Below are 44343 nucleotides of genomic sequence, written 5' to 3'. Positions count from 1 at the left end.
AGGTTCCTTTCACTTGACGTAAATCAAGAAGTTAATAAAACACTAATATTATTATGTACCAGCCTGGTGGGCCTGCAGGGGAGCATATTCAGGGCCACGAATCACCAGAAAACATAATTATTCATTTATTTTTAACTGCTTAGAGGAAAGGAACATGAACACCAACATAAAGATTTTCAATGCCGGGCTGATACTGGTTTCCGCCATGCTGAGCGCTCAGGCGGGTGCTGCTGATGCCGGTGACCGTCTGTACAGCGCAGTACCCCCCGAGATCGAGGCGCTGAGCAATCCCTATGTTTTTGAAGACAAGGTGGTACTCAAGCAGGGTAAAAAGCTATATCGCAAAAACTGCAGTACCTGTCACGGTACGCGCGGCAACGGCAAGGGACCGATCGGCAATTCACTGGAGCCCAAACCGACCAGTTTCCTGCATGTGTCCTACACGACACAGCATCCTGACCAGCACTTTTTCTGGGCCGTTCGCGAAGGCAGCCCGGGCACCGCGATGCCAGCTTTCAAGAACCAGTTGAAAGACGATGAGATCTGGAAAATTATCGCCTATCTGCGCTACCTGCCCGTCAAGTACGCCTCCAGGGTTACCAGGAACTAGAGCACTGACCATTACACCGGCACGCCCGCCCGGGCGTGCCGGTGTATCAGCAATACCCGCATTGATAAAGTATATTTGTGGCAGGTCGATACAGTGTCTGGACAGCTCGCAGGGTTGCGTTTTTGTTCCGGAACTACACGTTTACTCAACAGGTTAGGGCTGTCTGGTATAACGATGTACTCCGAAATGGATAAACGGCACAGTGCAGTCAGGTGACCGCGGGACATGGAGTAAGATGAAAATGCAGCTCATTCAGAATCTTAAAGTACGTTCCAGACTCATGGTGTTGGTGGTTCTGTCGATCCTGGCGCTGCTGGCTGTCACACTCACTTCCGTAAGCATATTCAAGCGCATTGATGCAGGCGTGGGCCGGGTCTACGATGACCACGTGGTGCCTCTCAAGTTACTTAAAAGTATTTCTGACGATTATGCTGTCAGTATTATCGATGCGATCAACAAGGCACACACAGATTTGATCTACCCGGATGAGGCGTTGACCAGTCTGCGTGATGCCCGCCGTCGAATAAAAGAAAACTGGAGCAGCTATCGAGGCAGGGAAATGGTCGGCCATGAAGAAGAACTGGCCACGACAATTGAAAAGGCCTTCGTTGCAGCAGACCAATACCTCAGTATGGTAGAGGAGACGCTGGTCGCAATGGGCGAAGACAACAACGGTGAACTTGGCCAGTACAACGGGCCACTCTATATGGTTGTAGATCCGGTTAGTGAGGCTGTTTCCGCGCTTTCCCAGTTTCACCAGGACGAAGCGCTGAAGGAGCGTCAGCTTGCCGGTAAGTTATACGCTGATGTAAGCAAATGGTTTGTCGGTGCGGGTGTCGCAGTTATTCTGCTGGTTTCGGTGCTGGGATACCTGTTCTCTGCTTCCATCTCGTCACCGGTTAACAGGTTGAGAAAAACACTGGAAACCATTGAGCGCGACTCCGACGTTTCATTACGCGTCGACCTGGACAGCAAGGATGAAGTGGGTCAGGCGGCTGTTGCACTGAACAAGATGCTGACAAAGTTTGAAGCCATTCTGTCCGAGGTGAACAGTTCTACGCTTCAACTGGGAAGTGCTTCCAGTCAAATGTCGGCCCTTGCCGAACAGGGTAATGAAGGGGTGCACTTGCAACTACGTGAAACAGAGCAGGTAGCAACAGCCATTAATGAAATGACGGCAACAGTGCAGGAAGTCGCAAGGAATGCCGCGCAGGCGGCTGAAGCTGCGGCGACAGCCAACCAGGAAGCGCGGGAGGGTGAGGGTATTGTTGATAAAACGACGAATACGATCACCAGTCTGGCGGGTGAAGTGGAAGCCGCCGCACAGGTTATTCATCAGCTGGAAGTGGACAGTGAGAGTATCGGAACGGTCCTTGACGTGATACGTGGCATTGCCGAACAGACCAACCTGCTGGCATTGAATGCAGCTATCGAAGCGGCGCGTGCCGGTGAGCAAGGTCGTGGTTTTGCCGTGGTCGCCGATGAAGTGCGTACCCTGGCCAGCCGAACCCAGCAGTCGACACTTGAGATACAGAGCATGATAGAGCGTGTGCAGTCGGGTGCGGTCAAGGCTGTGCAGGTCATGGAGCAGGGCCGTACACAGGCACAGGCCAGTGTCGAGCAGGCTGCAGCAGCCGGCCAGTCACTCAAGGCCATCACACAGGCCGTCAATACGATCAACGATATGAATACCCAGATTGCCAGTGCCGCTGAGGAACAAAGCGCGGTAGCCGAAGAGATAAACCGTAATATCAGTACGATCAGTCAGATTGGTGATCAAACGGCCCAGGGTGTCGGGCAGACCGCCGCCGCCAGTGAAAATCTCGCGCAACTGTCAACACAACTGCAGTCGCTGGTGGGTCAGTTCAAGATGTAGAGTGCCCCCGGGTTTAGCTCGCAATACTATGCTTGTGCGGTGCCAGCATAAGAATCAGCGACTGTGCATGCTCCGCGGCTTCCCTGCCCAGGTCCGTCAGATACCCCCCGTCTTTCTGGGTCACCAGACCTTTCTCGTACAGACGCTGCACGGCTGCGATTTTCTCCGCTGCCGCGGATGAGTGGATCTTGATACCCTGGTCGCTGCTGCGGAGACTGTAATACATCAATATATTGAGTTCAGCGGTTTCTTCTTCGGTGTAGTGCATGGTTTTTTACCTTTTCGCTTCCGGGTCTTTCCTGTCAACCGCGCCGTTTACACAAGGCCTTGTGGTACCCGCTGCTGCGGCTGCCGGGCAGAGGCCAGAAAGAACGCTGAATCATTATACATCAGAACCCGGGAAGGCCCTATAAAACAAGGCTATATTACTCGATTATGGTGGGGTCATCGCCGAGGAGGGGTTCCAGAACGGGCTTAAGGCCATTTCGAATAGCCTGTTCTGGCCGAAAAGCGACAGTACGGCATAGCCTTTCTCCGGGTCGCCGTCCCCGGCGTGGTCCTGAAGTTCGCACTGATCGAGATCGACAGGGTGTTATTCTGTCTTGTAATCCGGAACTTCAACCTCAAATGCGCTGAATTCAATCCTGTCCAGATGACCGTCTTCATTTTTATCGGCCTGCTGGTAGTAATGGAACACGCGATGCTTGCCCCTGGCCTCATACAGGCTGATATGGCCGTCCTGATTTTGATCCAGGTTGTCAAAACGCATTTCAGATTTGTCGGAGTCTTCTGCGGCCAATGCAGTCATGGCAGACAGGCAGGTAATCACAACCACTATAAACGTATGCTTGATCATGTCGGGATCCTCTTCTCTTATTTGAGTCTAGACGAACTCATCCGGTGTTCAATTCAACCCTTATGAACTGGCTGGGAACTCCCGCTGGCTGGAGTGGCGCCAGGGCTTTCCGCGAAAAGACGACCTGGTCGAAGCCTGGTTTGACCGGGCGGACCAGACTGTGCCTAGAGCGCATCAACCGTACTGTGCAGTGGTTCCGCGAAGCAGCCTGCCTGGATACCACCGGGATTCAGCGTATCCCCGGTGAGTTGCAGCGAATCAATGACGCGCAACAGCTCGTCGAAGTTACGGCCAGAACTTCGCGGTCAGTTTGCCCATGGCCGCTCCGGCGGGAATCACCAGCAGGGTCAGGATCAGCGATAAATACACAGCCGGCATGGCACTGGCGTGAGCGGTGTGGATGATCTGGGCGCCAAAGCGGGCGACAAGATCGGCAAGCAGCAGGGCGACACCTGCACCGATCAATGGACAGCACTTTAGAATCCCGGTGAAGGTTCCATACACGAGGTAGGGCATTATTCCCGGCATCAAAAAAGCGCCGGAAAGCCGGTATGCTCCGGTTGGCTGTGGAGCCAGTGCTGTTAGCGTTGCCAGAATACAGCCCGCTGTCACGATCCAGTAGGCCACAGGCGTTGCGATTGCCCTTTTGCTGCTCATCTTCACGGCCTTGTCACCCATCTTGTCCAGGTATAGACAGTATTATCTATATGGCATGCTCGGGAGCTGCACCTTAAGCTCGCTTGAGGGCGAGCGTCAGCCCGTCAGCGATCGGTACAAGGCTGATGTGTACCCGGGTGTCGGTATGTAAAGCTTCATTGAATGCCCGGATGGCCCGGGTATCTGTGTCCTGGCAGGATGCATCAATCACGCTTCCCGACCATAGTGTGTTGTCGATTGCAATCAATCCGCCGGGCCGCAGCAGTTCGAGCACCTGCTCGTAGTAGGCAAGATAGTTTCCCTTGTCCGCGTCAATAAAGGCGAAATCGAATGTGCCCGTGTCACCGGCCTGTATCAATTGATCCAGTGTTTCCAGTGCGGGGGCGAGCCGCAGGTCGATCTTGCCGATGACGTCTGCTTCACGCCAGTAGCGCTGTGCCACGCTCGTCCAGGGTTCACTGATATCGCAGGCCACCAGTCTGCCATCATCAGGCAGTGCCCTTGCGACACACAATGCGCTGTAGCCTGTATAGACTCCGATCTCAAGAGCTTTGCGCGCGGCCATCAGCTGTACAAGCAATGCCATGAACTGCCCCTGTTCCGGTGCTATCTGCATCATCGCCATGGAGTCCTTCGCGGTCTCCTCGCGCAGACGCCGTAATAGCGGGTCGTCGCGGAGAGACACGGACAGTACGTAGTCATATAGCGCATCGGGCAGGGTGAATGTTTTATTGGACATATGCTGTTCTCAGGATGCCTGGATCTTTCCACAGGCACGGTTGGCGGGCACGGCCATGTCAAGCAGCCTGGGATCGGGATGCTTCAGGTTGTTCATCATTTCCACATACTCATCCCGGGACGTTACCTGGAGTCCTGGGTTATAGCGTTTTTCCTCGTAGATACTGCTCACTGTCATACCGTTATACGGGATACGTTCTCCACCACGGGGTCGATAATGAGCGCCTCACCGCCACGTCGTTGCGCGATCAGGTAAGTGTATGAAAAAGACTCATAATCTAACATCTGTCTGAAGATCATTGTCTGCCCCATCGCCTCATCATCGATTTCTCCCTCCGGCATCCCGGTTGCCGGATAGGTTAATTAATAGCACAGTCTATAGTTACAGGTGCAGGGCTGTGCGAAGTCAGGTAGTGGGATAGAACCTGTTTTACTGTGGTTTTTGCGAGGAAGCCTGTCCGGTGGATGCCATTGTCGAAACGCGTATTTTCGAGTACCACTTCAAAGAGTGGCGCGAGCTTATTTGCGTCTCATAATTGTTATGACACGCCGGTTTCAGGTAGACGGAGGTCTGGCAACGATGTCGGAGCGCTATCGCATTGAGTATGACTCCCAGGGTGAGCTGCGCGTTCCGGCGCAGGCCTTGTACGGCGCGCAGACGCAGCGTGCGGTGGAGAATTTCCAGATCAGCGAGTTGCGCATGCCAGGGTTGTTTATTCGTGCGCTGGGCATGATCAAGTCCGCTGCAGCCCGGGTCAATGCAGGTCTGGGCCTGCTGGACACCGGTATGGCCGGGGCCATCAGCACGGCCGCGGACGAAATCGCCACCGGCCAGCATGACGAGCAGTTTCCTGTGGACGTGTTCCAGACCGGGTCGGGCACCAGCACCAACATGAATGCCAACGAGGTCATCGCACGCCTGGCCTCGGTACGTTCGGGTCTGGCCGTGCACCCCAATGACCACGTCAACCTGGGTCAGAGCTCCAACGACGTCATCCCGGGCGCCATCCATGTCAGCGCGTGCCTCGACCTGCACAACGATCTGTTACCGGCCCTGGAACAGTTACGTGCCACGCTCGCCAGCCGTGCTGCGGAGCTGTCCGGCGTTGTAAAGACCGGGCGTACGCATTTGATGGATGCGCTGCCGGTACGGTTGGACCAGGAAATGGGTGCATGGCGCACTCAGATAGAAAAGGGCATGCAACGCATTACTTCGGGCATGCAGCACCTGCGTCAGCTTCCCCTCGGTGGCACCGCGGTCGGCACCGGCGTCAATGCACACCCCGATTTCGGACAGCGTGTCGCCGCACTGCTGTCGCGCGAGACCGGGATCGACTTCGTTATCAATGCAGACCTGTTTGAAGGCATCGCCACGCAGGATGCCGCCGTGGCGATGAGCGGTCACCTGAAGACACTGGCGGTAAGCCTGATGAAGATCAGCAATGATTTGCGCTGGATGAACTCCGGGCCGCTTGCCGGGCTGGGCGAGATTACACTGCCGGTGCTGCAGCCCGGCAGCAGCATCATGCCGGGCAAGGTGAACCCGGTGATACCGGAGGCCGTGGCCATGGTGTGTGCCCGGGTGATCGGTAATGACATGGCAATCACCGTCGCAGGGCAGTCCGGTAATTTCCAGCTGAACACGATGTTGCCGCTGGTGGCCCATGAACTGTTGCAGAGTATCAAACTGTTGGCCGGCGCGGTGCGTGCGCTGGATGAAAAGGCAATCCGTGGCTTCTCCGTCAACCATGAACAGCTGGCCCGCGCATTAATGGGTAACCCGGTGCTGGTGACGGCTTTGAATCCTGTTGTCGGATACGAGCAAAGTGCCGCCATAGCCCGTCGCGCCTGGACAGAGGGGCGACCCGTGCTCGATGTGGCCGGGGAGATGACCGACATCAGCCGCGCAGAACTTGAATCACTGCTCGATCCCGCTCGCCTGACAGGGAAACAGGAAAAGTAACCGTGCATCACCGGAATTTGAACTAGACTTCAGGCAGATGTCCCTGTTTCCTGCAATAACAACGCCGGTAGCGGGGACAGCCATCGGACAGAACCGGAGATACTGGATATGTCGGAAAATGCTGAAACACTGACACTTGCACCCACCAGGCACGACAAACTCGGCGTCATTCACTGTGGGGTCACCCGTGAAGGTTTCATCGCTGTCGGTGGTGATCCATGCAATATTGATGATGGTGAGGAGATACTGTTTGAACGCGTTGGTATCAAGGCCCGGCGTCAGGGCAGCGAGTACACGTTTACACGGGTAACGCCGACAAGCTGAACGGAAAACACCCTGCGGCGCGTTCTTGCAGCCGAAGTCAAGGATGCATGACGTATGCGGACTGGCACATTCCGTTGTCACGCTGGGTGTGCGGTGTTATTTTGCGCGGTGACGAAGGTATGATGACGCCATGATCAGGCCAACTCACCCGCATGCCTTGTGACACGGCGACCGATTGACCCGAATGTGGCCCGCCGGGTCATCCTGTTTGGCAGTGAAGGCGGTTATTCCCGCCCGGTGTTCGAACGCCTGCTGTCAAGCGGTGTACAGGTTGATGCTGTCGTTCTACCCGCACCAGACCGTACCCCTATCGACACCCGGTTTCCTGTCAGTGTGGAAACACCGGTACAGTCTACCGGTTTGCCAGGCATGGCAGCTGCACACGACATACCGCTCTACCGGCCACAGACACTTGATGACCCGCAGCTGATCCGGAAGCTCGGCACACGGGCCCCGGAGTTTGGTCTGATTGCCTGTTTTCCTCTAAAGCTGCCGGCGGCACTGCGAGGCGTACCGCGCCTGGCGTGCTGGAATCTGCATCCGTCGCTGTTACCGGCCTACCGCGGTCCCGCACCGCTTTACTGGCAACTGCGTCTGCAGGAAACTCGCACCGGCCTGACCCTGCACGAAGTCACTGACAGGGTTGATGCCGGCAATATTGTTGCACAACAGAGACTGCCACTGCCTGACAAGCGCGGCAACGCCGAGCTCGACGCCTGGGTGGCCGAATTCGGTGTGAAGCTCTTTATCCAGAGCATGGCCGATTGCCTGCATGATCGACTGGCATCGATACCGCAGGACGAGGCCCGGGCCAGTTATCACCCCCGGCCCGATCAGCATGAATAACTTGACCTATGCGCGCCTTGAATCTACGAAGAGACCGGGATCTGTGGCACGCCATCGATTCCCATCATAAAGGTCCCGCCGTTGGAAAAAACGGGTTGATAACGCTGGACAGAACCAGGATAGAGATGAAATCATCGGCATACCTGCAATCCTGGTAACAGGATAAACATCACCCTGTCCGCGCAACACCATATGACCACTATTGGGTTGATTATCGCGAGGTGGGTCACCTCTGAGCAGCGCCATCAAGTCCCGATTTTCAAACAGATTGAGCTGCAATCAGTACGGTTGGCCGTTGGGTATGCCGGTTGTCAGGGAGCTGGAACAGGGCCTTTGGGAAATCGACCCAGGTTCTGGGAATGCGTGTAAAAATTGAGCTGGATACGGCCTGAACGGGCATAGTCACCGTTTCAGAATGAATAAGAATAAACGCAGAGAGGCCGTTGGTAACCTGGAGGTGGTGTACACAGAGGTGGACGTGTCTGAAGGCGTCGTATATTTTTGCGGTCTCGTTTTCCATTTGTTTCACTCAGACGCTCATCAAAAATGATTAAGTTGTTGCTTTGTCATTGAATAATTGGCCTAACAGTCACAATATTTTCATTCAATGACGCGCCAACGATGCCTGATTTATCTAATACTGCTATATTTTCCAGCATTAGTAGTACTATGAATGAGGTTGGTAATATATTGTTATTTTCTGAATTCCCGGCTTTGAGCGGAGCATTTGAAGCAACGGGAAACCTGTATATCGGTAACTATTCATCGCTTCAGCCTGTTCCGTTGCCTGCCTCAGCAGTACTGTTTCTCTCTGGTTTAGTTATGCTCGGTAGCGGAACGGCCGTTAACGAATACATCCAGCAGACTGACAAAAGTGGCTGATGCGGGCGTTATGTGCTAAATCGCATTTTTTAAGCGCAGGTGCTTATGAAATGCATGGAAGTTTTTATCAGAATGAAGTAGTGGCAGGCTATACTCAATACAGAAGGTTGCGATAATCGAGTCAATCGTTTTTCTGACGGTAACGCCTTTCTTTCTTAGCAGCCTGAAATTATCGGCGCTTTTTACAGCGATGCTGGTATTGAGCATGTTGAATACGGTAAGTGATGCAAGTAGTTTCTTTGCGGTTTTGTAGTCCTTGTCATTTCTGAAGCCCTGCAAAACCTCAGCAAGAATCAAATCTCCGGTGGCAATAGGCTCAATGCCAAGCAATGAATCAAGTTTGTCAGACTCAGGTGTCGAGATGCCGTTGAAGTAATCAACCCAGACACTGGAATCGACGAAGATCATCTGTTGAGTCTCATGCTATCAAGATCGCCCTCCCATTTGAGCTTGCCCTTAAATTTCTTGATGGCTTGCTGTTTGTTTAGTTTAATCAGTGCCTTGAGGCCAAGCTCAACTGCCTCACGCTTGGTTTTGGCGCCGGTGAGTTTAAGTGCATCAGCCATGAGTTTGTCATCGATAACAATATTGGTGCGCATAATCACTCCGAATGTGTATAATCTAATGCATATGTACACATTAGAGCATATCTGGAGGGTCGGTTTCAAGCGCCCATGTAGCGTACATACCCCCTCATCAATCTGTACCTTCGAGATTGTGCAGTACATGCCGTGACTTGAAGATAAAGTGGGCGTAAAACGTAACAAATGCGAAGAGTCCACCTGGAGTCGAAATGTAAAAGTATGTTCATCAGCGTTCTTGATCTTTTGAAAATCGGAGTGGGTCCGTCAAGCTCTCATACCATGGGGCCTATGCTGGCTGCTCGGGAATTTTTGCACCTTGTCAGGAACTATTGCCTGACGCACAAGGTTCCCGCGGGCATCGTTATTCGGTGCACGCTAAAAGGTTCTTTATCCGCAACAGGAAAAGGCCATGCAACGGATCGTGCTGTAGTGCTGGGTCTGAATGATTACTTGCCTGGGGATGTGGCAAATGTGGATCTGGATACGCTCGTTGATCAGGTCTGGAAAAACACCTCCATTGATATCGATGGCACACACAGCGCCTTATTCTCTGCAAGCAAAGACATTATTTTTGATACCGGTAAACCTTTGCCGGAACATCCAAATGGTATGATTTTTGAGTTGCTTGATGGCAATGAAGAAGCGCTGCTCTCCGAAACGTACTTCTCCATCGGTGGCGGGTTCATAAGCACATTATCTGAAATCAGCCAGTTAGTCGCACCGCTTGAAATGAAAGCCGTTGACGACTTTCCTTATGGGTTTGATACGGTGCAATCGATGCTGGCCATGTCAGATCGCAGTGGTTTATCCATTGCAGAAATGAAGAGACGAAATGAGACTGTTTTTATCTCCGGGCAAACCCTGGATGAGGGGCTGGATTTAATCTGGCAGGCGATGAGGCAATGTATAGAAAGGGGGTTGGACACGGAAGGCACGTTGCCTGGAGGGCTGGACATACAGCGACGCGCGAAAGGATTACACCAGCAACTCAAGGAGCAGCCGGATCGGGCAGATGTTAACGATTGGTTGTGTGCCTATGCCATGGCTGTCAATGAGGAAAATGCGGCCGGGCATATGGTTGTTACTGCGCCTACAAACGGTGCGGCGGGTGTGATACCCGCTGTTTTGTACTATTTGGAGATCCATCAAGGTGGAACGACTCGGCAAGTGAGAGATTTTTTGTTAACGGCCAGTGCTATCGGCGGTCTTATTAAACATCTCAGCTCAATTTCCGGGGCGGAAGTGGGGTGTCAGGGAGAAGTAGGGTCTGCCGCCTCCATGGCCGCGGCCGGGTTATGTGCTGTTCGGGGAGGCACCCCCCAACAGATCGAACATGCGGCTGAAATTGCTCTCGAACACCACCTGGGTATGACGTGTGACCCTGTGAACGGTCTTGTTCAGGTGCCCTGTATCGAGCGCAACGGTTTTGGTGCAATCAAGGCATATACTGCCGCCTCTCTTGCTATGCACGGGACGGGCGAACACTTTATGTCGCTGGATAAATGCATTGCTGCAATGAAACAAACGGGTGAGGAAATGTCTGAAAAGTTCAAGGAAACGTCCCTGGGCGGGCTGGCTGTTACGATTACAGAATGCTGATGACAAGGGGTTTTTTACCACTTTTTTTACGCCCCGTTTCCCGGTATCGTAGCCGCTCGAATTTCCAGTGCAGGGTAGACGATGTCGATTAAATCCGATCGGTGGATTCGCCGCATGGCGGAGCAGGAAGGCATGATTGAACCGTTCGTGTCGGGGCAGGTGCGCGAGCATGAGGGTGTGGGCCGGGTAATTTCCTATGGCACATCGAGTTACGGCTACGATATCCGCTGTGCCGACGAGTTCAAGATCTTCACCAACATCAATTCCGCCGTGGTTGATCCCAAGAACTTCGACGACAACAGTTTCGTCAATGTGCAGTCCGATGTGTGCATTATCCCGCCCAATTCCTTTGCGCTGGCACGTACGGTGGAGTATTTCCGCATCCCGCGCGATGTGTTGACCATTTGCCTGGGCAAGTCCACCTATGCGCGTTGCGGGATTATCGTCAATGTCACGCCGCTGGAACCGGAGTGGGAAGGCCACGTGACGCTGGAGTTTTCCAACACCACGCCGTTGCCGGCGAAGATCTATGCGAACGAAGGTGTGGCGCAGGTGCTGTTCCTGGGCGCGGACGAGGTCTGTGAGACGTCTTACCGGGATCGCGGCGGCAAGTACCAGGGACAGACCGGGGTGACGCTGCCCAGGGCCTGAAGCGCGCTGTACTAGTCGGCGGCGTCCTGCGCCGGCTGCGGGTTGAAATCAACTTTCTGCAGCAGGATTTCCACTTTGATACCGGCTTTTTTCTGCTTCAGGAAGCGTACCGGGAAGTAATCCAGTGCCGGTGCGCCCCATACCAGGCTTTTGTCTTTTTTGTCGTCCCTGCGCTCGGCACGGATGGTTTCGTAGTTCCCGAACGGCAGCTCGATGTTTTCCCGGCCGGTGACTTCAAACACATAACGTTTGATACGTCCACGCGTGGCGACGGGGTATTCCAGCCGGGTCTTGCCGTCGCGCAGGTCGAACAGCATGGCCATCTGCATCACCAGGCTGTCCAGCGTGCCTTCCGGCATTTCAATGTTCCAGTGTTTGCCGGCGCCGCGGTTTTCGACGCGTAGTTTTTCCCAGTCGAACAGCAGGTGGGCGTTATCATCGTCATCGCCGTGCTTGCGTTCCGAGCGGAATTCCAGCGGCTGGATGCGGCCATCCACGTAGCGCCAGCGGCTGCTCTGGGTGGAGGTGTCCGATCCCAGCAGGGCGGCGACTCCGGTTGATTTTGAGCGTTGCCGGTATACGTATTCGTCAGCGCCTTTATGCACCAGGGAGAAGGTGGCTTCGCCAACCTTGATGCCATTGACGCGCACGAGGTATTTCGCAACAAACTCGGGGTAGGGTTCTTCTGCACCGGCGGCGGCAGGTTGGGTGGACAGTGAGATGATGATCGCCAGGATGAGCGCAGTAAAGCAGCGCAGCAGCGGGCTCAATCCTGATGTATCCGGGTGTCGTGTCACTGCGCCTCCAGTTGTTTCGGTGTTTCCAGTCGTTTGCCGTCGAGGTGCACGCCGTCGTTTTCCAGCGTGACACGGCCTTCTGCAATCCACTGTATGACAGTAACGTAGAGACGGTGTTCCTGTTCCAGAACGCGTTGCGCGAGGGTGTCGGCATTGTCATCCGGCTGTACCGGTACACGCAGCTGGGCAATCACCGGGCCGCCATCGAGTTCTTCAGTGACAAAGTGGACGCTGGCGCCGTGTTCCCGGTGGCCGGCCTGGAGCGCTCGCCGGTGCGTGTCGAGGCCACGAAAGTCTGGCAACAGGGAAGGGTGGATATTGATCAGGCGCCCGGCATAGTGACGCACGAACGCAGGCGACAGGATGCGCATGAACCCGGCCAGTACCACCAGCCCGGGGTTGAACAGGTCGATCATGCCCTGCAACGCGTGATCGTAGGCTTCACGGTCGGGGTAATCCGCGGCATCCAGCGCGATGGTGTCGATAGTGCGCTCGCGGGCATAGTCGAGGCCGGGCGCGTCGGCACGGTTGCTGATGACAGCGCTGACCACGGCGGACAGTTTACCGGCGTCAATGGCATCCAGGATGGCTTTCAGGTTGGAGCCGCGGCCCGAGATCAGCACCACCAGCTTCAACGGGGCTGTCGCATCAGTCATTCAGTTCGACGCGCGCCTCGCCCTTGCCGGCTTCCACGCTGCCCAGTCGCCAGGCACTTTCGCCCTGCGCGTTCAGCAGCGCGAGGGCCTTGTCGCACTCGGCTTCCGGTACGCAGATCACCATGCCGACGCCACAGTTGAGGGTGCGGTACATCTCGAAACGCTCCACGTTGCCCTGTTCCTGCAACCAGCGGAACACGGCCGGCCACTGCCAGCTGGTGGTGTCGATGCGGGCGACGGTGTTTTCCGGCAACATGCGTGGCAGGTTCTCCGGCAGGCCGCCACCGGTGACGTGGCACAGACTGTGAACGTCGACCTGTTCCAGTAGCGCCAGCAGTGACCTGACGTAAATTCGCGTGGGTTCCAGCAGCCAGTCGATCAGCGGTTTGCCATCCAGCGGCATGTCGAAACCGCTGTCGGTGACGTCGAGGATTTTGCGGATCAGCGAATAGCCGTTGGAATGCGGGCCGGAGGAGGCCAGCGCAATCAGCGCATCGCCGGCCTGTACCGACTGGCCATCGATGACCTTGTCCTTTTCCACAATGCCGACACAGAAGCCGGCCAGGTCGTAATCCTCGGCCTTGTACATGCCGGGCATTTCAGCGGTCTCGCCGCCGATCAGCGCGGCGCCTGCCAGTTCGCAACCGCGGCCGATGCCCGTTACCACATCGGCGGCAGTGTCCACGTCCAGCTTGCCGGTGGCATAGTAGTCGAGGAAGAACAGCGGCTCGGCGCCCTGCACGATAATATCGTTGACGCACATGGCCACCAGGTCGATGCCGATGGTGTCGTGTTTGCCGCTGTCGATGGCCAGCTTCAGCTTGGTGCCGACGCCGTCGGTGCCGGATACCAGCAGTGGCTGGCGGTAGCGGTCCAGCGGCAGTTCAAACAGGGCACCGAAACCCCCGATGCCGGACACCACGCCGGGACGGCGGGTTTTAGCAACGACGGGCTTGATGCGTTCGACGAGTGAATTGCCGGCGTCGATATCGACACCGGCGTCACGGTAACTGATCGACGAACCGGAAGATGAGGAATTCTGGCCGGACACAGCGGACTCCAAACGGGAAAAGCGCCATGGTACTAGGAAACCGTGGCCGGTGAAATGCACCCGGCGGTTGGGTGCCGGGTGCTGAGACCTGTTATCGACCTATGGTAAGGTACGGACTCGATATTTTCGGGGACAGTAATGAGAGGAACGATTCTGCGTCGCGTGCTGTTGTGTGGTCTGTGCCTGCTGGCCTTTGGGCAGGGAGCGCTGGCGACGCGCCTGGATACGCTGTTCCAGGCTGATGCGCCGGCCAGCGGACGCGACGCGGAAGCGCGCAAGGCGGCGCTGGAGCAGGCACTGGCCACGGTGCTGGTACGCATCACCGGGGACGCCGCTATTACTGACAACGCGGCGGCTCGCGCGTTACTGCATAACCCCGGGCGTTTCGTGGCGCAGTATCGTTTCAATGAAATGCCTCCGGCTGCACCGGATGAAGCGCCGCAGTTGCGTTTGTGGGCGCAATTCGACGAAGTGGCGTTGACGCGCGAGTTGCGCAAGCTGGGCCTGCCCTACTGGGGCCGTGACCGGCCGGATGTGCTGGTGTGGCTGGCTGTGGATGACAATGGCCGGCGTTTCCTGTTGTCTGATGCCAGCCAGAATCCGCTCGTCGACGCGCTGCGCGAAGCGGCACAGCACAGCGGTCTGCCGGCCAGCCTGCCGTTGCTCGACCTTCAGGACCAGCGTGCGGTGAGTTTTTCCGACCTGTGGGGCGGGTTCCTGGGCCCGGTGCAGAAAGCCTCGGAGCGCTATCGTCCGCAGGTGGTGTTAATCGGCCGTGTGCGCCGCTCGTCCAATGGCTGGAGCGGTCAGTGGTCGTTGCTGGGTGCAGGCGCCAGCCAGAACTGGACGCTACATGCAGACAGTGCCGAGGATATTGTGTTCAGGGGCTTGTCGGAGGCGGCCGGTCTGCTGGCCAGCCAGTATGCCGTAGTGGCCAGCAATGACCAGGGCAGTCGTGTTGTGACGGTGCAGGGCATTAACCGGCTGGATGACTATGCACGGGTGCAGAAGTACCTGGCCTCACTGAGCCCCGTCGAGCAGGTGCAGGTAGCGATGGTGCAAGGCGATGAAGTCCGGTTTTCCCTGCAACTGAACACCGATGAACAAAGTCTCGTGAGACTGATCCGGCTGGGCCGGGTGCTGCAGCCGGTTGCGACCGAAGTCGATGCGCCCTGGCAGTTCCGGTTGATTCAATAATCCTGTCAGTATGCAAGCACGCGATATCCCCAACCTGATTACCTTCGGCCGCATTGTGCTGGTGCTGCCGGTGACCTGGGCGTTGCTGGAAGAACGATACCTGCTGGCACTGGTGCTGTTTTTTGTTGCCGGGTTTTCCGATGCGCTGGACGGTTTTCTCGCCAAGCACTATCACTGGACCAGTCGGCTGGGTGCACTGCTTGACCCGCTGGCCGACAAGGCGTTGCTGATTTCCTGTTATGCCGCCCTGACCTGGAACGGTTTACTGCCTGTCTGGTTGCTGGCGCTGGTGGTATCGCGTGATATCGTGATCGTGGCCGGGGCCGTGATATATAACTATCACGTGGAACGGCTCGAGGCGCAGCCCACCCTGATCAGCAAGCTCAATACCGTTTTGCAGATCGTGCTGGTGTTGCTGGTGCTGTTTCACCAGGCAACCGGTTACGGTGACAGCCAGTGGATTAGCTGGCTGGTGTATGCCGTTACCGTCAGTATTATCTGGAGCGGACTCGACTATGTGATTACCTGGGGCCGCCGGGCACGGGAACATTCATGAGTCATCAGCTGGCGCTGGAGCTGCAACTGCGTGCTTCGGCGCGTTTTTCCAGTTATGTGGCCGGACCCAATGCCGAACTGGTACGCCAGCTGTGCCGTTGCGCCACGGGTGAGGGCGAAGCTTTTGTGTTGTGCTGGGGTCCATCCGGTTCGGGCAAGACACACCTGTTGCAGGCCTGTTGTCACACGGCCACAGAACACGGTCGCAGCGTGGCCTATCTTTCCCTGAACGATGTCGATGTTATGCCGCCCGCAGTACTGGAAGGCTGGGAACAGTTCGACCTGGTCTGTCTGGATGATATTGAGCAGATCGCCGGCCGGGCAGACTGGGAAGAAGCGGTATTTCACCTCTATAACCGTGTGCGTGAACGGGGCGGCCGGTTGCTGGTCAGCGCGCTGTGCGCACCGGCGCAACTGGATATCGGCCTGGCGGACCTTGTGTCGCGGCTTGGCTGGGGCGTGGTATACCCGATTCATGCGCTGGATGACGATCAGCGCCGCGAGGCCATGCAGTTGCGTGCCAGGCAGAAAGGTTGCGAATTGCCGGATGAAACGGCCGTTTACCTGTTGCGCCGCCTGCCGCGTGAGTTGCCGGCCCTGTTCGACACACTGGACCGGCTCGATGAAGCGTCGCTTGTGGCGCGCCGCAAACTTACGGTTCCCTTCGTTAAATCAGTGCTCAATAATTTGAATAATTTGGGGTCAGAGTAAAAACTTGCGCTTGGCGAAAGTTTTTACTCTGACCCCAAATTATGACCCCAAATATGGGTTTTGTTTTGGTGAGGTGGCGCGTATCCAGGCGATACCGGCCACCAGCCAGCAGGTCGAGAGGATGATTTCCGCCAGCGCACCCCAGCGGGCCACGGGTTCGCTCCAGGCCTCGATGACACCGTGGGTGAAATAGAATAGCGACAGGAACAGGCTCCAGGCGATGGTATAGCGGCGCGCATGCAGCATGCCGCGCAGTGCGAAGAATAGCGGCAGCGCCAGTAGCGCAATCGCTACGGGTGGAATCAGCAGGCCGGGCGGCTTGAACCAGCCGATCCACACCGGCAGCAGTGCCATGATGCCGAAGTAGCCGAACAGGGTCAGTGCGTAATAGAGTCGTGCCCTTGAACTCACGGCGCTTCGAGCTTTCGCGCTGTTTCGGCGAGGCGTTTGCCCATCGCGAGGCACAGGCGTTGTTCTGCATCCGTCAGCGGGTTCTTGCTGTCGGTGCCCGCCAGGTGACTGGCGCCATAGGGTGTGCCGCCGGCATCGGTGTGCAACAGGTCGGTTTCACTGTAGGGGATGCCGGTGATCAGCATGCCGTGGTGCAGCAACGGCAGCATCATCGACAGCAGGGTGGTTTCCTGCCCGCCGTGCAGCGATGAGGTGGAAGTGAATACAGCCGCCGGTTTGCCGGACAGTTCGCCGCCCAGCCACAGGCTGCCGGTGGAATCGATAAAGTATTTCAACGGTGCGGCCATATTGCCAAAGCGGGTGGGGCTGCCGAGTGCCAGCCCGCTGCAGTCGCGCAGTTCGTCGAGGCTGGCATAGGGCGCGCCTTGCCCGGGAATACTGTCTTCAACGGCTTCGCACACGGTCGATACGGCCGGCACCGTGCGCACCACGGCCTGCATGCCGTCGATTTCTTCCACGCCACGGGCGATGAGTTGCGCCATTTTCTCTGTGGCGCCGTAGCGACTGTAATAAAGCACCAGAATGTTGCTCATGGTCAGAGGATCTCCAGTACGGTTTCCGGGGGACGCCCGATGGCGGCCCTGCCGTCCTTGATGACGATGGGGCGCTGGATCACTTTCGGGTACTGGACCATCAGGGCAATCAGTTGCGCGCGGGTCAGCTGCGGGTTGTCCATGCCCTGTTCGCGGTATTCGTTTTCATTGCTGCGCATGAGTTCGCGTGGCTCAAGGTTGAGCAGTGTCAGGATATGATCGAGCTGAGCGGCGTCCGGCGGTGTTTTCAGATATTCCACCACGTCGGCGTCGATCCCTTTTCCCTGCAGTAATTCGAGTGTCTGGCGTGACTTGCTGCAGCGTGGATTGTGATAAATGGTAACGTCGGTCATCGTGTCGGACTCCTTGCAGATCGCGGCCGTATTCTGCGTGATCGAGCCGATCCAGTACAGAGCTTTCTTGACCCGGTCATAGCGCAGTGCTAGCGTGTTGACCCTATTGATATAGCACCCATTGCGAATGTTTGACCATCAACTTAAAACAGCAGGTTTACGCACACCCGGTACCCGGTTTCTCACCCTGTTGCTGATCACTGCGTGGCTGTTTGTCGGGGTGGGGTGCAAGACGGCGCCCGTGCAGGAAATGAGCGAGGCACGCCAGGCCATTGATGCCGCGCGTGCAGCAGGTGCGGAACGGTTTGCGAACACGGAACTGGAGCGGGCGCTGACGTCCCTGAAGACAGCCGAGCAGATGCTCAATGACCGCCGGTTTCGTGACGCCCGGCGCAGTGCGCGCCAGGCACGCGACGAGGCTATCCAGGCGCGCCAGGCCGCGCAGGACGCCAGCGCCGAGTAAGCTGGACCAGGATAACGTCAGGGAGGGAATTTTTCCCGGCCTGATACGTCCTTTCGGGTTAATGCGGGGGTATAGTATGGCCCGTCTGGATTGCTTGACACCCGGTTCATACGGGTGGTAGCTTCACAAAAACGCCGAAAGACGAAAAAAGTCTCAAGGATCAACCACTAGCGGAGTAACTTTCATGAAAAGAATTCTTAACGGCAAAGCACTGATTCCTGTCGTTCTCGCCCTGGGTCTGGTTGCAGGTTGTGCCACTACGCCCAAGGAGGAACCCGCGCCGAAAGGACCAAGTGCAGAAGTCACGCAGGCAATCAATAGCGCCAAGTCCGCTATTGCCAGTGCCAAGTCCGTGAAATGGATCTGGCGTGATACCGAAAAATTTCTCAAGAAGGCTGAAGCTGCTGCGGCAAAAGGTGACGAGGCGACAGCTATCAAACTCGCCAACAAGGCACGCAGCCAGGCCGAGCTGGCAGTCAACCAGTATTACCTGGAAGCCGCCAAGGTGCTGTACGCCGAGGCAGGAAATGCCAGTGGCCTGACAGCCGGGCAGAAGAGCACGCTGAATGCGGCCGGTGCCGCCATTGGCAACGGTGAGGGACGCAAGGCTTACGATCTGCTCAATCCGCTGGTGACAGAGCTGCGTGCAGCTTCCATCAAGGTTGAAGTGGTGCGTGGTGACAGCCTGTGGTCAATCTCCGGCAAGTCTGATGTGTACAACAACCCCTACCAGTGGCCGTTGATCTACAAGGCCAACCGTGACCAGATCAAGGATGCAGACCTGATCTACCCCGGCCAGATGCTGACGGTGGACCGCAACCCGACAGCGGCTGAAGTCGAAGCTGCCGTGGACCATGCGCGTAACCGCGGTGCCTGGTCGATCGGTGTGGTGGAAGAGAGTGATCGCAACTACCTGGGGGGTTCGCTCGAACTCAGGTAAGCCGTACTGCCCGTATCGGCAGGTCAGGTAAAAGGCCCTTCGGGGCCTTTTTTGTCAGTCAGAAAGCGTGTAGATGAAGCGTTCGTAACCCGGTTCGGATTCCAGTTGCTCGATGCAGCGCGCCGCATGCGGACCGCGTTTGTCGTGCAGTGTGAACGCCATGCCCGCCTGTAACTGGTCGCAGTGGGTCGTCAGGGTGAGGATGCGGTCTGAACCGCGTTTCTGCATGGCGGCGATGGCCGGTCTGTAGTCACCGCCGAGACCGGTTTCGTCAGGCAGCCGGATAATCACCGGCTGCGGGTCACGACTCAGGTATTGCAGTCCCATTTCGAAGCCGTTACCGGTATCAGCTTCGACCAGCCAGCGGCAGGCGGCGAGTACCCACCTGGCCTGTGTACGGGTCCCCGGACGACGCAGGGCGACCAGTTGACCCACCCTGGGATAAGGCCGCTGATTGCCCTGGTAGCGGACCGCCACGCCGCCATCGCCACGGTTCAGGCTGGTGCAGGTGAATGCCGGCGCGAGTGGGTTGGCGCCGGCTTCGGGGGCTGCATGTTCACTGATGTTGATGACATCCTGTTCGCCGGGGTTGATAAACAGCGATGGATCAAAACAGCGTCCCTGGTTGATCATGCAATACGCACTGTCCAGTCCATTGACCAGTTCAATACGTGCATGCGCGTCTTCGCGGTTATTCTGACGGTCCGGCCTGGCTTCCCAGAGGGCGTGCAACTGGCGGAAGGTGTGCAGCAGGGTGGAGGCAGGGATGTCTGACGGCAGGCCGACGGCCTGTGCCTGCCGGTATTGAGCCAGCTTGTCGATATCGCCGGCGAGTTGCTGAACCAGTTCTTCCACTTGCAGCACCAGCGTGGTTTCACGCAGGCCATTGCCTGGACGCCAGGTTTCCATGAGCGGGTAGCCGGGGTGCTCGCCGTTGTTATCCGGGTTGATGTCAATGGAACTCAAGGCCATGTGGTGACGGAAATAGCGGTCGAGTGCTGCGACCATGCCGGTGGGCAGGTGATAGGGGTCGGTTTGTCGCAGCAGCGCGGTCAGGCGGAAACATTCATCCAGCTGTAGATTGCCTGCGCCGGGCAGTTCGCCGCGGTAACTGGCGCGATCGTTTTCCACTGCAAAGCGGAACAGTGCCAGGCACTCGCTCCACAGTGCGCGCGGCGCACGCTGGTAGTGGCTGTAGTAATGGGCCAGTTGCAGTCCCAGGGTGTAGATGGCGCCGAGCAGCGCCTGGGGCAGCTGGCGCGCTTCAATAAAGCCGGCTTTCTTGTTGACCAGGTCGTCGACAATAATCTTGTAACCGAAACAGATGTCCTGGCACAGGCGTTTCAACAGCGCGCTGATGAGGTCATTGTGGCTGATCTTGGTCGGCAGGGCGGAGCTGAGTCGGTGCCAGGCATTCAGGAAGTCGCCCAGCGTCTCGACACGTGCGGTGACGGCCATGGGCTGGCGATTCATGATGCGCAACTGCTGGCTGGCGATACTGGCCGCGCGTTGCAGGTCCAGGTAGGGAAGGTTGTCCAGCCACTCGCGCACCTCGCGCGGTTTGATGTGGATAGAGGCTCCCGTTCTGTCCTGCGCCGGTATTGTGAGTTGCAGTGTTTGCACGCGTCCCTGTCTTCCCGTCCTCGGTAACGCCCTCTATATCGGTTGGTTTTGCCAGATCTGGACTACTCTGTGACGATTTCTATGCCGGCAATGCGCTGTTTCCACTCCGCGGGGCCGGTCTGGTGGACAGAAACGCCGTGGCTGTCGACGGCAACGGTAACCGGCATGTCTTCCACCTCGAACTCGTAGACGGCCTCCATGCCGAGTTCCGGCCAGGCGACGATACGGGCGCTGCGGATGGCTTTGGAGACCAGGTAAGCGGCACCACCGGTGGCAATCAGGTAGACGGCGTGATGTTTTTTGATGGATTCGATGGCCGTCGGGCCACGCTCCGCCTTGCCGATCATGCCGATCAGGCCGGTTTTCTCCAGCAGTGTATCGGTGAACTTGTCCATGCGCGTGGCTGTGGTGGGGCCGGCCGGGCCGACGGCTTCACCCCTGACCGGATCGACCGGTCCGACGTAGTAAATAAAGCGGTTGTGGAAATCCAGACCCTCAGGCAGGGCTTCGCCCCTGGCCAGCGTGTCGACAATGCGTTTGTGCGCCGCATCGCGCCCGGTGAGCAGGTGGCCGCTGAGCAGCAGGGTTTCACCCGGCTTCCAGTCGCGGATGGCCCTGGTATCGAGTTCGTCGAGGTTGACCCGGCGCGAGCGGGTGGTCGGGTCCCAGGGGATCTGCGGCCATTCATCGAGCGACGGTGGTGTGGCGAATACCGGGCCGCTGCCATCGAGCTCCAGGTGGATGTGCCGGGTCGCGGCGCAGTTGGGGACAATGGCAACCGGGCTGGAGGCGGCGTGGGTGGGGTAGTCGAGTATTTTTACGTCGAGCACGGTGGTCACGCCGCCCAGCCCCTGTGCGCCAATGCCGAGCTTGTTGACGCGGTCGAGAATTTCCAGCCGCAGTTCCTCGACGGTGTTCGATGGGCCGCGTTGTTGCAGTTCATGGATATCGATGGGCGCCATCAGTGATTGCTTGGCCAGCAGCATGGCTTTTTCCGAAGTGCCACCGATGCCAATGCCGAGAATGCCCGGCGGGCACCAGCCGGCGCCCATGCCGGGCACCTGGTCCACCACCCAGTCCGCCACGCTGTCGCTCGGGTTGAGGATGGTGAAGCGGGACTTGTTTTCCGAGCCCCCGCCCTTGGCCGCCAGGGTGATGGACACCTTGTCACCGGCCACCACGCGGCTGTGAATCACCGCCGGGGTGTTGTCGCCGGTGTTGCGGCGTGCGCCCGCCGGGTCTTCCACGATCGAGGCGCGCAGCGGGTTGTCGGGGTTGAGGTAGGCGCGGTGAACGCCTTCGTTGATCATCTCCTCGACGGTCATTTTCGCGTCCCAGCGCACGTCCATGCCGATATCGACGAATACCGTGACAATGCCTGTGTCCTGACAGATCGGTCGCTTGCCTTCCGCGCACATGCGGGAATTGATCAGGATCTGGGCAATGGCGTCGCGCGCCGCCGGCGACTGTTCCAGTTCCCAGGCGCGGTGCATGGCATGGACGAAATCGAGCGGGTGATAATAGGAAATATACTGCAACGCCCCTTCGACGGTCTGGATAAAGTCTTCCTGGACAATGACGTTCATGGGCTTTTCCTGCGAAAGGGAACAAATGGCGCGACTACCGGGTCCTAGCTTACAGTTTAGCCATTCACGTGTTAAAGAACCATTCCCTTTGCGAACCCCAAGGAACCCCTGTATGCGAGCCCTGACCCTGATCTTTCCCTTGCTGTTTTCCAGTGCACTGTTTGCCGAGCCGGTGGATTACAGTCTTCCTGACCTCAATGGCAAAATGCACTCACTGGCAGACTACAAGGGCAAGTGGGTCATCGTGAACTACTGGGCCACCTGGTGCCCGCCATGCCTGGAAGAAATCCCCGACCTGGTTAATTTCCATGAAAAACACCGCGAGCACGGCGGGGATGTGGTGGTGCTGGGTGTGAATTTTGAGGATATCAGCAAGGAACAGCTTGCCGATTTTGTCGAGGGACAAATGATTACCTACCCGGTATTGCGTTCCGAACCGCTGGCCACCACGCCGCTGGGTTCGGTGCCGGGCCTGCCGACGACCTATATCATCGCGCCGGACGGTACGCCGATGGCTCGCCAGGTCGGGCCGGTAACCGGCAAACAACTCGACGATTACATCAACAGCAAAAAAGCAAAGGCGGCAGACAAGTAAGCCGCCCGGCCGTTACGGTTCTATATCAGGGCGGCGACCGGTAATGGCCTTCAGGGTAAACGGCTGACGGTCGCGCACGCCTTCAATGACAAGTTCCTCGCCCGGTCCGAGCTGGGCGATCAGCGCCATGGCCGAACGGGCGTTTTCCACGTCCTTGCCATTGATGCGCTCGATGATGTCCCCCGGCTTGATGGATGCCCGATCCGCCGGCCCCCCACGCAATACGCCCGCAATCAGCATGCCGCGGGTATTTTCCAGCCCGAAGCTTTCCGCCAGCTGCGGGGTGATGTCCTGTGCCTCGATCCCCAGCCAGCCACGTTCCACATGGCCCTGTTCAATAATCTGTTGCATGACGTTGGCGACCAGCGACACCGGGATGGCGAAGCCTATGCCCTGCGAGCCGCCCGAGCGGCTGTAGATTGCCGTATTGATACCAATCAGCTCACCCCATGAATTGACCAGCGCACCGCCCGAGTTGCCGGGGTTGATGGCGGCATCGGTCTGGATGAAGTCTTCGTAGCGGTTGATGCCCAGCTGGCTGCGGCCGGTGGCGCTGATGATGCCGAGCGTGACCGTCTGACCGACACCGAACGGGTTGCCGATGGCGAGGGCGACATCACCAACGCGCAGGTTGTCGGACGAGCCGAGGGGGAGTACCGGCAGGTCATCCAGTTTGATACGCAACACGGCCAGGTCAGTGTCCTTGTCCGCGCCAACCAGGGTGGCCCTGGAGCTGCGTCCGTCCTGCAGCAGCACCTGTATTTCATCGGCGCCGGCAATCACGTGGTTGTTGGTCAGCACATAACCCTGTTTTGAAACAATCACGCCGGAACCCAGGCTGGTTTGCAGTCGCTTGCGGGGTCCCAGCTGGTTACCGAAGAACTGCTGGAACAGCGGGTCGTCGAGCAGGGGGTGGCGTTTGCGGGTGATGACCTTGGCCGTGTAGACATTCACCACGGCTTTTGCGGCAGGTTCGACCGCATCGGCATAGGAAACAGGCCCGTTGCCTGCGTGGCGGGACAGGTCTGTTTGCGTGTGCGGCGCAACCTGCTGAACCTCGACGACAGGTGCCTGTCGTTCGAACCATTCCGGTCTGAACAGCAACAGCAAAAAGGCTGCCACGATGCCGACGGTTGCCGCTTGCAGGAAAAAGGACACAGTATCACGTATATTCATAGGATCTTCATTTGTCAGGGGTTGCGCGATTATTGCGGATTGCTGATGCGAAGGCGAATTTCACGGATTTCGGAGGGGAATACAGGTGACGAGCCGCGACGAGCTTGTGCGCTATTGCGACCAGTTGCTGGATGCCGGACGTTTTCGCGACTATTGCCCGAACGGCCTTCAGGTCGAGGGGCGTGCCGAAGTGGCGCGTGTGGTCAGCGGCGTGACGGCAAGCCAGGCGCTGATCGAGGCAGCCGTGGCGAAACAGGCCGACCTGCTGCTGGTGCATCACGGTTATTTCTGGAAGGGCGAGGACGCCTGTATCACCGGTATGAAGCAACGCCGGCTCAGATCCCTGCTCGCTGGCAACGTCAATCTGCTCGCCTACCATCTTCCCCTGGATGCCCACCCGGAACTGGGCAACAATGCCTGCCTGGCGCGGCGTTTCGGCCTTGAGATACACGGCTGGTTCGGCGACGGGCAGGGGCCTGAGCTGGCCTGCGAGACAACCGTGGATCAGCCCCTGGCTGCAACACAACTGGTGGCGCAGGTTGGCCAGGCACTGGGCCGGGAGGTGCAGCACATTGATGCAGGGCCGGCGCAGATACGCCGGCTTGGCTGGTGCAGCGGGGCCGCCCAGAGTTACCTGGAAGCCGCGGCCCGGCGCGGGCTGGATGCCTTTATCAGTGGGGAAATTTCCGAGCCGACCGTGCACATCGCCCGTGAGTATGGCATCCACTATATTGCAGCCGGGCACCACGCCAGTGAGCGCTATGGTGTACAGGCGCTCGGGGAGCAGCTGGCGGCACGTTTCGGGATCGAACATTTTTTTATCGATATAGATAATCCTGTGTGAAAAAGTCGTGCAGATCGGCGATTTTCGACGGAGTTTCACTTGACCTGTCAGGGTAGTTCCGACATGCTATGCCCGCTGTTCAAACAAGAGTTTGAATATCTGAATATTCTAATATTTGCCGGTGGTGGCGGTACGCCAGGTGTCAGCCGGTGATTTTTTGCGTGGAGACCATTTGAATGAGTGGTGATGGTGTAGATACCAGTAGACGTCGGTTCCTGACGGCTGCTGCAACGGTCGTGGGCGGCATCGGTGCCGTGTATACCGCGGTTCCTTTCCTGGCGTCCTGGATGCCCAGCGAGAAGGCCAAGGCGGCCGGTGCGCCGGTCGAGGCGGATATCAGCAAGCTGGAAGTCGGGCAGATGGTGCGTGTGCAGTGGCGCGGCAAGCCGGTGTGGATACTCAAGCGCAGTGAGGAAATGATGGAAGCGTTGCCAACGCTCAATGACCGTCTTCGTGATCCTGAGTCGCTGGAGCCACAGCAACCGGAATACGCACAGAACGAATTGCGTTCCATCAAGCCGGAAATCCTGGTGGCGGTCGGTATCTGCACACACCTGGGCTGTTCGCCGAGTTTTGTCCCGGAAGCCATGCCGCAGCCGTACGATCCGGAATGGAAGGGCGGTTTCTTCTGCCCCTGTCACGGTTCCCGCTTCGATCTCGCGGGCCGCGTGTACCAGGGTGTGCCGGCGCCACTGAACCTCGAAGTTCCGCCGCACAAATACATCAGTAACACGCTGATCCTCGTCGGCGACGATACAGGAGCTGCATGATGGGTATGTTAGTCGATCTGCGCGACTGGATTGATGCACGCTTCCCCATGACCAAGATGTGGGAAGAGCACCTTTCAAAGTATTACGCGCCCAAAAACTTCAATTTCTGGTACTTCTTTGGTTCGCTGGCACTGATGGTGCTGGTGATCCAGATTATTTCCGGCATCTTCCTCACCACGAATTTCAAGCCTTCCGCCGATGATGCATTCGCCTCGGTGGAGTACATCATGCGCGACGTGGACTGGGGCTGGCTGATCCGCTACATCCACTCCACCGGTGCCTCGGCATTCTTCGTGGTGGTGTACCTGCATATGTTCCGTGGTCTGCTGTACGGTTCCTACCGGGGACCGCGCGAGCTGATCTGGATCTTTGGCATGATGATCTACCTGGCGCTGATGGCTGAAGCTTTCTTCGGTTACCTGCTGCCGTGGGGCCAGATGTCCTACTGGGGTGCGCAGGTCATTATCTCGCTGTTCGGTGCTATTCCCGTGATTGGCGACGATCTGTCATTGTGGATTCGCGGTGACTATGTCATCTCCGATGTCACGCTCAACCGCTTCTTCGCCCTGCACGTGATTGCCGTACCATTTGTACTGGTCGGGCTGGTGATCGTACACATTCTCGCGCTGCACGAAGTGGGTTCCAACAACCCCGATGGTGTGGAGATCAAGAAGCACAAGGACGAAAACGGTATTCCGCTGGACGGCATCCCGTTCCACCCGTACTACTCCGTGAAAGACATCGTCGGCGTGGTGGTGTTCCTGATGTTCTTTTCGATCGTGATTTTCTTTGTGCCGGAGGGCGGCGGTTACTTCCTCGAAAAACCGAACTTCGAGCCGGCCAACCCGTTGAAGACACCCGAGCATATTGCGCCGGTATGGTACTTCACGCCTTACTACGCCATGTTGCGCGCAGTGACGATTGATATCGGGCCGTTTACCGCCAAGTTCCTCGGTGTGATCGTGATGGGCGCCGCAGTGGTCATCCTGTTCTTCCTGCCCTGGCTGGACAAGAGTCCGGTGAAATCCATTCGCTATCGTGGCTGGATCTACAAAGCCATGTTGACGCTGTTTGTGGTGGCGTTCGTGGTGCTTGGCTGGCTCGGCACGCAGGCGCCGACCGACGCCAAGACCTTGATGGCGCAGATTGGTACGGCTGTGTACTTTGCCTTCTTCCTCGCTATGCCGTTCTATACCAGGATAGACAAGACAAAGCCGGTTCCGGACAGGGTTACGGGGTAACGATTCAATGAAAAAACAATTACTCGCTATTTTGTTACTGGTTTCTCCTGCGCTGGCGCTGGCCAGTGGCGGCGGCGTGCACCTCGACAAGGCGCAGATCGACCCGGCCAACAAGGAATCGCTGCAGCGTGGCGCAAGAACCTTTGTGAACTATTGTCTGAGTTGCCACTCGGCCAAGTACCAGCGTTACAACCGCACGGCACGCGACCTGGGTATGAGTGAAGACGACGTGCTCGATAACCTGATGTTCACCGGTGAGAAGATCGGCGACACCATGGAGATTGCATTGAGTACACAGGATGCCAAGAAGTACTTCGGTGCTGCGCCGCCAGACCTGACACTGGTTGCCCGCGTGCGTGGTGTGGACTGGTTGTACACCTACCTGCGCACCTTTTACCTCGACGACTCCCGTCCGTTCGGCGTGAACAACCTGGTATTCGACAAGGTCGGTATGCCGCACGTGCTGTGGGAACTGCAGGGCTGGCAGAAGCCTGTCTACGAGACAGAGACGAACGCCGAAGGCCATGAACACAAGACGATTGTGGGCCTGGAGCTGGTTGAGCCGGGTACCCAGACACCCGCCGAATATGATCGCACGGTGCGTGATCTGGTAAACTTCCTGGCCTATATGGCCGAGCCGATCAAGCTGGAGCGGCAGGCGCTGGGCATCAAGGTGCTGTTGTTCCTGTTTGTTCTGCTTATCATTACCTACCTGCTCAAAAAAGAGTACTGGAAAGACATACACTAGGTGTTGTCACGACACGGCGCCCGGGAAGGCGCCGTGTCGGTTAATAGCATTTCGAATATCTGGAGAAAATACATGGCTGTAATTTCCAATCGCCGTTCGGTGATGACCCTGTTTTCCGATGCGTCCTGCCCGCAGAGTCACCGCGTGCGCATGGTGCTGGCCGAGAAGGGGATTACGGTCGAAATCGTCAACATCGACCCGGACAACCTGCCGGAAGACCTGATCGACCTGAATCCCTACCAGAGCGTTCCGACGCTGATGGACCGGGAGCTGGTGCTGTACGATCCGCAGGTCATCGTCGAGTACCTGGATGAACGTTTCCCGCATCCACCGCTGATGCCTGTCGATCCTGTCTCGCGCGCGCGCAGTCGTCTTGCATTGCACCGCATCGAGAAGGACTGGTATTCACTGCTGGCGGACCTGGAGAAGGGTGAAAAGACCGCTGCCAGGGCGCGCAAGGCACTGCGCGACAGCCTGGCCTCCAGCGCCGAGGTGTTTGCTGCCAAGCCGTTTTTCCTCAGTGACGACTTCTCACTGGTCGATGCCAGCCTGGCGCCGATCATGTGGCGTCTCAAACACTACCGTATCGAGTTGCCGCCGCAGGCCAAAGCTGTCCTCGACTACGCCGAACGCATATTCGCGCGCGAGTCTTTCCAGGCCAGTCTTACCGAGGCCGAGCGGGAGATGCGCGAGTAGCGTCAGTGCGCGATGACCTCGAACCGGCCCTACCTGCTTCGTGCCATTAATGAATGGTTACTGGATAATCAGTGCACCCCCCACCTGATGGTCGATGCAAACGCGGAAGGGGTCGATGTTCCGCAAAATTACGTTCAGGACGGCAAGATTGTGCTCAACATTGGCCCCAGTGCCGTCGAGGGGCTGCACATTGGCAACGATGAAGTCAGTTTTCTTGCCCGCTTCAGCGGTGTTTCCCGGCTGGTGTCTATTCCCATGCACGCCGTGCTGGCGATCTATGCCAAGGAAAACGGGCGCGGCATGATGTTTGGTGAGGATGAAGACGGGCCGGGTCCTGACGATGACAAAACACCTGGGCCGCCAACACGGCCTTCGTTGAAGGTGGTCAGGTAGTTCCCGCAAGCTGCGCGTAGCGTGCCAGTCCGTACAGGGCTGTGTGCTCCTCACAGATGACCTTGACCGGCATGGCGCCCAGCAGCGTGCTCATGCGCCCCTTGTCCAGAAACGCCTTGATAAAACGGCCTGTGCGCAGTGCTGGCAGGATTTTTGGCGCAATACCTCCGCCAAGGTACATACCGCCACGGGCATTCAGCTTGAGTGCCAGGTTGCCGGCTTCGCGGCCGTAAAGCGTGATAAACCAGTGCAGGGCTTCGACGCACAGTGCATCGTCAGCGGCCAGTGCACGCTGGCTGATGTGGGCGGCGGCGTCGCCTGGCGAGGCCTCTACAAACCAGGCCGGTGCTTCTACCCGGTTGATGGCCAGTACCTGCCGAAAGACGTCCACCAGCCCCGGCCCGGATACGATACGTTCCCAGCTGACATGGCCGTAACGTGCCTGCAGGGCGTGGAGCAGGGCAGTGTCACGTTCTGTCTGCGGGGCAAAATCCGTGTGCCCGCCTTCACTGGCAAACGGTCGGTGTCGCGCGCCATCAAACGTCAACCCGGCTTGCCCCAGCCCGGTTCCGGCGGCAATGACGGCCTTGTTGCCCGTAGCAACGGGGTGCCCGGCCTGTAATGACACAAGCCCGGCATCGTCCAGCGTATCTATCCCCCAGGCCAACGCTTCAAGGTCGTTCAACAGGTGGGCCCGCGTAATGCCAGCTAGCCCGGACAAGGCGGTCTCGGACAACTCCCAGGGCAGGTTGGTGGTGCGGCAGCGGCCATCGATAACCGGTCCCGCTACCCCAAAGGCAGCGTGTTGCGGTCTGACACCCGGGTAATTGTGCAGGAAGTTTTCAATGATTGGACGCAGGCCGTCGAAATCGCGGCTGCTGTAGCGGGCAATGTGTACTACCCGGAAACGGCCGGTATCACGTGTGACAAGGGCGACACGGGTGTGTGTCCCGCCAATGTCACCTGTCAGTATGTTCATGTGTATACTCCGGCGAGGCACGGGTAGATTCCGCTGTGCCGCGAAAGTTCAAGAGTATCTGATTGTAGACCGTTTTTGTTTTGTGCTGAATGTATTGCTGGAGTAATTGTGATGAATGCCCCTCTTATACTGGTTGCAGATGATAACCCGGAAGACCTGGATCTGCTCAGTCTGGCCATGCAGGCCGCCGGTTATGATGTGCTGCAGGCGCATGATGGTGATGAAGCTGAACGGCTGGCACTGGAGCAGCATCCCGACCTCACTATCCTTGACCTGCGTATGCCGCTGAAAGACGGTTTTGAGGTGGCGGCCAGTCTGCGCGAGGCCGACCTGCCGTTTATTTCCCTGAGTTCATACGGCGAGGAGGAAATGGTCGAGCGGGCCACGGACGCCGGTTCGCTCGCCTACCTGGTCAAACCCCTGCAGGCCGACCAACTGGTGCCGGCCGTGCAGGCCGCGCTGCGTCGTGCCGACGACATGCGCCACATGAAAGAGTCCATGGAACAGATGGACAAGGCCCTGTCACAAAGTCGTGAGATCAGCATGGTGGTGGGTATCCTCATGGAGCGTTGCGGCTTTACCGCCATCCAGGCATTTGACGCCATGCGCGACGAGGCGCGTTCCCAGCGCCGAAAAATCGCCGATGTGGCGCGGGAATATTTCAATGCCGCCGAGGCCTTGCACGGCATGACGCGCAACATCAGCGACCGGGCACGGGAAAAAGCCTTGCGTGGCCCCGTAAAACGCCCGCCAAAGCGCGGCCCGACGCGGATTATCTCCTGACCGGATTGCCTTTCACGGGCATCCGTTATATCCTGCGCGGCTTGCTGGAGGGGTGTCCGAGTGGTTGAAGGAGCACGCCTGGAAAGTGTGTATACGGTAATACCGTATCGAGGGTTCGAATCCCTCCTCCTCCGCCAAATCATCTACAGTCGCAGCTGATTATCGAGTTCACTCTGCGACGTTTCAAGAAATCGTGTCAGTGCATCGGCTGGCAGTGGCCGGCTGAACAAATACCCCTGTACATACTGGCAGTTCTGTTTCCTGAGAAATGCGAGTTGCTGCCGGGTTTCCACACCTTCTGCGACAACCTTAAGCTTCAGGCTTTGTGCCATGGCCACAATGGCGGAAGTGATGGCTGCATCATCGGGGTTGTCTGTCACATCGCGTACAAACGACTGGTCAATCTTCAGGGTATCTACCCTGAAACGGCGTAAATAACTCAGTGATGAGTAGCCGGTGCCAAAATCGTCTATCGCTATCTTGAAGCCCATTTTTTCCAGTGCGTCGAGCGCGACGATAGTGCTTTGCTGGTTTTCCATCAGGATGCTTTCCGTGATTTCCATTTCCATCATGCCGGCTGAAACCTGGTTTTCATCGACGAAGGCCTCGATTTTCTCGATAAAGTCCCGGGCGTGGAATTGCCGGCCGGAAATATTGACCGACATGGTCAGTTCCGGGAGGCCCGCTTCATGCCAGGCCTGCATCTGCTTGCAGGCCGTGGTGATGACCCAGTAGCCTACCTGGTTTATCAGGCCGGTTTCCTCAAGCAGGGGAATGAAATCATTGGGCGGTACGATGCCGAGTTCGGGGTGTTGCCAGCGGATCAGGGCTTCCACGCCGACGACCTTGAGGGTTTTCGTGTTGACCTGTGGCTGATAATAAAGCCGGAATTCTTCACGTTCCAGGGCACGGCGCAAACTGTTTTCCATTGTCAGGTGCTGGAACGCCCTGGCGCCCATGTCGGCGGAGTAGAACTGGTAGTTGTTCTTACCCAGATCCTTGGCCCTGTACATGGCCATGTCGGCATTTTTCAGCAGGGTTATCGATTCTCCGCCATCATTGGGAAACAGGCTGATACCGATGCTGGCGGTAATAAACAGTTCCCTGCGCCCGGCTTCAAACGGCTGCTCGAGGTCGACAAGAATCAATTTTGCCAGTCTCGATACATCCTGTTCAGTTTCAATGTCATTGAGTAACACGGCAAACTCATCACCCCCCAGGCGGGCGACGGTATCATCCCGGCGAACGCTTTTGCTCAGTCGGTTTGCCAGCTGCGTTAACATGTGGTCGCCAATATCGTGGCCCAGTGTATCGTTGATATTTTTGAATCGGTCAAGGTCGATAAATAAAACGGCTACCTTTCGGGAATAACGTCGCGCATGTGCGAGGGACTGCTTGAGTCGGTCCATAAACAGTGTACGGTTAGGCAGCTTGGTCAAGGCGTCATGGTGCGCCATAAAACTCAGGCGTTCTTCGTTTTCCATGCGGCGGGTAATATCACGTCCTGTCGAGACAAAATTGTTTATCTGGCCCTGGGCGTTTTTTATGGCTGTGATTGATTTTTCCTCGTAATAGAGTTCGCCATTCTTTTTTCTGTTGACCACGACACCCTTGAATACCTTGCCGGACAGGATTGTTTGCCACAGGGTTTGATAGAACGCGGCACTTTGTTTGCCTGATTTCAGGATACTGGTTGAACTGCCAACAATTTCGTCAAGCGTGTAACCAGTGATTTTTTCAAAGGCGGGATTGACATATTCCACAATTCCGTTCTTGTCTGTGATTGTGACCATGTCGGCAGACTGTTCCAGTGCACTGGACATTTTCTGCATTTGCAGTTCAGCCTCACGGTGTTGAGTGATGTCTCTGGTAATGCCTTCAATGCCAAGAACATTGCCGTTTGCATCCCTGTAGTAACGTGCATTTGTTGAAACCCAGACAATGGAGCCGTCCTTACGCTTCAGTGCGGCATCAAAGTTCCGTACTTCCCCGTTCCCTTTTTTCAGTTGATCAACAAGTTCCAGGCGTTTGTCAGGATTGGCATAAAGATCGCCGATTTTTTGCCCCAGCAGTTCATCAACTTTGTAGCCAAGCAGTTTCCGGACAGACCCGGAGACCCGCACAACGGTTCCGCTGTTGTCGGTACGGTAATAGGTGTCCTGCATGTCGCGGAAAATACTGCGCAACTCGTTTTCAGATGCCTTGACCTTTTCCTCGGCAAGGTTTCTGTCAATGTATGACGCAATACGCTGGGCAAAAATCCCCAGCACCGGCTTCATCCAGGAGATGGTCTCCATCGGTCGGGTATCGAGTACGGACATCAGGCCCAGGGTGTTGCCCGAGTCTGAGATCATTGGCGCGCCAAAGTAGCTTTCTACGCCCATCTCTACGAGCATGGGATCGTTCGGGTAGAGTTTGGCGGCGTCTTTTGGAACCAGTTCCTTTTTCATGTCAAGGATGTCGGCACAGGGTGTGCCTTCCAGTTCGTACTCGAAGTTATCCACAAACTCACCGTCTGCCCAGACGGCCCGGGTTGTGATTCGCTTCGGCGAGTCATCCGAGAACAGTCCGATAAAGGCATATTTGGTATTGTAGATGCGGGCAATACTTTCCACGCAGGCACGGTAGTATTCGGAAAGTTTCGTGGAAGGGTAAAAATTCGAAATGGTGTTCAGGGCATTTTCAAGGTATTTGCGTTCGGTGATATCCTGGATAGTGCCCATCATGCGAACAGGCCGGCCTGTGTCGTCATATTGCACCTGCCCCTGTCCGTGGACATAACGCACCTCACCATCCGGAAGGACAATGCGGTGATCCATATTATAGTTGTTCTGGCTCATGGCCTCGCTAACCGCGGCTTTCAGCGCTTCCCGGTCATCGGGATGAACCAGGCCGAGAAAAGTTTCGTAGCCTGGTGTTATTTGCCCCGGTTCAAGTCCGCAAATCCGGTAGTGCTCGTCAGACCAGAGCACCTCCCCGCTGACGATGTCCCAGTTCCAGTGACCCAGTCGCGCAATCCGTTGCGATTCAATCAACTGTTGTTCGCTGAGGGCAAGTGCATCTTCCTTTTGTTTCCGTGCAGTGATATCGAACATGAAACCGCGCAGCAGTACGGGGCTGCCGCTATCTTCAATCACGTTGATGCTGTCGTGTATCCAGACCTGGCGACCATCGCTTGCGATCATACGGTATTCAAGATCATGGTCTTGCCGTTTACTGGCTGAAGATTTGCAGAATTCCTGCACCCGGGCGCGATCATCGGGATGCATATGTTTCAGCCAGAAGCCCGCTTCGTACCAGTCTTCTTGCGGGTATCCGAGTATCTCCTCCGCCTGTGGCCCCACATAGGTGAAGCGCCAGCTGGACAGGTCTGCTTCCCAGGGGATGGCGTGGGCTGTTTCGACGAGGCTGCGGAACCATGTTTCGTTGTTTGCGGAGGGGCCGGTTCCTGGTGTTGGGCGTTTCCGGTTACTGCCGGGCTTGTTTTGCAAGGTAAAACTCTCAGGCCGATGTCTGTGCGTATTCAGGATTAATAATAGGAGCTATGCCAGTTATTTTCCATCATAACGTGAGCATTGCTGTGTAAACCGAACCGGATACAGCGGTGACTGTACGATTTTTGGTGAATGGCGTAAGCTGGTACACAAGGTTGAGGTGAACACGTCCGGAGAAAGGCATGTGTCTTGGAATCCCCATGCAGATCAAGTCGATCAATGGCTTTATTGCGCATTGCGAAGCCAAAGGGGTAAGCCGTGATGTCAGCCTGTTCATGTTGCAGGACGAACTGCCCGGACCGGGTGATCATGTCATGGTCCATGTCGGTTATGCTATCCAGAAGGTTTCACCGCAGGCGGCGCATACCGCCTGGGAGCTGTATGACCAGATGCAGGCGGCAGGAGACTAGTCGTGCACGAGTTATCGGTCTGCCGGGCGCTCATTGCACAGATTGAGGAACTGGCACACCGGGAAATGGCGCAGCAAGTAGGGCGTGTACAGGTTGGTGTTGGCCCCTTGTCCGGTGTTGAACCACAATTGTTGCTGCATGCCTACCCATTGGCAGCAGCCGGCAGCCTGGCAGAAGGTTCTGAACTTGTCGTCGAGAATCACCCGGTACGTGTGCATTGCCCGCAGTGTAAAAAAGATTCTGATGCGAGTGCCAGTCGCCTGCTCTGCACCCATTGCGGGGACTGGCGCACCACGCTGATCAGTGGTGATGAACTGATCCTGATAGAGGTCGAGCTTGTACGGGAGGGAAATGATGTGTGACACCTGTGGTTGTCATGTGACCCATGACAATAAAACTCTCAGCGTGCTGAAAGACCTGTTGTCGGAAAATGATCATGTTGCAATGCACAACCGGCAACATTTCAGTCATCACGGTGTGCTGGCGCTGAATCTTATGTCGTCACCCGGTTCCGGCAAAACGTCACTGCTGGAAACGACCATCGATGCGTTGGCTGACCGCTACCGGATTGCCGTGATTGAAGGTGATCTTGAAACCGAGAATGATGCCGAGCGTATCCGCAAGCATGGCGTGAAAGCGATACAGATCACCACTGGTACGGCCTGTCACCTGGATGCAAATATGGTGCATAACGCATTGCACCAGCTGAACCTGGATGATATCGATATTCTGTTTATTGAAAACGTTGGCAACCTGGTGTGTCCGGCCAGCTTCGACCTTGGTCAGCACCGTAATATCACCTTGTTGTCGGTGACGGAAGGGGACGACAAACCTTCCAAGTACCCGGTGATGTTTCGCGCTGCAGATCTTGTTGTCCTGACCAAGATGGACCTGTTACCGGTGCTGGATGACTTTGACCCGGAGAAGGTGAGTGCGAATATCCGTGCATTGGCCAATGCAGCGCCTGTGCTGCGCATGAGTGCAAGGCAGCCGGGGTCATTACAGGGCTGGTTACAATGGGTGGAAGATGAAGTGAAGTATCACGGCGCCCCTTGTGAGGCCGGTACGACATGACGGGCTGACAAGGGTTTTGTTATGAGCGGGCGTAGCGCAAGACAATGGCTCGGTGAAATCCGTGCGCTGAAGTTGCCTGGACAGGTCAGGATCATGAATGTTTGTGGCGGACACGAACGCTCTATCACCCTGGCCGGTTTGCGTACGGCGCTTCCTTCAGGCATCGAACTGATTCCGGGGCCGGGGTGCCCGGTGTGCATTTGCCCGGAAGAAGATATCTTCCAGGCCATTCAGCTGGCACTGAATGAAGACATTACGCTGGTGGCTTTTGGCGACATGCTGCGTGTTCCGGTTAATGCCCCGAAGAAAGATATCCGTTCGCTGGAACAGGCCAAAGCCGCAGGCGCCGATATCCGGCCAATTGCATCACCTCAGGAGGCGGTGCAATTGGCCAGACAACAACCGGACCGGCAAGTGGTATTCTTTGCTGCCGGTTTTGAAACCACCACGGCGCCGGTCGCCTCGATGCTGGTGGAGGGTGCGCCTGAAAATCTTTCTGTTCTACTGTCCGGGCGTCGTACCTGGCCGGCGATTGCCCTGTTGCTCGATGCAGGCCCCCCCGGTTTTGACGCACTGATCGCACCCGGCCATGTGTCGACAATTATGGGTCCGGATGAGTGGGCATTTGTTCCTGAAAAGCATGGTTTGCCCTGCGCCATTGCCGGCTTTACGTCGGAAAGCCTGCTGGCGGCGATGTATTCCATCCTGCGCCAGCTGGGGGAAGGCAGGGTGTTTCTCGATAACTGCTACCCGCAACTGGTGCGCCGCGGGGGAAACCCGACGGCACAGGCACAGATGCGCCAGGCGATGCAGGTTTACGAGGCAAACTGGCGCGGTATCGGTGTCATCCCGGCTTCCGGGTTCAGTCTGCGGGATGAATATGTCACTCATGATGCGCGCAAACGCTTCCCGGTCTGTGTGGATGATTCGCGCAAGCGCGCCGGACAGATGCCACTGGGCTGTGACTGCGCGAAAGTTGTGCTTGGCAGGATTTACCCGAATGAATGCCGCCTCTATGGCAGTGGCTGCCATCCACGCCACCCGATCGGCCCGTGCATGGTCTCGGATGAAGGCGCCTGCCGTATATGGTGGGCCGGTGGCGTACGTAAATCTGCAACAACCAGACCGGTAGCGGGCCAGTTGCATGCAACCACTCGCTGAACCCACAGCAGCCGGATGCACGGGCCACACGACTGCCGTGGCCCGGCGCTGGGTGCTGTCCGGTCACGTACAGGGTGTCGGGTTCAGGCCTTTTGTTTTTCGACTGGCTGACCATTATGGCCTGGCTGGATGGGTGCGCAACCGGTCTGGACTGGTGGAGGTGCTGGCGCAAGGCAATGCAGCTGCACTCGATGATTTTGAATATACGCTACTGAATAATGCGCCGCTGCAGGCGCAGGTGAAGCTTGTATCAAGGGATGCTGTCGTCGCCAGCGAGCAGGAGGGGTTCACGATCCTGGAGAGTGAGTCTGAAGGCGAGGCGGATATTCATCTGCCGACAGACCTTTATGCCTGTGGCGACTGTATCGATGAACTGAATAATCCGGCGGATCGCCGTTATCGCTACCCGTTTGTTAACTGTACGCAGTGTGGCCCACGCTATACCCTGATACGTGCATTGCCCTACGATCGCCACAACACCACAATGACGGGTTTCCCGCTCTGCCCGGCCTGCTCGGCGGAATACAATACGCCCTCCGATCGGCGCTTTCACGCTGAACCCATCGCTTGCCCTGATTGCGGGCCGTCGCTGGCGTACCGCCAGGCGGATAGTGAGACTGTCAGGGGTAACAATGCTGCAATTGATGCCTGCGTGGCCGCACTTCGCAAAGGGTTTGTGATCGCCGTAAAAGGGACAGGCGGTTACCATCTTGTCTGTGATGCTTGCAGCGACCAGGCTGTACAGAAGTTGCGTATGCGCAAATCACGTCCGCATAAACCACTGGCAGTGATGTTCCCCGCGCCTGCCGTGGATCCGCTCGGCCCGGTCAGTGCCGAGGTCAGGCTGACAGACCACGACCAGAAACAGCTGCTGTCAGCGCAACGCCCCATCGTGCTTGCACAAAAGCGGGACAGGACTTTACTCTCATTGCATATTGCGCCGGGTTTGCAGGAAACAGGTGTTTTCCTGCCTTACACACCTTTGCACCATGTGTTACTGAATGACTTTGGGCAACCACTGGTGATGACCTCCGCCAACCTGAGCGGGGAACCGGTACTGACCGACAACGATGAAGCCGAAAGCAGGCTGGCACATATCGCCGACGGCTTTCTCCACCACAACCGACCCATTGAGCGAATCGCGGATGACCCGGTATTCAGAACCCTGGCGGGAGCCCCGCGACTGTTGCGGCCGGGCAGGGGCGTTGCGCCGCTGGAACTGAAACTGCCTGTCAGGCTGAAGCAACCCGTGCTGGCGGTTGGCGGGCACATGAAAAACACCCTTTGCCTTGCCTGGGAAGACCGGGCGGTCATGTCGCCACATATCGGCGACATGACATCGCCGCGCAGCCGTGAAATATTTGAGCAAACGGTCGAAGACCTGCAGGCGCTCTACCAGGTACGGGCGGAACAGTTTGTCTGTGATGCACACCCCGGTTATGCCAGCACACGCTGGGCGGAAAAAGCCGGGTTACCGTTACACCGGGTATTTCACCACGCTGCACACGCTTCCTCGGCTTTTGCAGAGACTGTCGACGAGGAATGCTGGCTGGCCTTTGCCTGGGATGGTGTGGGTTATGGAGAAGATGGAACGCTCTGGGGCGGTGAAGCATTGCTTGGACGCCCGGGCCGCTGGCGGCGTGCTGCAACAATGCGCGCCTTTCATTTGCCTGGCGGTGAGCGCGCGGCACGCGAGCCGTGGCGCAGTGCTGCAGCACTGTGCTGGGAAACGGATACCGAATGGTCAGGATTACCCGCTGACACGGCTGTGTTGCGCCGTGCCTGGTCGCAACGCTTCAATGCGCCACAAACAACGTCTGTCGGTCGACTGTTTGATGCCGCTGCGGCGTTGACCGGGGTTTGCCACAAGGCCAGCTTTGAAGGTCAGGGGCCGATGTATTTCGAAGCACTGGCTATCAAGGGTTCCCGGGGGCATTCGTCATTCCGGCGCATGCCGGAATCCATGGATTTCAGTACACTGGATTCCGGCATGCGCCGGGATGACGGAAGATGGCCTGACCGGGGTTTTGTTCATCTTCCGATGTCCAGGAACAGGTCCGGGCTATGGGTATCGGACTGGTCGGTATTGTTACCTGTGCTGATGAATGAATCGCGGCCGGTCGCCGAACGTTCCGCCTGTTTCCACGCGTCTATGGCAAACAGCCTGCTACAACAGGCCGTGCAGATTCGTCGTGAACAGGCTGTCAGGCACATCGCCCTGTCAGGTGGTGTTTTCCAGAACCGGCTATTGACCGAATTAGCCATTGAACTGCTGGAAAACGCCGGCTTCACTGTGCAACTGTCTGAAACCGTGCCAGTGAACGATGCCGGTCTGAGCTACGGACAGGTGATCGAGTATGCCTGCCGGAAACGGGATTCCGATGTCTCATAAGCTGGATACACATATGAATGGCACTAAGTTAAGTCGAAATCACCACCGTCATCCCGGCGCAGGCCGGGAACCAGGCGGTTTGATCAAGCTTTCTGGATTCCCGCCTGCGCGGGAATGACGGGATTTAAGGCTTAACTTAGTGCCATTCGATACACATATTTCTCTGGCGCACGGTAATGGCGGTCGATACATGCGCGAACTGATCGAAGGTGTGTTTGCGCGGCATCTGGCCAATCCCGCCCTTGATATTCAGGCCGATGCTGTCCCGCTTGCACTGAACGGTAGTGAAGTGTTGTTTACTACAGATGGTTTCACCGTCCAGCCGCTGGAATTCCCCGGCGGTGATATCGGGTCACTGGCCGTGCACGGCACGACCAACGACCTGGCTGTTGCCGGTGCAAGGCCCCTGTACCTCAGCCTTAATGCTTTCATCGAGGAGGGCTTTGAACTGGCCCTGCTGGACCGGTTGATTGCCAGCCTGGCCAGGACGGCAAAGGAGGTTGGTGTATCGGTCGTTGCCGGTGATACCAAGGTCGTGCGTCGCGGCGAAGGTGGCGGCCTGTACCTTGCGACCACAGGGGTGGGTGTCAGGATCGGTCCCGTGACCGGTATGAACCTGATTCAGGATGGCGATGCCATTCTGGTCAGTGGCCCGGTCGGCGACCATGGGATAGCCGTAATGCTGGCACGGGAGGAATTCGGTTTGCACGGTGATCTGCGTTCTGATGCAGCCAGCGTGTTACCCCTGGCAGAAGCAGCACTGAACTGCCCCGGCCTGCATTTTATGCGCGACCCGACACGGGGTGGGCTGGCCAGTGTCTGCCATGAAATACACCGTGCGACAGGAATGGGCGTTCACCTTGCGATGGCGTCCATACCGGTCCGCGATGCGGTGCAATCGGTTTGCGACATGCTCGGTTATGATCCCCTGTATCTGGCCTGTGAGGGCAGGGTGCTGGCCTTCATCGAGAGCAGGCATGCTGAAACATTATTGCAGGCGTGGAAAAAGTTGCCCCTGGGAAGGAATGCATCCCTTATCGGGCGTGTATGCGCGGATGCAAATCACGTTGTACTGGAAACCGTGCTGGGTGGTGAACGTATCCTCGATGAACTGGAGGATGACCCGTTGCCAAGAATCTGCTGAGTGCAAAGGTCTGGCGGATAAAAAAAGCCCGCTCCGTAGAGCGGGCCATGCATCTGCCACTTGCGGGTGTCTCCGGCTGGCAACAGGCTATGAAGATTTTCTTCCCGTGAACATGGCTTTAACCAGGTTCTCACCATGTAAGCGGCTGGAAATTAATACGCCGGCAATATGCAGGAGCACAAGAAACAATGTGAAGTTGGCCGAAGCTTCATGGATGTCCTCCCAGAATTCTTCTCCGTCTTTTTCATCGTCGTCTTCCTCATCCCCGTCATCATCTGCATAAGCAGGGCTGACAAGGGTCACGTCAGGCAGGGCGCCGGCCAGAGGACCAAGGCCTTCCTCGATGGCATACAGTTTGAGTCCGCTGATAGAGACAACAAAAAGACTCAGCAGCAGCGCGAGCACCATCCAGCCTGCGGCCGGGTTGTGTCCGGCATAGTGTTCCGGGCTGCGGCTGATCAGGCCTTTCAGATACCGGAATACGGTTTGTGGCGAACGGATGAAGTCGCTGAAGCGGGCATACCGGGTACCAATAAATCCCCATATTACGCGGAATACAATAAGTCCCAGTACGACATACCCGGAATAAATATGCAGATTACTTCCGTCTTCACCGCTCAGATAAGCGATGGTGAAGCCGACGACCAGGCTCCAGTGAAAAATTCTGACCAATGGATCCCAGACACGAATTTCCTTGTTCATTATGACGCCCTCGTTAAGTTCAATTGCAGGGACACTATCGGCTGTTTTCAGTATAAAATCATCGGGCCGATGTCGTAAGGAGTATCCTGCGGGACATATGTCGGATATCATAAGCCGCTGTTTTTAAATAGGCGTTACTGTGTATAGCATGCCTCTCAAAGAACGCGTGGTAATTCTGGTATTAGCCGCCGTGGCCGTGGCAAGCGGCGTGGATCTTGTGACGGATCTGTCTCATGGCGCGGATATCGATCATATTATTAAAGAAGCTGTCATTGTGGCAATTTCGTTGGCGGCGATAGTCTGGCTGTTGCTGGGGCTGCGTCGGCAGAGGCTTGAAATCAGGTCACTCCGGCAGGAGCTTGAAACGGCCGCCGCCTCTCAGCTTCAACCTAAAAAGTATGTGCTCGAGGCTCGCGAGAAGCTGGGCAATGTTGTTACCCGGCAGTTTTCAGAGTGGGGATTGACCGGCAGCGAGGTGGAAGTCGGCTGGCTGTTACTGAAAGGGCTGAGTCTGAAAGAGATTGCCATCGTAAGAAATACCCGGGAGAAAACTGTCCGGCAACAGGCTTCGTCAATCTATAAAAAGGCCGGTATTGCCGGCAGGCATGCATTTTCGGCGTGGTTTATCGAGGATATTCTTTAGCCCGGTGTGAGTGAACCTCGCCCGCTTCCCGGAGTCTACCTGCTCACTACGCCGGGAAAGGGTGACGTCTGTTGACTACCATTACGCTCTACTTCATGGCCATTCTGCTGGCGGCACTGTTGCTTGAACCACTTGCCCGCCGTCTGCACCTTCCCTTCAGTGCTGCGCTGGTCGCTGGCGGATTTGCCGGTTCACAACTGCTGGTTGGCATGGGCATAGACACCGGCCTGCGCTGGTACCACTTCCATGATCTTGTGTTTTTCGGTTTCCTGCCGGTCCTCATTTTCGAGTCAGCGACGGCACTGGATGCGCGTTTGCTATGGCGTAACCTGTTGCCCATATTACTGCTGGCTTTGCCATTGTTGTTGCTGTCCGCATTTCTGACTGCCGCATTACTGTTTTTCGGTATCGGGCACCCGCACGGTTTCCCCTGGGTCGCCGCACTGGTGAGCGGGGTGCTGTTATCGGCGACTGACCCGGTGGCCGTGGCCGAACTGGCCCGGCGCCTGCCTTTGCCAAAGCGACTGCTCGTGCTCATGGATGGTGAAAGCCTGTTCAATGATGCGACTACCGTGGTGCTGTTTATGTTGTTGCTGTCTGCGGCAGTCGGCCAGGAGGTCGTCGATATTGACCTGCCAACTGCTACGCTGGACTTCTTCAGGATATCGTTCGGCGGTCTTGCGCTCGGCCTGTTGTTCGGTATTGCGGGGCGCTGGTTGATCCGCTGGTTGGGCCGGGCTGTGATAGTGAGCCTGCTGGCCGCGTATGCGAGTTACCTGGTCGCTGAAAGCTGGCTGGGTGTGTCGGGTGTGATGGCCACGCTGGCATGCGGCTTGTGGATCGGACATGCGCTGCGTCGTGATGCCGGGACAGAACTGCAATCACTGGTCACCGGGTGGGAACAACTCGGCTGGGTTGCCAACAGTGCATTGTTTTTGCTGGCGGGTGTCACCATCACCGTCACCATGTTCGAGGAACGCTGGCTTGCGATGCTGCTCGGTATCGGTGCGGCGCTGGGGACGCGCCTGCTGGTTGTCTGGCTGGCCGCCTGGTTGACTGCGTGGACACCAGGCCAGCAACCTGTCTCAGTGGCGGGTCGTACAATACTGTTTGCCGGTGGTTTGCGTGGCGGGGTCACTCTGGCACTGGCGCTGTCGTTGCCACTGGAACTGGAAGGGTGGTGGACGGTGCAGTCAATTGCCTACGGGGTTGTGGTGTTCTCGCTGTTCGTGCAGGCGCCGCTGCTGGAGCCCCTGGTGAAGTGGCTGCAGCGGCGTGGCCATCTGCGCGCGGATATGCCCGGAGCCTGACACCGTATATTAAGGGAAGGTCTGATTAATTTGTCATCCCGGCGCAGGCCGGGATCCAGGGTGTTGAATTTTCTGGATTCCGGCCTGCGCCGGCCGATTGCAGAGTCGACGGGTTTTATCAGGCCATTGACAGAATGGATAATGAATAGCGCATTGCGGCTGGCGGGTGAGTGGGAACACCCATGGGGCGAGCAGGAAGTCTCGATTAATATACCGACACAAATCCTGGAACGGCCTGATTTTGTTGATACGGTCATGAGTGCCCGTGAACTGTGGAGTTCGGAAGGTAACAGGCTGTGTATTGAAATTCTTGAGCAATCATTTATCGAGGAGGTGTCCGCGAGTCTGAAGCAGCTGCGGGACATGGGGGTACGTGTTGCAATCGATGATTTCGGGACCGGTTACTCAAGTCTTTCCTATTTCAGGGATATTCCTGCCGACCAGTTAAAAATCGACCAGTCGTTTGTGGCTGGTTTGCTGAAGGATAGAGATAACGCCAATATTGTTGAGCTGATTGTAGACCTGGCGCATCGTTTTGGCCTGTCGGTGGTGGCCGAGGGTGTCGAGGATATAGAAAACCCTGTCCGCACTGAAGAAATTGCAGTGCGATGTGGCGCAGGGGTACTTTATTGCCAGGCCGATGCCAGCAGAGGAATACCGGCAGTGGCTGGCGAATTACCGTGGCATGAATGCATCGGGTGTTATCAGTACATCCGGCGCCGGAAAAGCCAGCCGGCTGACGACAGGCTGATCAGGGCGATTACCGCCATTGGCCAGTATTGCACCGCAAGCAGTTTGATATCCGCACCTTCCAGGACTGTCACCTGCCGGACAGCATTTTCTGACAGAGCGTTAACAAAATCTTGAAGTATGTCATGCTAATTTAGCCGCGCCTTATATAGCTGGCAGCAGACTTCCCGGTGATTCCGGATACAGGACAGGGTTGTAATGGGTCTATTTCGTTCCATGCGCGTTGTCGGAATCCTGGTACTTGCCTACAGCACCAGCATGCTGCCGCCGGTAGTGGTTTCGCTCTGGTATAACGACGGCGAGGTCAGGCATTTCGGCACAGCCCTGCTGGTAATTGCCGCTGCAGGGTTGTTGATTACGTTGCTGGCAGGCCGGTATAGCAGCGGCATTAATCTGCGGCGGCGTGACGGGTTTATCGTGGTGGTTTTCTTCTGGGTGGTACTCAGTATGCTGGGTGCGATCCCGCTGATGCTCGGCACACACCTGTCGTTTGTCGATGCATTGTTTGAAGCGGTG

General features: G+C 56.9%; 50 protein-coding genes, 1 tRNA gene and 2 pseudogenes. 33 read left to right on the top strand and 20 right to left on the bottom strand.

Annotated features, from left to right (window positions below; translation table 11 throughout):
- The first annotated feature begins 154 nt into the window (after positions 1–154).
- Together ACW81B_RS05850 and ACW81B_RS05845 are read left to right on the top strand one after the other, a co-directional pair.
- On the top strand, positions 155–610 hold the full coding sequence (locus ACW81B_RS05850) for a c-type cytochrome (RefSeq protein WP_491579282.1): 456 nt from the start codon (positions 155–157) through the stop codon (positions 608–610).
- 241 nt (positions 611–851) lie between these two features.
- Positions 852–2486 (top strand): methyl-accepting chemotaxis protein, encoded by a 1635-nt coding sequence (locus ACW81B_RS05845; RefSeq protein ID WP_491579281.1) that lies wholly within the window; start codon positions 852–854, stop codon positions 2484–2486.
- A 13-nt stretch (positions 2487–2499) separates the two neighbouring features.
- On the opposite strand, the gene ACW81B_RS05840 is transcribed toward ACW81B_RS05845, so the two are convergent.
- The 6 genes from ACW81B_RS05840 to ACW81B_RS05815 form a co-directional block, all read right to left on the bottom strand.
- Positions 2500–2754: a TIGR02647 family protein gene (locus tag ACW81B_RS05840; protein WP_491579280.1), complete on the bottom strand. Its 255-nt coding sequence runs from the start codon at positions 2752–2754 to the stop codon at positions 2500–2502.
- Between the two features lie 324 nt (positions 2755–3078).
- The gene (locus ACW81B_RS05835; protein ID WP_491579279.1) at positions 3079–3342 is read right to left on the bottom strand and encodes an EF-hand domain-containing protein; all 264 of its coding nucleotides are present in this window, start codon (positions 3340–3342) and stop codon (positions 3079–3081) included.
- A gap of 285 nt (positions 3343–3627) precedes the next feature.
- The gene (locus ACW81B_RS05830) at positions 3628–3999 is read right to left on the bottom strand and encodes a hypothetical protein (protein ID WP_491579278.1); all 372 of its coding nucleotides are present in this window, start codon (positions 3997–3999) and stop codon (positions 3628–3630) included.
- Between the two features lie 73 nt (positions 4000–4072).
- Positions 4073–4738 carry a class I SAM-dependent methyltransferase gene (locus ACW81B_RS05825; protein ID WP_491579277.1) on the bottom strand — a complete coding sequence of 222 codons (666 nt, stop codon included), beginning with the start codon at positions 4736–4738 and terminating at the stop codon, positions 4073–4075.
- 9 nt (positions 4739–4747) lie between these two features.
- Positions 4748–4909, bottom strand: coding sequence for a hypothetical protein (locus ACW81B_RS05820; protein WP_491579276.1), 162 nt, complete (start codon positions 4907–4909; stop codon positions 4748–4750).
- 2 nt (positions 4910–4911) lie between these two features.
- Entirely contained in the window at positions 4912–5079 is a 168-nt protein-coding gene (locus tag ACW81B_RS05815) for a hypothetical protein (RefSeq protein WP_491579275.1), read from the bottom strand.
- 89 nt (positions 5080–5168) lie between these two features.
- Here ACW81B_RS05815 and ACW81B_RS05810 point away from each other — a divergent pair.
- From ACW81B_RS05810 to ACW81B_RS05790, 5 genes and pseudogenes are all read left to right on the top strand, one after another.
- A pseudogene (locus ACW81B_RS05810) lies at positions 5169–5261 on the top strand (4Fe-4S binding protein); the annotation flags it as partial.
- Positions 5262–5317: 56 nt separating this feature from the next.
- Complete coding sequence (locus ACW81B_RS05805) at positions 5318–6700, top strand: class II fumarate hydratase (RefSeq protein ID WP_491579274.1); 1383 nt, start codon at positions 5318–5320, stop codon at positions 6698–6700.
- A gap of 108 nt (positions 6701–6808) precedes the next feature.
- Complete coding sequence (locus tag ACW81B_RS05800) at positions 6809–7024, top strand: hypothetical protein (RefSeq protein WP_491579273.1); 216 nt, start codon at positions 6809–6811, stop codon at positions 7022–7024.
- Positions 7025–7183: 159 nt separating this feature from the next.
- Positions 7184–7870, top strand: a complete 687-nt coding sequence (locus ACW81B_RS05795; protein ID WP_491579272.1) for a methionyl-tRNA formyltransferase — start codon at positions 7184–7186, stop codon at positions 7868–7870.
- Between the two features lie 621 nt (positions 7871–8491).
- Positions 8492–8752 carry a hypothetical protein gene (locus ACW81B_RS05790; protein WP_491579271.1) on the top strand — a complete coding sequence of 87 codons (261 nt, stop codon included), beginning with the start codon at positions 8492–8494 and terminating at the stop codon, positions 8750–8752.
- Positions 8753–8767: 15 nt separating this feature from the next.
- On the opposite strand, the gene vapC is transcribed toward ACW81B_RS05790, so the two are convergent.
- Both vapC and ACW81B_RS05780 read right to left on the bottom strand, forming a co-directional pair.
- A complete protein-coding gene (gene vapC / locus ACW81B_RS05785; RefSeq protein WP_491579270.1) occupies positions 8768–9160 on the bottom strand; it encodes a type II toxin-antitoxin system VapC family toxin in 393 nt (130 codons plus the stop codon).
- On the bottom strand, positions 9157–9351 hold the full coding sequence (locus ACW81B_RS05780) for a type II toxin-antitoxin system VapB family antitoxin (RefSeq protein WP_491579269.1): 195 nt from the start codon (positions 9349–9351) through the stop codon (positions 9157–9159). The genes vapC and ACW81B_RS05780 overlap by 4 nt, the downstream gene beginning before the upstream one ends.
- A gap of 204 nt (positions 9352–9555) precedes the next feature.
- On the opposite strand from ACW81B_RS05780, the gene ACW81B_RS05775 reads away from it, so the two are divergent.
- Together ACW81B_RS05775 and dcd are read left to right on the top strand one after the other, a co-directional pair.
- The gene (locus tag ACW81B_RS05775) at positions 9556–10935 is read left to right on the top strand and encodes an L-serine ammonia-lyase (protein ID WP_491579268.1); all 1380 of its coding nucleotides are present in this window, start codon (positions 9556–9558) and stop codon (positions 10933–10935) included.
- An 81-nt stretch (positions 10936–11016) separates the two neighbouring features.
- Positions 11017–11586, top strand: a complete 570-nt coding sequence (gene dcd / locus ACW81B_RS05770; RefSeq protein WP_491579267.1) for a dCTP deaminase — start codon at positions 11017–11019, stop codon at positions 11584–11586.
- Positions 11587–11597: 11 nt separating this feature from the next.
- Here dcd and ACW81B_RS05765 read toward each other — a convergent pair whose 3' ends face one another.
- The 3 genes from ACW81B_RS05765 to purM are packed head-to-tail and all read right to left on the bottom strand — an operon-like array spanning position 11598 to position 14090.
- Positions 11598–12356, bottom strand: a complete 759-nt coding sequence (locus tag ACW81B_RS05765) for a DUF3108 domain-containing protein (RefSeq protein WP_491579266.1) — start codon at positions 12354–12356, stop codon at positions 11598–11600.
- Between the two features lie 23 nt (positions 12357–12379).
- Positions 12380–13039, bottom strand: coding sequence for a phosphoribosylglycinamide formyltransferase (purN, locus tag ACW81B_RS05760; protein WP_491579265.1), 660 nt, complete (start codon positions 13037–13039; stop codon positions 12380–12382).
- Entirely contained in the window at positions 13032–14090 is a 1059-nt protein-coding gene (gene purM, locus ACW81B_RS05755; protein ID WP_491579264.1) for a phosphoribosylformylglycinamidine cyclo-ligase, read from the bottom strand. Before purM ends, purN begins: the two co-directional genes overlap by 8 nt.
- Before the next feature lie 138 nt (positions 14091–14228).
- Here purM and ACW81B_RS05750 point away from each other — a divergent pair, with 138 nt between their 5' ends.
- Genes ACW81B_RS05750 through hda form a run of 3 tightly spaced genes read left to right on the top strand, consistent with a single transcriptional unit; the run spans position 14229 to position 16553 of the window.
- A complete protein-coding gene (locus ACW81B_RS05750; protein WP_491579263.1) occupies positions 14229–15287 on the top strand; it encodes a DUF2066 domain-containing protein in 1059 nt (352 codons plus the stop codon).
- 10 nt (positions 15288–15297) lie between these two features.
- Positions 15298–15843, top strand: coding sequence for a CDP-alcohol phosphatidyltransferase family protein (locus ACW81B_RS05745; protein WP_491579262.1), 546 nt, complete (start codon positions 15298–15300; stop codon positions 15841–15843).
- On the top strand, positions 15840–16553 hold the full coding sequence (hda, locus tag ACW81B_RS05740; RefSeq protein ID WP_491579261.1) for a DnaA regulatory inactivator Hda: 714 nt from the start codon (positions 15840–15842) through the stop codon (positions 16551–16553). Before ACW81B_RS05745 ends, hda begins: the two co-directional genes overlap by 4 nt.
- A gap of 39 nt (positions 16554–16592) precedes the next feature.
- Here the strand turns inward: hda and ACW81B_RS05735 are convergent, their stop codons facing one another.
- The 3 genes from ACW81B_RS05735 to arsC are packed head-to-tail and all read right to left on the bottom strand — an operon-like array spanning position 16593 to position 17910.
- Positions 16593–16964 carry a DUF2069 domain-containing protein gene (locus ACW81B_RS05735; RefSeq protein WP_491579260.1) on the bottom strand — a complete coding sequence of 124 codons (372 nt, stop codon included), beginning with the start codon at positions 16962–16964 and terminating at the stop codon, positions 16593–16595.
- The gene (gene wrbA / locus ACW81B_RS05730; RefSeq protein WP_491579259.1) at positions 16961–17557 is read right to left on the bottom strand and encodes an NAD(P)H:quinone oxidoreductase; all 597 of its coding nucleotides are present in this window, start codon (positions 17555–17557) and stop codon (positions 16961–16963) included. Before wrbA ends, ACW81B_RS05735 begins: the two co-directional genes overlap by 4 nt.
- Positions 17558–17559: 2 nt before the next feature.
- Entirely contained in the window at positions 17560–17910 is a 351-nt protein-coding gene (gene arsC / locus ACW81B_RS05725; protein WP_491579258.1) for an arsenate reductase (glutaredoxin), read from the bottom strand.
- 127 nt (positions 17911–18037) lie between these two features.
- On the opposite strand from arsC, the gene ACW81B_RS05720 reads away from it, so the two are divergent.
- Both ACW81B_RS05720 and ACW81B_RS05715 read left to right on the top strand, forming a co-directional pair.
- Complete coding sequence (locus ACW81B_RS05720) at positions 18038–18373, top strand: DUF4398 domain-containing protein (protein WP_491579257.1); 336 nt, start codon at positions 18038–18040, stop codon at positions 18371–18373.
- Positions 18374–18557: 184 nt separating this feature from the next.
- Positions 18558–19313, top strand: a complete 756-nt coding sequence (locus ACW81B_RS05715) for a LysM peptidoglycan-binding domain-containing protein (protein WP_491579256.1) — start codon at positions 18558–18560, stop codon at positions 19311–19313.
- Positions 19314–19367: 54 nt separating this feature from the next.
- Here the strand turns inward: ACW81B_RS05715 and ACW81B_RS05710 are convergent, their stop codons facing one another.
- The gene (locus ACW81B_RS05710; protein ID WP_491579255.1) at positions 19368–20936 is read right to left on the bottom strand and encodes a cyclic-di-GMP receptor FimW-related protein; all 1569 of its coding nucleotides are present in this window, start codon (positions 20934–20936) and stop codon (positions 19368–19370) included.
- Between the two features lie 62 nt (positions 20937–20998).
- Positions 20999–22522, bottom strand: coding sequence for a fumarate hydratase (locus ACW81B_RS05705; protein ID WP_491579254.1), 1524 nt, complete (start codon positions 22520–22522; stop codon positions 20999–21001).
- 112 nt (positions 22523–22634) lie between these two features.
- Here ACW81B_RS05705 and ACW81B_RS05700 point away from each other — a divergent pair, with 112 nt between their 5' ends.
- The gene (locus ACW81B_RS05700) at positions 22635–23117 is read left to right on the top strand and encodes a TlpA family protein disulfide reductase (RefSeq protein ID WP_491579253.1); all 483 of its coding nucleotides are present in this window, start codon (positions 22635–22637) and stop codon (positions 23115–23117) included.
- Between the two features lie 12 nt (positions 23118–23129).
- Here ACW81B_RS05700 and ACW81B_RS05695 read toward each other — a convergent pair whose 3' ends face one another.
- A complete protein-coding gene (locus tag ACW81B_RS05695) occupies positions 23130–24293 on the bottom strand; it encodes a Do family serine endopeptidase (RefSeq protein WP_491579252.1) in 1164 nt (387 codons plus the stop codon).
- A gap of 85 nt (positions 24294–24378) precedes the next feature.
- Here ACW81B_RS05695 and ACW81B_RS05690 point away from each other — a divergent pair, with 85 nt between their 5' ends.
- The 6 genes from ACW81B_RS05690 to ACW81B_RS05665 all read left to right on the top strand — a co-directional run bounded on the left by ACW81B_RS05690 (position 24379) and on the right by ACW81B_RS05665 (position 28985).
- A complete protein-coding gene (locus ACW81B_RS05690; protein WP_491579251.1) occupies positions 24379–25137 on the top strand; it encodes a Nif3-like dinuclear metal center hexameric protein in 759 nt (252 codons plus the stop codon).
- A gap of 176 nt (positions 25138–25313) precedes the next feature.
- Positions 25314–25907 carry a ubiquinol-cytochrome c reductase iron-sulfur subunit gene (gene petA / locus ACW81B_RS05685; RefSeq protein ID WP_491579250.1) on the top strand — a complete coding sequence of 198 codons (594 nt, stop codon included), beginning with the start codon at positions 25314–25316 and terminating at the stop codon, positions 25905–25907.
- Positions 25904–27148, top strand: a complete 1245-nt coding sequence (locus ACW81B_RS05680) for a cytochrome b (RefSeq protein ID WP_491579249.1) — start codon at positions 25904–25906, stop codon at positions 27146–27148. The genes petA and ACW81B_RS05680 overlap by 4 nt, the downstream gene beginning before the upstream one ends.
- A gap of 7 nt (positions 27149–27155) precedes the next feature.
- A complete protein-coding gene (locus tag ACW81B_RS05675) occupies positions 27156–27896 on the top strand; it encodes a cytochrome c1 (RefSeq protein ID WP_491579248.1) in 741 nt (246 codons plus the stop codon).
- A 72-nt stretch (positions 27897–27968) separates the two neighbouring features.
- Entirely contained in the window at positions 27969–28592 is a 624-nt protein-coding gene (locus ACW81B_RS05670; RefSeq protein ID WP_491579247.1) for a glutathione S-transferase N-terminal domain-containing protein, read from the top strand.
- A gap of 12 nt (positions 28593–28604) precedes the next feature.
- Positions 28605–28985, top strand: a complete 381-nt coding sequence (locus ACW81B_RS05665) for a ClpXP protease specificity-enhancing factor (protein WP_491579246.1) — start codon at positions 28605–28607, stop codon at positions 28983–28985.
- Here the strand turns inward: ACW81B_RS05665 and glk are convergent.
- On the bottom strand, positions 28978–29964 hold the full coding sequence (gene glk / locus ACW81B_RS05660) for a glucokinase (RefSeq protein ID WP_491579245.1): 987 nt from the start codon (positions 29962–29964) through the stop codon (positions 28978–28980). The genes ACW81B_RS05665 and glk overlap by 8 nt on opposite strands.
- Before the next feature lie 111 nt (positions 29965–30075).
- On the opposite strand from glk, the gene ACW81B_RS05655 reads away from it, so the two are divergent.
- The gene (locus ACW81B_RS05655) at positions 30076–30747 is read left to right on the top strand and encodes an ANTAR domain-containing response regulator (protein ID WP_491579244.1); all 672 of its coding nucleotides are present in this window, start codon (positions 30076–30078) and stop codon (positions 30745–30747) included.
- A gap of 46 nt (positions 30748–30793) precedes the next feature.
- Positions 30794–30884: transfer RNA gene (locus ACW81B_RS05650), tRNA-Ser, on the top strand.
- A 6-nt stretch (positions 30885–30890) separates the two neighbouring features.
- Here the strand turns inward: ACW81B_RS05650 and ACW81B_RS05645 are convergent.
- Positions 30891–34238: a sensor domain-containing protein gene (locus tag ACW81B_RS05645; RefSeq protein ID WP_491579243.1), complete on the bottom strand. Its 3348-nt coding sequence runs from the start codon at positions 34236–34238 to the stop codon at positions 30891–30893.
- 185 nt (positions 34239–34423) lie between these two features.
- On the opposite strand from ACW81B_RS05645, the gene ACW81B_RS05640 reads away from it, so the two are divergent.
- From ACW81B_RS05640 to hypE, 6 genes are all read left to right on the top strand, one after another.
- The gene (locus tag ACW81B_RS05640; protein ID WP_491579242.1) at positions 34424–34651 is read left to right on the top strand and encodes a HypC/HybG/HupF family hydrogenase formation chaperone; all 228 of its coding nucleotides are present in this window, start codon (positions 34424–34426) and stop codon (positions 34649–34651) included.
- Between the two features lie 2 nt (positions 34652–34653).
- The gene (locus tag ACW81B_RS05635) at positions 34654–35013 is read left to right on the top strand and encodes a hydrogenase maturation nickel metallochaperone HypA/HybF (protein ID WP_491579241.1); all 360 of its coding nucleotides are present in this window, start codon (positions 34654–34656) and stop codon (positions 35011–35013) included.
- Positions 35006–35725 carry a hydrogenase nickel incorporation protein HypB gene (gene hypB / locus ACW81B_RS05630; protein ID WP_491579283.1) on the top strand — a complete coding sequence of 240 codons (720 nt, stop codon included), beginning with the start codon at positions 35006–35008 and terminating at the stop codon, positions 35723–35725. Before ACW81B_RS05635 ends, hypB begins: the two co-directional genes overlap by 8 nt.
- 21 nt (positions 35726–35746) lie before the next feature.
- Positions 35747–36886, top strand: a complete 1140-nt coding sequence (gene hypD / locus ACW81B_RS05625; RefSeq protein WP_491579240.1) for a hydrogenase formation protein HypD — start codon at positions 35747–35749, stop codon at positions 36884–36886.
- Complete coding sequence (hypF, locus tag ACW81B_RS05620; protein ID WP_491579239.1) at positions 36870–39278, top strand: carbamoyltransferase HypF; 2409 nt, start codon at positions 36870–36872, stop codon at positions 39276–39278. The genes hypD and hypF overlap by 17 nt, the downstream gene beginning before the upstream one ends.
- Before the next feature lie 139 nt (positions 39279–39417).
- Positions 39418–40422, top strand: coding sequence for a hydrogenase expression/formation protein HypE (gene hypE, locus ACW81B_RS05615; RefSeq protein ID WP_491579238.1), 1005 nt, complete (start codon positions 39418–39420; stop codon positions 40420–40422).
- 87 nt (positions 40423–40509) lie between these two features.
- Here hypE and ACW81B_RS05610 read toward each other — a convergent pair whose 3' ends face one another.
- Complete coding sequence (locus ACW81B_RS05610) at positions 40510–41124, bottom strand: cytochrome b/b6 domain-containing protein (RefSeq protein ID WP_491579237.1); 615 nt, start codon at positions 41122–41124, stop codon at positions 40510–40512.
- Between the two features lie 148 nt (positions 41125–41272).
- Here ACW81B_RS05610 and ACW81B_RS05605 point away from each other — a divergent pair, with 148 nt between their 5' ends.
- The 4 genes and pseudogenes from ACW81B_RS05605 to ACW81B_RS05590 form a co-directional block, all read left to right on the top strand.
- Complete coding sequence (locus tag ACW81B_RS05605) at positions 41273–41767, top strand: helix-turn-helix transcriptional regulator (protein ID WP_491579236.1); 495 nt, start codon at positions 41273–41275, stop codon at positions 41765–41767.
- 71 nt (positions 41768–41838) lie between these two features.
- Complete coding sequence (locus ACW81B_RS05600; protein ID WP_491579235.1) at positions 41839–43077, top strand: cation:proton antiporter; 1239 nt, start codon at positions 41839–41841, stop codon at positions 43075–43077.
- A gap of 60 nt (positions 43078–43137) precedes the next feature.
- The gene (locus tag ACW81B_RS05595) at positions 43138–43944 is read left to right on the top strand and encodes an EAL domain-containing protein (protein ID WP_491579234.1); all 807 of its coding nucleotides are present in this window, start codon (positions 43138–43140) and stop codon (positions 43942–43944) included.
- A gap of 81 nt (positions 43945–44025) precedes the next feature.
- Positions 44026–44343, top strand: a pseudogene (locus tag ACW81B_RS05590) (potassium transporter); the annotation flags it as partial.

This window comes from Thiogranum sp. (genome assembly GCF_058323355.1).
Note: the sequence above shows the minus strand (reverse complement) of the source record. Positions and strands in the feature narration are given on the sequence as shown.

Coding starts and splice junctions, on each gene's coding strand:
- ACW81B_RS05850 (WP_491579282.1), top strand. CDS start 155: ATGAACACCAACATAAAGATTTTCAATGCCGGGCTGATACTGGTTTCC.
- ACW81B_RS05845 (WP_491579281.1), top strand. CDS start 852: ATGCAGCTCATTCAGAATCTTAAAGTACGTTCCAGACTCATGGTGTTG.
- ACW81B_RS05840 (WP_491579280.1), bottom strand. CDS start 2,754: ATGCACTACACCGAAGAAGAAACCGCTGAACTCAATATATTGATGTAT.
- ACW81B_RS05835 (WP_491579279.1), bottom strand. CDS start 3,342: ATGATCAAGCATACGTTTATAGTGGTTGTGATTACCTGCCTGTCTGCC.
- ACW81B_RS05830 (WP_491579278.1), bottom strand. CDS start 3,999: ATGAGCAGCAAAAGGGCAATCGCAACGCCTGTGGCCTACTGGATCGTG.
- ACW81B_RS05825 (WP_491579277.1), bottom strand. CDS start 4,738: ATGTCCAATAAAACATTCACCCTGCCCGATGCGCTATATGACTACGTA.
- ACW81B_RS05815 (WP_491579275.1), bottom strand. CDS start 5,079: ATGCCGGAGGGAGAAATCGATGATGAGGCGATGGGGCAGACAATGATC.
- ACW81B_RS05805 (WP_491579274.1), top strand. CDS start 5,318: ATGTCGGAGCGCTATCGCATTGAGTATGACTCCCAGGGTGAGCTGCGC.
- ACW81B_RS05800 (WP_491579273.1), top strand. CDS start 6,809: ATGTCGGAAAATGCTGAAACACTGACACTTGCACCCACCAGGCACGAC.
- ACW81B_RS05790 (WP_491579271.1), top strand. CDS start 8,492: ATGCCTGATTTATCTAATACTGCTATATTTTCCAGCATTAGTAGTACT.
- vapC (WP_491579270.1), bottom strand. CDS start 9,160: ATGATCTTCGTCGATTCCAGTGTCTGGGTTGATTACTTCAACGGCATC.
- ACW81B_RS05780 (WP_491579269.1), bottom strand. CDS start 9,351: ATGCGCACCAATATTGTTATCGATGACAAACTCATGGCTGATGCACTT.
- ACW81B_RS05775 (WP_491579268.1), top strand. CDS start 9,556: ATGTTCATCAGCGTTCTTGATCTTTTGAAAATCGGAGTGGGTCCGTCA.
- dcd (WP_491579267.1), top strand. CDS start 11,017: ATGTCGATTAAATCCGATCGGTGGATTCGCCGCATGGCGGAGCAGGAA.
- purN (WP_491579265.1), bottom strand. CDS start 13,039: ATGACTGATGCGACAGCCCCGTTGAAGCTGGTGGTGCTGATCTCGGGC.
- ACW81B_RS05750 (WP_491579263.1), top strand. CDS start 14,229: ATGAGAGGAACGATTCTGCGTCGCGTGCTGTTGTGTGGTCTGTGCCTG.
- ACW81B_RS05745 (WP_491579262.1), top strand. CDS start 15,298: ATGCAAGCACGCGATATCCCCAACCTGATTACCTTCGGCCGCATTGTG.
- hda (WP_491579261.1), top strand. CDS start 15,840: ATGAGTCATCAGCTGGCGCTGGAGCTGCAACTGCGTGCTTCGGCGCGT.
- wrbA (WP_491579259.1), bottom strand. CDS start 17,557: ATGAGCAACATTCTGGTGCTTTATTACAGTCGCTACGGCGCCACAGAG.
- arsC (WP_491579258.1), bottom strand. CDS start 17,910: ATGACCGACGTTACCATTTATCACAATCCACGCTGCAGCAAGTCACGC.
- ACW81B_RS05720 (WP_491579257.1), top strand. CDS start 18,038: ATGTTTGACCATCAACTTAAAACAGCAGGTTTACGCACACCCGGTACC.
- ACW81B_RS05715 (WP_491579256.1), top strand. CDS start 18,558: ATGAAAAGAATTCTTAACGGCAAAGCACTGATTCCTGTCGTTCTCGCC.
- ACW81B_RS05705 (WP_491579254.1), bottom strand. CDS start 22,522: ATGAACGTCATTGTCCAGGAAGACTTTATCCAGACCGTCGAAGGGGCG.
- ACW81B_RS05700 (WP_491579253.1), top strand. CDS start 22,635: ATGCGAGCCCTGACCCTGATCTTTCCCTTGCTGTTTTCCAGTGCACTG.
- ACW81B_RS05695 (WP_491579252.1), bottom strand. CDS start 24,293: ATGAATATACGTGATACTGTGTCCTTTTTCCTGCAAGCGGCAACCGTC.
- petA (WP_491579250.1), top strand. CDS start 25,314: ATGAGTGGTGATGGTGTAGATACCAGTAGACGTCGGTTCCTGACGGCT.
- ACW81B_RS05680 (WP_491579249.1), top strand. CDS start 25,904: ATGATGGGTATGTTAGTCGATCTGCGCGACTGGATTGATGCACGCTTC.
- ACW81B_RS05675 (WP_491579248.1), top strand. CDS start 27,156: ATGAAAAAACAATTACTCGCTATTTTGTTACTGGTTTCTCCTGCGCTG.
- ACW81B_RS05670 (WP_491579247.1), top strand. CDS start 27,969: ATGGCTGTAATTTCCAATCGCCGTTCGGTGATGACCCTGTTTTCCGAT.
- ACW81B_RS05665 (WP_491579246.1), top strand. CDS start 28,605: ATGACCTCGAACCGGCCCTACCTGCTTCGTGCCATTAATGAATGGTTA.
- glk (WP_491579245.1), bottom strand. CDS start 29,964: ATGAACATACTGACAGGTGACATTGGCGGGACACACACCCGTGTCGCC.
- ACW81B_RS05655 (WP_491579244.1), top strand. CDS start 30,076: ATGAATGCCCCTCTTATACTGGTTGCAGATGATAACCCGGAAGACCTG.
- ACW81B_RS05640 (WP_491579242.1), top strand. CDS start 34,424: ATGTGTCTTGGAATCCCCATGCAGATCAAGTCGATCAATGGCTTTATT.
- hypB (WP_491579283.1), top strand. CDS start 35,006: ATGTGTGACACCTGTGGTTGTCATGTGACCCATGACAATAAAACTCTC.
- hypD (WP_491579240.1), top strand. CDS start 35,747: ATGAGCGGGCGTAGCGCAAGACAATGGCTCGGTGAAATCCGTGCGCTG.
- hypF (WP_491579239.1), top strand. CDS start 36,870: ATGCAACCACTCGCTGAACCCACAGCAGCCGGATGCACGGGCCACACG.
- ACW81B_RS05610 (WP_491579237.1), bottom strand. CDS start 41,124: ATGAACAAGGAAATTCGTGTCTGGGATCCATTGGTCAGAATTTTTCAC.
- ACW81B_RS05605 (WP_491579236.1), top strand. CDS start 41,273: ATGCCTCTCAAAGAACGCGTGGTAATTCTGGTATTAGCCGCCGTGGCC.